At 68.5% G+C, this 56,394-nt stretch carries 54 protein-coding genes and 1 tRNA gene (2 of these 55 only partly in view); 27 read left to right on the top strand and 28 right to left on the bottom strand.

Features of this window, described 5'->3' with window-relative positions:
* The 4 genes from rho to lysA form a co-directional block, all read right to left on the bottom strand.
* Positions 1-1,949: the 5' portion of a transcription termination factor Rho gene (gene rho, locus JOF42_RS09505; RefSeq protein ID WP_210097643.1), read on the bottom strand. It extends 7 nt beyond the left edge of the window; the window shows 1,949 of its 1,956 coding nt (coding positions 1-1,949); it begins with the start codon at positions 1,947-1,949; its stop codon lies off the left edge, out of view.
* Between the two features lie 196 nt (positions 1,950-2,145).
* Entirely contained in the window at positions 2,146-3,081 is a 936-nt protein-coding gene (gene thrB, locus JOF42_RS09500; protein WP_210097642.1) for a homoserine kinase, read from the bottom strand.
* Entirely contained in the window at positions 3,078-4,385 is a 1,308-nt protein-coding gene (locus JOF42_RS09495) for a homoserine dehydrogenase (RefSeq protein WP_210097641.1), read from the bottom strand. The genes thrB and JOF42_RS09495 overlap by 4 nt, the downstream gene beginning before the upstream one ends.
* A gap of 66 nt (positions 4,386-4,451) precedes the next feature.
* Complete coding sequence (gene lysA / locus JOF42_RS09490; protein WP_210097640.1) at positions 4,452-5,861, bottom strand: diaminopimelate decarboxylase; 1,410 nt, start codon at positions 5,859-5,861, stop codon at positions 4,452-4,454.
* Between the two features lie 149 nt (positions 5,862-6,010).
* On the opposite strand from lysA, the gene JOF42_RS09485 reads away from it, so the two are divergent.
* Positions 6,011-7,066 carry a YhjD/YihY/BrkB family envelope integrity protein gene (locus JOF42_RS09485; RefSeq protein WP_210097639.1) on the top strand — a complete coding sequence of 352 codons (1,056 nt, stop codon included), beginning with the start codon at positions 6,011-6,013 and terminating at the stop codon, positions 7,064-7,066.
* A 2-nt stretch (positions 7,067-7,068) separates the two neighbouring features.
* Here the strand turns inward: JOF42_RS09485 and JOF42_RS09480 are convergent, their stop codons facing one another.
* Together JOF42_RS09480 and argS are read right to left on the bottom strand one after the other, a co-directional pair.
* Positions 7,069-7,929: an LmeA family phospholipid-binding protein gene (locus JOF42_RS09480; protein ID WP_210097638.1), complete on the bottom strand. Its 861-nt coding sequence runs from the start codon at positions 7,927-7,929 to the stop codon at positions 7,069-7,071.
* A 37-nt stretch (positions 7,930-7,966) separates the two neighbouring features.
* Positions 7,967-9,631, bottom strand: coding sequence for an arginine--tRNA ligase (gene argS, locus JOF42_RS09475; RefSeq protein ID WP_210097637.1), 1,665 nt, complete (start codon positions 9,629-9,631; stop codon positions 7,967-7,969).
* 70 nt (positions 9,632-9,701) lie between these two features.
* Between argS and JOF42_RS09470 the strand changes: the two genes are divergently transcribed.
* Positions 9,702-10,511 (top strand): SGNH/GDSL hydrolase family protein, encoded by an 810-nt coding sequence (locus JOF42_RS09470; RefSeq protein WP_210097636.1) that lies wholly within the window; start codon positions 9,702-9,704, stop codon positions 10,509-10,511.
* Positions 10,512-10,527: 16 nt separating this feature from the next.
* Positions 10,528-10,600 (top strand) — tRNA-Arg (locus tag JOF42_RS09465).
* Positions 10,601-10,645: 45 nt separating this feature from the next.
* Here JOF42_RS09465 and JOF42_RS09460 read toward each other — a convergent pair.
* Genes JOF42_RS09460 through JOF42_RS09445 form a run of 4 tightly spaced genes read right to left on the bottom strand, consistent with a single transcriptional unit; the run spans position 10,646 to position 13,519 of the window.
* Positions 10,646-10,969 carry a carboxymuconolactone decarboxylase family protein gene (locus JOF42_RS09460; protein WP_210097635.1) on the bottom strand — a complete coding sequence of 108 codons (324 nt, stop codon included), beginning with the start codon at positions 10,967-10,969 and terminating at the stop codon, positions 10,646-10,648.
* The gene (locus tag JOF42_RS09455) at positions 10,966-11,172 is read right to left on the bottom strand and encodes a cupin domain-containing protein (protein WP_210097634.1); all 207 of its coding nucleotides are present in this window, start codon (positions 11,170-11,172) and stop codon (positions 10,966-10,968) included. The genes JOF42_RS09460 and JOF42_RS09455 overlap by 4 nt, the downstream gene beginning before the upstream one ends.
* A gap of 57 nt (positions 11,173-11,229) precedes the next feature.
* Entirely contained in the window at positions 11,230-12,255 is a 1,026-nt protein-coding gene (locus tag JOF42_RS09450; protein WP_210097633.1) for a zinc-dependent alcohol dehydrogenase family protein, read from the bottom strand.
* 22 nt (positions 12,256-12,277) lie between these two features.
* The gene (locus tag JOF42_RS09445; RefSeq protein WP_210097632.1) at positions 12,278-13,519 is read right to left on the bottom strand and encodes a multidrug effflux MFS transporter; all 1,242 of its coding nucleotides are present in this window, start codon (positions 13,517-13,519) and stop codon (positions 12,278-12,280) included.
* A gap of 162 nt (positions 13,520-13,681) precedes the next feature.
* On the opposite strand from JOF42_RS09445, the gene JOF42_RS09440 reads away from it, so the two are divergent.
* Both JOF42_RS09440 and JOF42_RS09435 read left to right on the top strand, forming a co-directional pair.
* The gene (locus JOF42_RS09440; RefSeq protein WP_210097631.1) at positions 13,682-14,386 is read left to right on the top strand and encodes an SDR family NAD(P)-dependent oxidoreductase; all 705 of its coding nucleotides are present in this window, start codon (positions 13,682-13,684) and stop codon (positions 14,384-14,386) included.
* 66 nt (positions 14,387-14,452) lie between these two features.
* Entirely contained in the window at positions 14,453-15,331 is an 879-nt protein-coding gene (locus tag JOF42_RS09435) for a helix-turn-helix domain-containing protein (RefSeq protein WP_210097630.1), read from the top strand.
* Between the two features lie 261 nt (positions 15,332-15,592).
* On the opposite strand, the gene hxlA is transcribed toward JOF42_RS09435, so the two are convergent.
* Together hxlA and hxlB are read right to left on the bottom strand one after the other, a co-directional pair.
* Positions 15,593-16,216, bottom strand: a complete 624-nt coding sequence (hxlA, locus tag JOF42_RS09430; protein ID WP_210097629.1) for a 3-hexulose-6-phosphate synthase — start codon at positions 16,214-16,216, stop codon at positions 15,593-15,595.
* A gap of 43 nt (positions 16,217-16,259) precedes the next feature.
* Positions 16,260-16,841 (bottom strand): 6-phospho-3-hexuloisomerase, encoded by a 582-nt coding sequence (gene hxlB / locus JOF42_RS09425; protein ID WP_210097628.1) that lies wholly within the window; start codon positions 16,839-16,841, stop codon positions 16,260-16,262.
* Between the two features lie 91 nt (positions 16,842-16,932).
* Between hxlB and JOF42_RS09420 the strand changes: the two genes are divergently transcribed.
* Entirely contained in the window at positions 16,933-17,769 is an 837-nt protein-coding gene (locus tag JOF42_RS09420) for a helix-turn-helix transcriptional regulator (protein WP_210097627.1), read from the top strand.
* Between the two features lie 37 nt (positions 17,770-17,806).
* Here the strand turns inward: JOF42_RS09420 and JOF42_RS09415 are convergent, their stop codons facing one another.
* Entirely contained in the window at positions 17,807-19,459 is a 1,653-nt protein-coding gene (locus tag JOF42_RS09415; RefSeq protein WP_210097626.1) for an MFS transporter, read from the bottom strand.
* Between the two features lie 139 nt (positions 19,460-19,598).
* On the opposite strand from JOF42_RS09415, the gene JOF42_RS09410 reads away from it, so the two are divergent.
* A complete protein-coding gene (locus tag JOF42_RS09410) occupies positions 19,599-20,279 on the top strand; it encodes a response regulator transcription factor (RefSeq protein WP_210097625.1) in 681 nt (226 codons plus the stop codon).
* Positions 20,276-21,250, top strand: coding sequence for a sensor histidine kinase (locus JOF42_RS09405; RefSeq protein WP_210097624.1), 975 nt, complete (start codon positions 20,276-20,278; stop codon positions 21,248-21,250). Before JOF42_RS09410 ends, JOF42_RS09405 begins: the two co-directional genes overlap by 4 nt.
* On the opposite strand, the gene JOF42_RS09400 is transcribed toward JOF42_RS09405, so the two are convergent.
* From JOF42_RS09400 to JOF42_RS09385, 4 genes are all read right to left on the bottom strand, one after another.
* Positions 21,228-21,983: an FAD:protein FMN transferase gene (locus JOF42_RS09400; protein ID WP_245340773.1), complete on the bottom strand. Its 756-nt coding sequence runs from the start codon at positions 21,981-21,983 to the stop codon at positions 21,228-21,230. The genes JOF42_RS09405 and JOF42_RS09400 overlap by 23 nt on opposite strands.
* A 56-nt stretch (positions 21,984-22,039) precedes the next feature.
* Positions 22,040-22,537: an FMN-binding protein gene (locus JOF42_RS09395; protein WP_210097622.1), complete on the bottom strand. Its 498-nt coding sequence runs from the start codon at positions 22,535-22,537 to the stop codon at positions 22,040-22,042.
* Between the two features lie 13 nt (positions 22,538-22,550).
* Positions 22,551-23,975, bottom strand: coding sequence for a ferredoxin reductase family protein (locus JOF42_RS09390; RefSeq protein WP_210097621.1), 1,425 nt, complete (start codon positions 23,973-23,975; stop codon positions 22,551-22,553).
* A gap of 113 nt (positions 23,976-24,088) precedes the next feature.
* On the bottom strand, positions 24,089-24,496 hold the full coding sequence (locus JOF42_RS09385) for a hypothetical protein (RefSeq protein ID WP_210097620.1): 408 nt from the start codon (positions 24,494-24,496) through the stop codon (positions 24,089-24,091).
* Positions 24,497-24,570: 74 nt separating this feature from the next.
* On the opposite strand from JOF42_RS09385, the gene JOF42_RS09380 reads away from it, so the two are divergent.
* From JOF42_RS09380 to JOF42_RS09355, 6 genes are all read left to right on the top strand, one after another.
* A complete protein-coding gene (locus JOF42_RS09380) occupies positions 24,571-25,038 on the top strand; it encodes a MarR family winged helix-turn-helix transcriptional regulator (protein ID WP_210097619.1) in 468 nt (155 codons plus the stop codon).
* Between the two features lie 26 nt (positions 25,039-25,064).
* Complete coding sequence (locus JOF42_RS09375; protein WP_210097618.1) at positions 25,065-25,487, top strand: organic hydroperoxide resistance protein; 423 nt, start codon at positions 25,065-25,067, stop codon at positions 25,485-25,487.
* Positions 25,488-25,530: 43 nt separating this feature from the next.
* Entirely contained in the window at positions 25,531-26,508 is a 978-nt protein-coding gene (locus JOF42_RS09370) for a zinc-binding dehydrogenase (RefSeq protein ID WP_210097617.1), read from the top strand.
* A gap of 100 nt (positions 26,509-26,608) precedes the next feature.
* A complete protein-coding gene (locus JOF42_RS09365) occupies positions 26,609-29,035 on the top strand; it encodes a glycosyl hydrolase family 95 catalytic domain-containing protein (protein ID WP_210097616.1) in 2,427 nt (808 codons plus the stop codon).
* A complete protein-coding gene (locus tag JOF42_RS09360) occupies positions 29,025-30,008 on the top strand; it encodes an acetylxylan esterase (protein WP_210097615.1) in 984 nt (327 codons plus the stop codon). The genes JOF42_RS09365 and JOF42_RS09360 overlap by 11 nt, the downstream gene beginning before the upstream one ends.
* Before the next feature lie 22 nt (positions 30,009-30,030).
* The gene (locus tag JOF42_RS09355; RefSeq protein ID WP_210097614.1) at positions 30,031-31,197 is read left to right on the top strand and encodes an ROK family transcriptional regulator; all 1,167 of its coding nucleotides are present in this window, start codon (positions 30,031-30,033) and stop codon (positions 31,195-31,197) included.
* 149 nt (positions 31,198-31,346) lie between these two features.
* Here JOF42_RS09355 and JOF42_RS09350 read toward each other — a convergent pair whose 3' ends face one another.
* From JOF42_RS09350 to JOF42_RS09340, 3 genes are all read right to left on the bottom strand, one after another.
* A complete protein-coding gene (locus tag JOF42_RS09350) occupies positions 31,347-32,975 on the bottom strand; it encodes an extracellular solute-binding protein (RefSeq protein ID WP_210097613.1) in 1,629 nt (542 codons plus the stop codon).
* Between the two features lie 75 nt (positions 32,976-33,050).
* Positions 33,051-34,028 carry a carbohydrate ABC transporter permease gene (locus tag JOF42_RS09345; RefSeq protein ID WP_210097612.1) on the bottom strand — a complete coding sequence of 326 codons (978 nt, stop codon included), beginning with the start codon at positions 34,026-34,028 and terminating at the stop codon, positions 33,051-33,053.
* The gene (locus tag JOF42_RS09340) at positions 34,025-35,014 is read right to left on the bottom strand and encodes an ABC transporter permease (RefSeq protein ID WP_210097611.1); all 990 of its coding nucleotides are present in this window, start codon (positions 35,012-35,014) and stop codon (positions 34,025-34,027) included. The genes JOF42_RS09345 and JOF42_RS09340 overlap by 4 nt, the downstream gene beginning before the upstream one ends.
* 166 nt (positions 35,015-35,180) lie before the next feature.
* On the opposite strand from JOF42_RS09340, the gene JOF42_RS09335 reads away from it, so the two are divergent.
* The 3 genes from JOF42_RS09335 to JOF42_RS09325 all read left to right on the top strand — a co-directional run bounded on the left by JOF42_RS09335 (position 35,181) and on the right by JOF42_RS09325 (position 40,531).
* Positions 35,181-37,388: an alpha-galactosidase gene (locus tag JOF42_RS09335; RefSeq protein WP_210097610.1), complete on the top strand. Its 2,208-nt coding sequence runs from the start codon at positions 35,181-35,183 to the stop codon at positions 37,386-37,388.
* A gap of 55 nt (positions 37,389-37,443) precedes the next feature.
* Positions 37,444-40,044 (top strand): X2-like carbohydrate binding domain-containing protein, encoded by a 2,601-nt coding sequence (locus JOF42_RS09330; RefSeq protein WP_210097609.1) that lies wholly within the window; start codon positions 37,444-37,446, stop codon positions 40,042-40,044.
* Between the two features lie 88 nt (positions 40,045-40,132).
* Positions 40,133-40,531: a RidA family protein gene (locus tag JOF42_RS09325; RefSeq protein WP_210097608.1), complete on the top strand. Its 399-nt coding sequence runs from the start codon at positions 40,133-40,135 to the stop codon at positions 40,529-40,531.
* Between the two features lie 21 nt (positions 40,532-40,552).
* Here the strand turns inward: JOF42_RS09325 and JOF42_RS09320 are convergent, their stop codons facing one another.
* The 5 genes from JOF42_RS09320 to JOF42_RS09300 all read right to left on the bottom strand — a co-directional run bounded on the left by JOF42_RS09320 (position 40,553) and on the right by JOF42_RS09300 (position 44,576).
* A complete protein-coding gene (locus JOF42_RS09320; RefSeq protein WP_210097607.1) occupies positions 40,553-41,629 on the bottom strand; it encodes a DNA polymerase IV in 1,077 nt (358 codons plus the stop codon).
* Between the two features lie 62 nt (positions 41,630-41,691).
* Positions 41,692-42,084: a DUF1304 domain-containing protein gene (locus JOF42_RS09315; protein ID WP_210097606.1), complete on the bottom strand. Its 393-nt coding sequence runs from the start codon at positions 42,082-42,084 to the stop codon at positions 41,692-41,694.
* Positions 42,085-42,110: 26 nt separating this feature from the next.
* Positions 42,111-42,971: a CPBP family intramembrane glutamic endopeptidase gene (locus JOF42_RS09310; RefSeq protein WP_210097605.1), complete on the bottom strand. Its 861-nt coding sequence runs from the start codon at positions 42,969-42,971 to the stop codon at positions 42,111-42,113.
* A complete protein-coding gene (gene trmB / locus JOF42_RS09305; RefSeq protein WP_210097604.1) occupies positions 42,968-43,693 on the bottom strand; it encodes a tRNA (guanosine(46)-N7)-methyltransferase TrmB in 726 nt (241 codons plus the stop codon). The genes JOF42_RS09310 and trmB overlap by 4 nt, the downstream gene beginning before the upstream one ends.
* 43 nt (positions 43,694-43,736) lie before the next feature.
* Positions 43,737-44,576 (bottom strand): DUF3097 domain-containing protein, encoded by an 840-nt coding sequence (locus JOF42_RS09300; protein WP_210097603.1) that lies wholly within the window; start codon positions 44,574-44,576, stop codon positions 43,737-43,739.
* Between the two features lie 122 nt (positions 44,577-44,698).
* On the opposite strand from JOF42_RS09300, the gene JOF42_RS09295 reads away from it, so the two are divergent.
* The 4 genes from JOF42_RS09295 (at position 44,699) to JOF42_RS09280 (ending at position 48,892) form a co-directional block, all read left to right on the top strand.
* On the top strand, positions 44,699-46,744 hold the full coding sequence (locus tag JOF42_RS09295) for a TPM domain-containing protein (RefSeq protein WP_210097602.1): 2,046 nt from the start codon (positions 44,699-44,701) through the stop codon (positions 46,742-46,744).
* A 55-nt stretch (positions 46,745-46,799) separates the two neighbouring features.
* Entirely contained in the window at positions 46,800-47,543 is a 744-nt protein-coding gene (locus tag JOF42_RS09290; RefSeq protein ID WP_053095704.1) for a PspA/IM30 family protein, read from the top strand.
* A gap of 66 nt (positions 47,544-47,609) precedes the next feature.
* The gene (locus JOF42_RS09285) at positions 47,610-48,413 is read left to right on the top strand and encodes an arginase family protein (RefSeq protein WP_210097601.1); all 804 of its coding nucleotides are present in this window, start codon (positions 47,610-47,612) and stop codon (positions 48,411-48,413) included.
* On the top strand, positions 48,410-48,892 hold the full coding sequence (locus JOF42_RS09280) for a Fe-S oxidoreductase (RefSeq protein ID WP_210097600.1): 483 nt from the start codon (positions 48,410-48,412) through the stop codon (positions 48,890-48,892). Before JOF42_RS09285 ends, JOF42_RS09280 begins: the two co-directional genes overlap by 4 nt.
* On the opposite strand, the gene JOF42_RS09275 is transcribed toward JOF42_RS09280, so the two are convergent.
* Genes JOF42_RS09275 through JOF42_RS09265 form a run of 3 tightly spaced genes read right to left on the bottom strand, consistent with a single transcriptional unit; the run spans position 48,850 to position 50,549 of the window.
* The gene (locus tag JOF42_RS09275; protein WP_210097599.1) at positions 48,850-49,320 is read right to left on the bottom strand and encodes an SIP domain-containing protein; all 471 of its coding nucleotides are present in this window, start codon (positions 49,318-49,320) and stop codon (positions 48,850-48,852) included. The two genes, JOF42_RS09280 and JOF42_RS09275, sit on opposite strands and share 43 nt — an antisense overlap.
* Before the next feature lie 33 nt (positions 49,321-49,353).
* Positions 49,354-50,076: a tyrosine-protein phosphatase gene (locus tag JOF42_RS09270; RefSeq protein ID WP_210097598.1), complete on the bottom strand. Its 723-nt coding sequence runs from the start codon at positions 50,074-50,076 to the stop codon at positions 49,354-49,356.
* The gene (locus JOF42_RS09265; protein ID WP_210097597.1) at positions 50,073-50,549 is read right to left on the bottom strand and encodes a carboxymuconolactone decarboxylase family protein; all 477 of its coding nucleotides are present in this window, start codon (positions 50,547-50,549) and stop codon (positions 50,073-50,075) included. Before JOF42_RS09265 ends, JOF42_RS09270 begins: the two co-directional genes overlap by 4 nt.
* A gap of 171 nt (positions 50,550-50,720) precedes the next feature.
* Here JOF42_RS09265 and JOF42_RS09260 point away from each other — a divergent pair, with 171 nt between their 5' ends.
* The 6 genes from JOF42_RS09260 to JOF42_RS09235 form a co-directional block, all read left to right on the top strand.
* The gene (locus tag JOF42_RS09260) at positions 50,721-51,647 is read left to right on the top strand and encodes an alpha/beta fold hydrolase (RefSeq protein WP_210099151.1); all 927 of its coding nucleotides are present in this window, start codon (positions 50,721-50,723) and stop codon (positions 51,645-51,647) included.
* 92 nt (positions 51,648-51,739) lie between these two features.
* On the top strand, positions 51,740-53,260 hold the full coding sequence (locus tag JOF42_RS09255) for an ABC transporter substrate-binding protein (protein ID WP_210097596.1): 1,521 nt from the start codon (positions 51,740-51,742) through the stop codon (positions 53,258-53,260).
* 13 nt (positions 53,261-53,273) lie between these two features.
* Entirely contained in the window at positions 53,274-54,221 is a 948-nt protein-coding gene (locus tag JOF42_RS09250; RefSeq protein ID WP_210097595.1) for an ABC transporter permease, read from the top strand.
* Entirely contained in the window at positions 54,218-55,087 is an 870-nt protein-coding gene (locus tag JOF42_RS09245) for an ABC transporter permease (RefSeq protein WP_210097594.1), read from the top strand. The genes JOF42_RS09250 and JOF42_RS09245 overlap by 4 nt, the downstream gene beginning before the upstream one ends.
* Positions 55,084-55,875 carry an ATP-binding cassette domain-containing protein gene (locus JOF42_RS09240; RefSeq protein ID WP_210097593.1) on the top strand — a complete coding sequence of 264 codons (792 nt, stop codon included), beginning with the start codon at positions 55,084-55,086 and terminating at the stop codon, positions 55,873-55,875. Before JOF42_RS09245 ends, JOF42_RS09240 begins: the two co-directional genes overlap by 4 nt.
* On the top strand, positions 55,872-56,394 hold the 5' portion of the coding sequence (locus JOF42_RS09235) for an ABC transporter ATP-binding protein (protein WP_210097592.1). 272 nt of this gene lie beyond the right edge of the window; 523 of the gene's 795 nt are visible here — the first part of the coding sequence; the start codon lies at positions 55,872-55,874; the stop codon falls past the right edge of the window. Before JOF42_RS09240 ends, JOF42_RS09235 begins: the two co-directional genes overlap by 4 nt.

The following is a 56,394-nucleotide window of genomic DNA, read 5'->3' as shown; positions in this document are numbered from 1 at the left end:
ATGTTGTTGTCGTGACCGTGCGCGCCCGAGGGGAGCGTCGGAATCGACTTCTGCATCTGCACCAGGAACTCGACGTTCGAGTGCGTCTCCTTGAGCTTGCCCAGCACGACCTCGAGGGCCTGCTGCTGGTCGAGGCCCGCGAGGGCCCGGCGCAGCTTCCAGGTGATCTTGACCTCGTCGTTCGACAGCAGCATCTCTTCGCGGCGGGTGCTCGACGCATTCACGTCGACGGCCGGGAAGATGCGCTTGTCGGCGAGCTGACGCGACAGGCGCAGCTCGCTGTTTCCGGTGCCCTTGAACTCCTCGAAGATGACCTCGTCCATCTTGGAGCCGGTCTCGACGAGAGCCGTGGCGAGGATCGTGAGGGATCCGCCGTTCTCGATGTTGCGCGCCGCGCCGAAGAAGCGCTTGGGCGGGTACAGAGCCGACGCGTCGACTCCGCCCGAGAGCACGCGTCCGGATGCCGGAGCCGCGAGGTTGTACGCACGGCCGAGGCGGGTGATCGAGTCGAGCAGCACGACGACGTCGCGGCCCAGCTCGACGAGACGCTTGGCGCGCTCGATGGCGAGCTCGGCGACCGTGGTGTGGTCTTCGGCGGGGCGATCGAACGTCGAGGCGATGACCTCGCCCTTGACCGTGCGCTCCATGTCGGTGACCTCTTCAGGACGCTCGTCGACGAGCACGACCATGAGGTGGACCTCGGGGTTGTTCTGCGCGATCGCGTTGGCGATCTGCTGCAGGACGATCGTCTTGCCGGCCTTGGGCGGTGCGACGATGAGGCCGCGCTGTCCCTTGCCGATCGGGGCGACGAGGTCGATGATGCGCTGGGTCAGCTTCTCGGGAGCCGTCTCGAGGCGCAGGCGCTCCTGCGGGTAGAGCGGGGTGAGCTTGCCGAACTCGACGCGGGTGGCGGCATCGTCGATCGACAGACCGTTGATCGAGTCGACCTTCACCAGCGCGTTGTACTTCTGACGGCCCTGCTGCTCGCCCTCACGGGGCTGCTTGATCGAGCCGACGATCGCGTCGCCCTTGCGCAGGTTGTACTTCTTGACCTGCCCGAGCGAGACGTAGACGTCGCTGGGGCCGGCGAGGTAGCCGGTCGTGCGCACGAAAGCGTAGTTGTCGAGCACGTCGAGGATGCCGGCGATGGGGATGAGGACATCGTCCTCGCCGATCTCGGTGTCGAACTCGTCGGTCGGAGCAGCGCCGCCGCGGCGCTTGTTGCGCTGACGGTTCCGGCCGTTGCCGCCCTCGTCGTCGGCGTTGTTCTGCTGCTGGGGCTGCTGCGACTGCTGCTGCTCGCCGGCCTGGCCGTTGCCGTTCTGGCCGCGCCCGCGGTTACGGCTGCGGTTGCGGTTGCGGCCTCGGCCGCCCTGCTCGTCGCTGCCTTCGCCCTGATCCGACGAGGAATCGTTGGCGGGTGCGGTCTCAGCCGGTGCGGCCTCGGCGGGCTTCTCGACGGCAGGGGCCTCGGACTCTGCCGCAGGCTTCTTGGCCGTGCGACGGCCGCGACCCGTGGTCTTCTTCGGCTCGTCCGATGCCTCTGCAGCGGGAGCAGCAGCGGCTTCTGCGGGCGCTGCGGGCGCCTCGGCGGGAGCGGCGGCCGTCTCAGCGGAAACGGCCAGCTCTGCATCTGCCTTCTTGGCACGACTGCGACGAGGGGCCTTCGCCTTGGGCGCGGCCTCAGCTGCCGGCGCCTCGGCGCCAGGCGCCTCGGCCTTCGCCGGGGCCTCGGACTTCGCGGGTGCGCTGTCGGCGGGGGCGTCAGCCGCAGCGGCCTTGTCAGCCTTGGCTGCTGCCGTCGCCGTGGTCGCACGGCGCGGTGCGCGCTTGCGTGCAGGGGCCACTTCGGTCGCAGCGGTGGTCGCGGCGTCGGAGCTCGCGGCCTGTGCCGGAGCCTCGGCGGCGGGTGCCGCCTTGTCGTTCTGGGTCTCGGAGAAATTCTCCACGAGTACTCCCTCTTTGGTCTCGGAGACGTGAGCGGTACGCGCACAACGGGTGCTGCGCGCGGTCGCACGGGCTGACGCTCGGCGTCAGCCAGCCTCGGCACTGGGTTCTCGAAAAGAACGAGTTCTCGGTGAGAGCAGTGCCACAGGGGTTTGCGTGCGGGTCTTGCAGAGTTGCAATGGGGCCAGATTCACGCAGTTACGTGGAGCCCTCCGCTCGAGTCCCCACTGTACCACCACGCACGTCGACCGCGAGCAGCAGCGCTTCCCACGGGGTGTCGGTGGTCGATTCGGCGAGTTCCACGGCATCCTGACGACTGCCGGGGCCGTCCGCGAGTACGAGGACGCTGGGCCCCGCACCCGACACGACGGCCGCGAACCCCGCGGCGCGCAGCGCCTGCACGAGCCGCTGCGTCTCGGGCATCGCCTCGGCGCGGTAGTCCTGATGAAGGCGATCGGCCGTCGCGTCGAGCAGCAGCTCGGGGCTCTGCATGAGAGCCGCGATGAGCAGCGCCGAGCGCGAGACGTTGAACACGGCATCCGCGGTCGACACCTGCGGCGGCTGCAGGGAGCGCGCCTTCGAGGTGGACATCGTGTACGACGGCACGAGGACGAGCGGCGAGACGCCGCGGTGCACGAGCAGCTTCTTGTGCTGTGGTCCGCGCTCGCCCACCCACGCGATCGTCAGTCCGCCGAACAGCGCTGGCGCGACGTTGTCGGGGTGCCCCTCGATCTCCGTGGCGAGTCGCAGCATATCGGCGTCGTCGATCTCGACGTCGCCTTCGAGAAGCCCCTTGGCGGCAAGGATGCCCGCGGCCACGGCCGCCCCGGAGGAGCCGAGACCGCGACCGTGCGGGACGCCGTTCTCAGCCACGATGCGCAGACCGGGAAGCGGGCGGTCGACGTCGGCGTAGACGTGCGCGATCGTGCGGACGATGAGGTTCGACGCGTCGCGCGGGATCTCCGCAGCGCCCGATCCCGAGACCTCGATCTCGAGCTCGCCTGCGGGCAACCCGGTGACCAGAAGCGTGTCGTAGACGCTCAGAGCCAGACCGAGCGTGTCGAAACCGGGGCCGAGGTTCGCGCTCGTCGCGGGTACGGTCACCTCGACCGTGCGCCCTGCTGCCACCGTCATTCGCCTTCCACGCGCAGCACCGAGACGACGCGCTCGACGACAGAGCTGTCGGCGAGTGCGTCGACCGTCGCGCTGAGCGCCGCATCCGTCGCGCGGTGCGTGCCGATCACGAGGCGGGCCGTGGGCTCGCCCTCGCCTTCGACCGTCTGGACGACCGTGGCGACCGAGACGTCGCCGTCGCTCAGGATCCCGGCGACGGTCGCAAGAACGCCGGGAGCGTCCGAGACCTCGAGGGTGATCTGGTAGCGGGTGGTGACGTGGCCGATCGGCACGACGGGCAGGTTGGCCCTGGTGGACTCCCCCACGCCGACACCGCCCGCGATGTGGCGACGGGCGGCCGAGACGACGTCGCCGAGGACGGCGGATGCCGTCTGCACGCCACCGGCACCGGCACCGTAGAACATGAGGGAGCCGGCGGCCTCCGCCTCGACGAACACGGCGTTGTTCGCACCGTGCACCGACGCGAGCGGGTGGGTCTTCGGGACGAGAGCGGGGTAGACGCGCACCGAGATCGACTCGGCGCCGTTGGCCTCGATGCGCTCGCACACCGCGAGCAGCTTGATGACGAACCCGGCTGCGCGAGCCTCGTCGATCATCGATGCGGTGATCGACGTGATTCCCTCGCGGTACACGGCGTCGAGCGGGACGGCCGTGTGGAAGGCGAGGCTCGCGAGGATCGCTGCCTTCTGCGCGGCGTCGTAGCCCTCGACGTCGGCCGTGGGGTCGGCCTCCGCGTAGCCGAGGCGCTGGGCGTCGGCGAGCACGTCGGCGAAGTCCGCGCCCTCGGTGTCCATGCGGTCGAGGATGTAGTTCGTGGTGCCGTTCACGATGCCCATGATGCGCACGACCCGGTCGCCGGCGAGGGAGTCGCGCAGCGGGCGGATGATCGGGATCGCACCCGCGGCCGCGGCCTCGTAGTAGACGGACGCGCCGACGCGGTCGGCCGCCTCGAAGAGCTCGGGGCCGTGCGTCGCAAGCAGCGCCTTGTTGGCGGTGACGACGTCTGCGCCGGAGCCGATCGCCTGGAGAATGCTCGTGCGGGCGGGCTCGATGCCGCCGATCAGCTCGATCACGATGTCGGATCCGAGGATCAGCGACTCGGCGTCAGTCGTGAACAGCTCTTTGGGCAGGTCGACGTCGCGAGGGGCGTCGAGGTTTCGCACGGCGATGCCCGCCAGCTCGAGAGAGGCCCCCGCGCGATCGGCGAGCTCGTCGCCGTGTCGCAGCAGCAGGTCGGCCACCTGGGAGCCGACCGCGCCGGCGCCCAGGAGCGCCACCCGAAGTCGTCGGTACTCAGTCGTCATTGCTTCTCCTTAGGAGGGTGGATCAGTCGTGCGTCATCGGCTGCCGCATCGCGTGCGGCCCGCGGATCACCTGTGGGCTTCGGGCGCGTCGATGCCGGCATCCCTCGACAGGACGTCGGCGATGGTCTCTCCGCGGACGATGACCGTCGACCTGCCGTCGCGGACGGCGACGATCGGCGGACGGGGAACGTGGTTGTAGTTGCTCGCCAGCGGAGCGCAGTACGCGCCGGTCGCCGGGACGGCCAGCAGGTCGCCGGGTGTCACGTCGACGGGCAGGAATTCGTGGTCGACGACGATGTCGCCCGACTCGCAGTGCTTGCCGACGACGCGGCTGAGCTGTGGCGAGCCCACGCCGACGCGCGAGGCCAGACGAGCCGAGAACTGCGCTCCGTAGAGCGCGGGACGGGCGTTGTCGCTCATGCCGCCGTCGACGCTGATGTACCGGCGCGTGGCCCCGGATTCGAGCGCGACGTCCTTGGTCGTGCCGACCTCGTAGAGCGTGACGCCTGCGGTGCCGACGATGGCACGCCCCGGTTCGAAGGAGAGGGCAGGGATCGAGATGCCTCGCGCGGCGCACCCTTCGGCGACAGCGGTGACGATCTCGCCGGCGAGCGTCTCGATGGGCGTGGGATCGTCGACGCTGGTGTACGCGATGCCGAAGCCGCCACCCAGATTGAGCTGCGGTACGGGGCCGCTCTCGAGAAGCGCCGCGTGCAGCTCGAGCACCCGCGATGCGGACTCACGGAAGCCGGCGACGCCGAAGATCTGCGATCCGATGTGACAGTGCAGGCCGGCGAATTCGAGACCGGGGATCTCACGGATGCGAGCGACCGCCTGCTCGGCCTCGGGCAGCGGGAAGCCGAACTTCTGGTCTTCGTGGGCGGTGGCGAGGAAGTCGTGCGTCTCGGCGTGAACCCCGCTGATCACCCGTACCAGCACGCGCTGCGTCGCCTCCGTCCGCGCGGTGATGGCCGAAAGACGCTCGATCTCGATCGCGCTGTCGACGATGATCGTGCCGATGCCGACCTCGACGGCGCGTTCGAGCTCGGCGACGGACTTGTTGTTGCCGTGGAAGCCGAGGGATGCGGGAGCGACACCTGCGGCGAGGGCGACCTCGAGCTCGCCCCCGGTGCAGACGTCGACCCGGAGTCCTTCGTCGATGATCCATCGTGCGATCGTCGTGGTCAGCAGCGCCTTGCCGGCGTAGTACACCTGCGCGGTCGTGCCATGGTCAGCGGCGGCCCGGTCGAACGACTGCCGGAACGCGCGTGCACGGGCGCGAACCTCGTCCTCGTCGATCACGAGCAGCGGTGTGCCGTAGGCGTGCACGAGATCGGTGGCGGCGACGCCCCCGATCTGGATGACGCCGTGGGCATCGCGAGCTGTGGACGCCGGCCATACCGCGGTCGGGAGGTCGTTCGCGTCGACGGGCTCGACGAGCCATTCCGGGGCGAGCGAATCGGCAGGGGAAAGCAAGGAACACCAATCGTGGAACGGGTCTCGGGCAGGAACGCACACTGCGAGGTTGCCCCCGATTCTAGGGCACCCGGTATGCCGTCTCCGTCATGGTGACGCCCGACGTCAACCCCCTGAATCGTCTTCGGCGCCACTCGTAAGGTGGTGGCATGAGCACCGCATCCGCAGCCCCTGACGCCGACCGCCCCGGCCTGATCGCGCGAGTGAGCTCGGCGGCGATCCGCTGGGCGCTGATACGACGACCGGTCCGTGCCTTCCTGCTGTACTCGGAACGTCGGGGAGCCATGCTCGCCGACAGCGTGACCTACCGTGCGCTCTTCAGCGTCTTCGCGGCGGTGCTCCTCGGCTTCTCGATCGCGGCCCTCTGGCTCGCCGGCAATCCGGAGGCGTGGGACGCGATCATCGCCGCCGTGCAGTCCGTGGTGCCGGGGCTCATCGGCGACGGCGGCGTCATCGATCCGGCCGACCTGCAGGCTCCCCTCTCCTTCTCGATCGCCGGGGTGATCTCCGTCATCGCGCTCACCGGCTCGGCTCTCGCCGCCGTCGGCTCCCTCCGCACGGCCGTGCGGATCCTCGCAGGCACGGCGCAGGACGACATCCTGTTCATCTGGGTGATGCTGCGCAACCTGCTGCTCGCGATCGGCGTCGGCCTGTCGTTCGTCGCTGCGGCGGGCATCACGTTCGTCGGCCGCCTCGGGATCACCTGGATCAGCGGGCTGCTTGGCATCGCCGACGACTCCCCCGTCGCCGTCTGGGGCATCCGGATCGTGTCGCTCGTCGTCGTGCTCGCGCTCGACACCGCGCTGATCGCCGGCGTCTTCCGGATGCTCTCGGGTGTCCAGCCCGCAGCGCGGTCGCTGTGGTCCGGAGCCCTGCTCGGCGGCGTCGGGCTGCTCATCCTGCAGGAGCTGTCGGGTCTCTTCATCGGCGGAGCGACCAGCAACCCGCTGCTCGCCTCGTTCGCGTCGCTGCTGGCGCTGCTGATCTGGCTCAACCTGTCGACGCAGGTCATCCTGATCGCGTGCGCGTACATCGTCACCTCCGAAGAGGAGCGTCACGACAGAGTGCGGGCCCGTTTCGGGGCGACCACCTTCCCGCAGCGCCGGGTGCAGCAGGCCGAAGCCGACGTCGCGCGCGCGACCGCCGACCTCCGCACCGCGCAGAAGGCCGAGAAGGAGTTCCGCACCGGCTCGACGGCGGACTGACCTCAGCCCTGCGGGCACACGCCCTTGTCGAGCAGCGTCGAGTCGGTCGCGATCGCGCCGTCGACATCCACGTCGATCACGGCCTCGGAGCCGTCGATCTCGAGGCCGGTCAGGGTGATCCCGGCGGGAAGCTGGTCGGCGATGCAGATCCGCTGCGTCTCGGTGAGACCGGCGCCGAGCGAACCGAGCGACGAGCCGACCTGATCGAGGTCGACCTCGAGCCCGCCGATCGTCGCACTGACAGGCGTGAGTTCGAGGTCGCCCTCCGCCACACCGGGCATCACGGTGAGTGAGATCGGGATGGCGATGCCGAGCGCCGTCACGGAGCCGGCGACGGTCGCGTTCGGAGCGTCGAGGCTCACCGTCTCGACGGGCAGGTCGGTGCCGGCCAGCAGATCGGTGAACTGCGACTCGTCGATGCGGATCGTTCCGGTCGCGCCGCCGAGGTCTCCGCCCCGCAGCGGAACACCGGTCGCGGTCACGTCGGCAGCCCCGGTGATCCCCTGCAGCGTGACGGAATCCGTGGAGAGATGCAGCGTGTCGAGCGTGCCGCCGATGAGCTGCGGGAGCAGGATGCCGTCGGCCTCCACATCGAGCTGCTGATCGGCGGGGAGGTCGAGCTGGTCGATGACGATCCCGCGCACCACTCCGGGGAGCACCGACCTCACGACGAGTTCCGCCGCCACGGCCAGCAGCGCCAACACGACGACAACGATCAGCAGCACCCACGGCCAGCGCTTGCGCTTCCGCTTCACGGGCGCGGCGGCGACGCCGTCTGCACTCCCCTGCTCGCCCGGGATCACGAGCGTCGGATGCTCGGAATCGGCGGCGGGGTAAGGGAGGGTGTGGTTGTCGTCGCTCATGCTGCCATCCTGCCCTACGGCGCGGACGGCGGCCGAGTCACATGCGCTCGGGTGCGGACACGCCGAGCAGGTCGAGGCCGTTGCGGAAGACCTGGCCGGCGGCGTCGTTGAGCCACAGGCGCGTGCGGTGCACGGTCTCGATCGGGTCGTCGCCCTGCGGGATCACGCGGCAGTTGTCGTACCAGCGGTGGTAGAGACCTGCGAGCTCCTCGAGGTAGCGCGCGACGCGGTGCGGCTCGCGGACCTCCGCGGCGAAGGCGACGATGCGCGGGAACTCCTGCAGGGCGCCCAGCAGAGCGCTCTCCGTCTCGTGCGTGAGGGTCTCGGGGGCGAACTCCGACCGGTCCACTCCGGAGTCAGCCGCGTTCCGCGCCACATTGTGCGTGCGGGCGTGCGCGTACTGCACGTAGAAGACGGGGTTGTCGTTCGTGCGCTTCTGCAGCAGCTCGGGGTCGAGCGCGAGAGGAGAGTCGGCAGGCGAGCGCTCGAGCGAGTAGCGCAGCGCATCCGTGCCGAGCCATTCGCGCAGGTCGTCCATCTCGATGATGTTTCCGGCGCGTTTGCTGAGGCGCGCACCGCCGACCGAGACGAGCTGGCCGATCAGCACCTCGACGTTCTTCTCCGGGTTCTCGCCTGCGGCTCCGGCGATCGCCTTGAGACGGTGGACATATCCGTGGTGATCAGCACCGAGCAGGTACAGCTTGTACTCGAAGCCGCGGTCACCCTTGTTCAGGTAGTAGGCGGCATCCGCGGCGAAGTACGTGTACTCGCCGTTCGAGCGACGGATGACACGGTCCTTGTCGTCACCGAAGTCGGTCGTGCGCACCCAGACCGCACCCTCGTCGTCGAAGACGTGGCCCTGCTCGCGCAGGCGGTCGACCGCCTCGTCGACGAGGCTCACACCCTGATCGTTCTTGGCATGAAGCACGCGCTCGGAGAACCAGACGTCGAAGTCGACGTTGAACTTCGAGAGCGACTGCTTCTGCTCATCGAGCTGGAACTCATAGGCGAGTTCCCGCGCGACGACCACCCGCTCGTCCTCGGGAAGATCGAGCAGATCGGGGCGAGACGCGAGCACGCGAGCCGCGAGGTCACCGATGTAGCTTCCGGCGTAGCCGCCCTCGGGCGTGGGCTCCCCCTTCGCGGCAGCCAGCACGGAGTTCGCGAAGCGCTCCATCTGCACACCGGCGTCGTTGATGTAGTACTCACGGGCGACGGTCGCACCGGATGCTGCGAGCACGCGCGCGATCGCGTCGCCGAGCGCCGCCCAGCGCGTGTGCCCGATGTGCAGGGGGCCGGTCGGGTTCGCGCTCACGAACTCGATGTTGATGCTCTGCCCGGCCTGGGTGTCGTTGTGTCCGTACTCGGTGCCCGCGTCGACGATCACCTTCGCCAGCGCGCCGGCGGCCGCCGCGTCGAGGCGGATGTTGATGAACCCCGGCCCGGCGACCTCGGTGCTCGCGATGCCGTCGACCTGCGCGAGGCCGTCGGCGATCTGCTGCGCGAGTTCCCGCGGGTTCGTGCCGAACGGCTTCGCCAGACGCATCGCGATGTTCGAGGCCCAATCACCGTGATCGCGGTTGCGCGGGCGCTCGAAGACGATGTCGGTTGTGGAGAGCGCGAGCGGCTCGCCGGGACGTCGTTCCTCGGCGATCGGTGCGAGGACGGCGAGGAGGGCTTCGGCGAGCGTTTCAGGGTTCATAGGCCTCCCAGTTTACGGCGCGTCACGGCGCCGAATTTGCGCAGACGGATTCCTGATCTACAGTCATGCCATGAAGGCCGCATCCGCCCGCCACCGCCTGCCCGTCGCAGGCCTCGCCGTCGCCGTGATCCTGGCTCTCGCCGCGGTCATCCTCGGCGTGTGGCGTCCGTGGGTTCCGGTGCCTTCATCGGTGCCCGTCGGAGCCGCTGCCGCAGACGATGAGGCGGTCACGATCGCCCCGGAGCCGCTGCTGCTCCCCGAGCATCCGACTGTCCTCGTCTTCGGCGACTCCTGGACCTACGGCTCTGCCGCGACCGAGCCGACACTCGGGTACGCGTACGTCCTCGCCGACCTGCTCGACGGCGAGACGATCGTGAAAGGCGTGCGAGGCAGCGGCTATCTCAAGCCCGGTCTCGACGGACCAGCCTTCGGCGATCGCATCGCCGCACTGGATCCGGCTCTCACCCCCGATCTCATCATCATGCAGGGATCGATCAACGACCGCACTCAGGGCGAGGCGGGGTACCGCGAGGCCGTGACCGCCGCGTGGGACGCCATGGCGGCGAAGTACCCCGACGCCACGATCGTCATTCTCGGCCCCGCTCCCCACGAGCTTCCGGTGGGCACCGAGACCGCCCGTATCGACAAGGACCTCGGAGAGCTCGCCTCGGCCCGCGGCTGGTGGTACATCTCCCCCGTCGCGCAGGACTGGATCACCGAACAGAACTATCTGTCGGTCATCGACGTCGAGATCGGTCGCAAGCATCCGTCCACCGACGGCCACCGCTACCTCGCTGAGAAGCTGGCCGCCGCACTCGCGGAGCTCGGCGACGCGCCGGTCACCGAGGCGGGTGGGTCGGAGACCACTCCCGAGCAGTGATATTGTCGATCGGTACGCCTCCGTAGCTCAGTGGATAGAGCGCCGGTTTCCGGTACCGTAGGTCGCAGGTTCGACTCCTGTCGGGGGCACATACCTACAGAGAAAAGCCGCCTGGTCTCAGGCGGCTTTTCTCGTCATCTCTCCGTATCGGCGAACGCGGCTCGTGCAGCTCCGATCGCGGCCATCGCTCGCGGCCAACCGGTATAGAAGGCGAGGTGCGTGATGGTCTCGATGAGTTCCTGCTCGGTGACGCCGTTGTCTCGGGCGAAACCGAGGTGGAAGGCCAGCTGGTCCGTGGCGCCGAGCGTCACCAGCGCGGAGACGGTGACCAGGCTGCGGTCGCGGGGAGAGAGCTCGGGGCGAGCCCACACCTCGTCGAAGAGGACCTTGTCGGTGTAGTGCGCGAGTGCGGGGGCGATGTCGCCCACGGCACGTTGCCCTCCGGTCCATCCGGTCATCGTGTTGCCTTCCCTTCGTACTCATCGTCGGTGATGTGTTCCTTCCACGCGGTGGTGGTCGCGGGGTCGTCGCCGTTCTCGAGCATCGCGATGTGCTCCATGAACGTGTCACCTGCGGATGCGTGCCAGTGATCCTGGCCCGGTGGGCCGGCGAACTGCTCGGGCGGGTTCTTGGCCGTGGCTGCGGCGGGTTCGATGTTCATACGTGGTCCTCCTGTTCGTCGTGGGGCGGACGGGCGGCCCGTCCGCCCCACACTGGCTCAAACGGTCAGCAGCACCTTGGTGGCGGTGCGCTGGTCCATGGCGGTGTACCCCGCGGCGGCCTGCTCGAGCGGGAGCGTGAGGTCGAAGACCACGCCGGGATCGATCTTGCGGTCCCAGATGAGCTGGATGAGCTCGGGCAGGAAGCGGCGGACGGGTGCCGGGCCTCCGTGCAGGGTCACGCCGGAGAAGAACAGTTCGAACCCGTCGAGGGACACGTCGTGCGAGACGCCGACGTATCCGACGTGGCCGCCGGGTCGGGCGGAGCGAATCGCCTGTTCCATGGATGCCTGTGTGCCGACCGCTTCGATGACGGAGTGTGCGCCGAGTCCGTCGGTCAGCTCCTTGACCTTCGCGACTCCTTCATCTCCACGCTCTTCGACGATGTCGGTGGCGCCGAACTGACGCGCGAGTTCCTGCCGGTCGGCGTGACGGGACATCGCGATGATGCTCTCCGCACCGAGCTGCTTCGCGGCGAGGATGCCGAGCAGGCCGACCGCTCCGTCGCCGACAACGGCGACGGTCTTGCCCGGTCCGGCATTCGCGGCGACGGCAGCGAACCACCCCGTGCCGAGCACGTCGGAGGCGGCGAGCAGCGAGGGGATCAGATCCTCGTCGGGCTGGCCCGGAGTGGCTACGAGCGTGCCGTCCGCGTTCGGGATCCGGGCGAGCTCTGCCTGAGTGCCTTCGGCCCCGATGGGCGTGCGGTGCACGCAGTGGGACTGGTAGCCGGCCCGACAGATCTCGCAGGTGTTGTCGGAGGTGAAGAAGCTGCCGACGACGAAGTCGCCGACGGCGACGTTCTTGACGTCTGCGCCGATCTCGGTGACGACGCCGACGTACTCGTGTCCCATCGGCTGAGGCGTTTCCTGCAGCTCTTCGGCGCCGCGATAGGGCCAGAGGTCGGACCCGCAGATGCAGGTGGCCGAGAGCCGGATGATGGCGTCGGTGGGTTCGAGGATCACGGGGTCGGCGCGGTCTTCGACTCGCACGTCGCCGGGGGCGTACATCATGACTCCACGCATGGTGGTGTCCTTTCTCCGAGGGTCAGGGGGTGGTTGCGGATGCCGTGGTCACGGCAGGTTCCGGCGCGTGATGACGCGGCCGGACGATGAGGAGGCATGCGAGGGCGGCGAGCACGGCCGAGGTGGTGGTGACGACGCCAAGTGGGAGGATGCTGAGCGCTCCGGCGACGCCGACGAACGGCGCAGCGATGCCACCGAAACCGAACCGAGCCATTCCGAGAAGTGACGCCGCTGTGCCGGCCATCTGCGGATATCCGCTGAGCGCGATGGTGGTCGCGGGTGGGGAGGCGATGGCGACGCCGCTGGCCAGCGTGAACAGGGCGAGGACGACGGCCCAGAGGGGGACGACGATCACGCCGGCGATGAGCAGCCCGAGGGCTCCGACCGTGGTCACGCCCACGCCGACAGCGAGCGTGCCGCCCACGCTCCATCGCTCTGCCGCTCGCCCGCCGAAGTGACCGAACACCATGAAACCGGCGGAGTTCAGACCGAACGCGGCGGCGTACCACTGCGGGGAGAGCCCGTAGACGTCCTGCAAGACGAAGGTGGCACCGGAGAGATAGGCGAACAGGGCAGCGTAGAGGAACCCCTGGTTGAGTACCGCTCCGAGGAACACCCGGTCCCGCAACAGCGTCGCGAAGTCGCGGAGAGTATGACCGAACCCACCGGAGGTGCGCTGGTCGCCTGGAAGCGTCTCCCCGAATGCGAAGACGATGAACGCGAGAATCGCGGCCCCCGCGACGGCGAGGAACACGAACAGACCGCGCCAGTCGGTGAATGTCGTCAGAAATCCGCCCAGCAGCGGACCGACGATGGCCGCGAGGCCGCCCACGACGGTGAGCCGTGCGTAGAACCGGATCAGCTGCGAGCCGGCATAGACGTCGCGGCCGGCCGCGTTCGCGATGACGATCCCCACTCCGCCGGCGAGCCCCTGCACGAAGCGGGCGGCGATGAGCGTCCCGACCGTCGGGCTGAACGCGCACAGCAGCGATGTCACCACGTAGGCGAGGACGCCGATGAGGAGGATGCTCCGCCGACCGTATCGGTCGGACAGTGGCCCGGCGAGCAGCTGACCGGCAGCGAGCCCGATGAGGCAGGCGGTGACCGTGAGCTGCGCGACGGACGTCGCCGCACCCAACTCCTGCGTGAGCGCCGGAAGCGCCGGCAGGTACAGGTCCATGGAGATCGGACCGAACACGGTCAGCACCAGCAAGAGTGCAGGCAGCATCCGACTCATCTTCGGCTGCGTGGCGGAGGAAGTCATGCACACCAGTGTTCTGCTCCCGGCGGATCGCCGGGAGTCCCTGGTGAGAGGTGTACTGACAGGGAACCCTTCGCGTGACGTATCGCTTGCAGAATAAGAAGCTCGGACGACCTGAGGAGTATCAATCGATGAGAGTACGACTGCCCGCGGACGAGGGCTGAGATGTCGCTGATCCTGGTGACCGGGGCTTCCGCCGGTCTCGGCCTCGCCACCGCGCAGGCACTCGCTGACGGCGGGCATGATGTCGTGGTGCACGCGCGCACACCCTCTCGCGTGCCTCCCGGCGGGTGGCGGGGAACACTCACCGGGGACCTCGCCGACCTCGATGCTGTGAAGCAGCTCGCTCGTGAGGCGGACGCCTTCGGTCGGTTCGACGCCGCCGTGCACAATGCCGGGGCGCTTCACTCGCCCGACGCCGTGCGCGTCAACACCATCGCACCGTATGTCCTCACCGCGTCGATGCATCGTCCTGAACGGCTCATCTACCTGAGCAGCTCCATGCATCGCGGTGGAGACACGGATCTCGAGGGACTGCGGACCGGTTCCGGATCGTACAGCGACAGCAAGCTCTGGGTGACAGCCATGGCCCTCGCTCTCGCGACCCGTTGGCCAGACGCCCACGTCCATGCGGTGGATCCCGGATGGGTGCCCACGCGGATGGGCGGCGCCGGGGCACCGGACGACCTGCGCGAAGGGCACCTCACCCAGGTGCACCTGGCGACCGCCGAGTCGATCACTCCGCGCACCGGCGGGTACTGGCACCATCTGAGCACCCAGCGGCCCGCTGCCGCAGCGGGAGACTCGATCTTCCACGAGCACCTGCTCGCCGCGCTCGCAGAGACCACAGGCGTGACACTCGCCGGATGAATGGCGGCCTGAGGGGTGCACTCTCAGGGCATCCCTCCCGCGGGACAGGAACCGTACGCTGATCCCATGGACAATCGAGCAGAGGTGCGCGAGTTCCTGATGACGCGCCGCGCGCACCTGACCACGGAGTCCGCGGGCCTTCCTGCAGGAACGAACCGGAGAGTGGCAGGGCTCCGTCGCAGCGAGGTCGCCATGCTCGCCGGTGTCTCCGTGGAGTACTACAGCAAACTCGAGCGCGGAGCCATCGCCGGAGCATCCGCGTCCGTGCTGGACGCCGTCTCCCGTGCTCTGCAGCTCACCGACGCCGAGCATTCCCACCTGCTCGACCTGGCCCGGGCCGCTGACGGCATACCGTCTTCCGGCCGCAACCGTCGTCGAGCCGTGAAGACCGCCGCGCCGCGCCCGAGCCTGCAATGGGCCCTGGACTCCATCACCGACGCCGTCGCGTTCGTTCGCGACCAGCGACAGAACCTCATCGCGACCAACGCGCTCGGACGCGCGTTCTACTCCCCGGTCATCGGCGACGGCGGGCGGGTGCCCAACCTCGCTCGGTTCCAATTCCTCGACCCCGCAGCCCACGACTTCTACCCCGACTGGGATCTGTTCGCCGAGATGTGCGTCGCCGTCATCCGCGCCGAGGCAGGACGAGACCCGCATGACAAGGGCATCCAAGACCTCGTCGGGGAGCTCTCGACTCGAAGCGACGTCTTCCGGACGCTCTGGGCGGCGCACAACGTCCGCACGCACGGTTCGGGCATCAAGCGCTTCCATCACCCGGTGGTGGGCGAGCTCACGCTCGTCTACGAGGAGCTCGCTCTCACCGCGGAACCCGGGCAGGTCATGCTGATCTACTCCGCGGAACCGGGCTCGCCGTCGGCGGAGCGCTTGGGCCTTCTCGCCTCCTGGGCTGCCGAGAGCTCGGTGCGCACCACTCCTCCCGCGTAGACGCGGACGAGACGCGTGCGCGCACAGCAGGGCCGGAGATCAGCGATGTCGCACCGTCGCGACGTGAGACGAAGGGGAGGATAACCACCCGTTCCTCAGAGGATCGCACGAGCCGCCTTGCTCGAGGGCCCCGGAATCACGCGGCAAAACACCTTCCCCGCACAACCCACACACAGACGAAGAACCCCGCCCATCGGGCGGGGTTCTTCTGCGTCTCAGCGTGCGAGGCGGACAGGTCACCCCGCCCACCGCCAGACGCGCTCAGCCGATCGCTGCGCGGAGCTCGGCCGCGGCCGCTCCCACATCCGGTGCGCTGTAGATCGCGCTTCCGGCGACGGCGATCTGCGCCCCCGACTTCTGCACCGAACCGATGCTCGCGGCGTTGACTCCGCCGGCCACCGAGAACGGCACACCGGATGCTTCGCCGTCGCGCAGCAGCGTGTCGAACGTGAAGCCTTCCTCGGCCTGCTCGTCGAGGCCGGCGTGCATCTCGACGAACTCGGCGCCGAGCTCGACGACCTCCTTCGCCCGTGCGGGCTTGTCCTTGACGCCGATCAGGTCGACGACGATCCCCTTGCCGTGCGCCTTCGCCGCCTTGACCGCTCCCGCGATGGTGCTGTCGCCCGCGGTGCCGAGCACCGTGACCAAGTCGGCGCCGGCCGTGAAGGCGATGTCGGCCTCGAGCTCACCGGCATCCATGGTCTTCAGGTCGGCGAAGACGATCTTGTCGGGGTGCGCCTTCTTGATCGCGGTCACCGCGCTGAGGCCGGCGCTCTTGATCAGCGGCGTCCCCAGTTCGAGGATGTCGACGTGCGGGGCGGCTGCCTCGGCGAGCGCGAGCGCGGCCTCGGTCGTCAGGGTGTCCATTGCGAACTGCAGCTTCATGGTGTTCCTTTCGTTACTGCGGGTGAGTATGTGGGGGCTTCGGTCATTCGAGGTTCGAGTGACGCGGCCAGAGGTCGTCGGCGTCCTGTCCGCTTCGGGCCCAGAGAGCGTGGAAAAGGGCGTCGCCGATGAGGACGACCGCCTGCTCGAAGAGACTGCCGGCGAACTGCGCGGAGGCGGCTCCCGAACGATCGAGCTTGCCTGCTGCGGGAACGACGACGGTCGCTGAGCCCGACAGCTCCGCCAGAGGCGACGTGGCGTCCGTCGTGATGGCCACGACCTTCGCTCCGACGTTCACGGCGGTCTCAGCCGCACGGACGATGCCGGATGTCGTGCCCGAACCGCTCGCGACCACGAGGAGGTCATCCCGAGCGATCGCCGGCGTCGTGGTCTCGCCCACGACATGCACCTCCAGACCGAGGTGCATGAGCCTCATCGCCGTCATCCGCAGCGCCAGCCCGGAGCGCCCCGCTCCGAGCACGAACACTCGCGGGGCTTCGGCCACCAGGTCGGACACGCGCGCGAGCGCCACCGGATCGGTGCGGATCACCGAGTCGAGTACCGCGCCGACCTCATTCGCCACGAGCCCCAGAGAATGCCCGAGGCCGACCTCCATCACGTCCATGTGTCCATCGTGCGCCGAAGCGGCGAGGCGTGCCCCCGCCCGCCGGCACGGTTCGACCTACCCGAAAGGATGGGTGGTGCATGATGGGTAGGTGAGTGCGAACGAGGCAGTACCGGAAGTCGACTCCCCCGCCCTGCGGCGAGCGCATCAGGACGGCGCGCGAGCGATCTCCGAGCTGGCCGATCGCCACGCGGTGGCCCTCGAGTCGCTGCTCGCGATCCTGCGCTCCGACCGACTCGATGACCGTGCGGCGCGCAATCTCGCGATCGAGTCGGCGGCGAACGCGCTCGTGCAGCTGCGGGTCGCCAGCGATCGCCAGAAGGAGGCGGTGTTGGAGCCCGTCGTCGGCGCCTTCGCGCGATTGCAGTCGGACCTGCGCCCCCTCGAGCGGTTCGGGAACCTCGACGTGCAGTTCATCGAGCCGCCCGCGACCGGCCGCGCTCTGCCGAGCGAGGTCGCCCACGCCGCTCGAGCGATCGTGCGCAACTCCGTGCTCGCGATCGTCGATGACACGACCGCGCGCCGCGTGCGCATCCAGTGGGACTGCGACGGTCTGAACCTGCTGATCGGCATCAGGGACGACGGGCGCGGTGAGCTCTCGGTCAGCGACGACGCGCTGCGTCCCGCCGCCGAGAGCGTGGTTGCGTTGAACGGCGATCTCGCGGTGTCGTCGACGGAGGGATGGGGGTCGGCGATCGACATCCGCCTCCCCCTCGATCCGCCCGCCGCGCCGGAGCCGCTCACCGAGGTCACCGAGCTGTCGGCACGAGAGCGAGAGGTGCTTCGTCTCGTCGTCGCCGGCTCACGCAACCGAGAGATCGCGTCGACGCTCGGGATCAGCGACAACACGGTCAAGTTCCACGTGTCGAACCTGCTGCGCAAGACCGGATGCCGGACTCGCGGGGAGCTGGCGTCACTCGCCCGATAGTTCCGCTGCGCCCCGTGTGGGGCGCGCGAGACCGGCGTCAGATCGCGGGATCGGCTTCCGGATCCGGAGTGGCGCCCACCGCACGCGAGTCCTCGTTCGCCTCGTCGTCGTTCCGACCTCGTGGCCCTGCCCCTGCCCCGAGGGAGATCGTCGACAGAAGACCGACGGCGAGGAATCCGGCAGCCGTCCACGCGGCGAAGCGCGTGCCGTCCGAGAACGCCTCCTTCGCATCGTCAGCGATGGCTGCGGTCTCGGGATTCGCCTCGAGCCCGCTGATCGCTCCGCCCGCGCTGTCGACGACGGACGACACGATCTGGTCGCGCTGATCCGCGGACAGTCCTCGGTCATCGAGGGACGAGGCGAGGACGCCTGCGGTGGTGGTGAACAGCACCGTTCCGAGCACGGCCACACCGAGGGCCGCACCGAGCTGGCGCGACGTCGACTGGGTTCCCGAGGCCGCGCCGCTGTCGTCGACGGGAACGTCGGCGAGCACGACTCCGGTGAGCTGGGCGGTCGCCAGCCCCACACCGAGTCCATAGACGAACAGGAACGGGATGAGCGGCACCCACGAGGCATCCGGCGCGATGACGAAGCCGACGCCGGCCACGCCGATGATCTCTGCGACCAGCCCTGCACGCACGACCCAGACGGGCGCGATCTTTCCGCTCGCCGCTCCCGCGGCTCCGCTGGCGACGAAGGATCCGACGGCGAGGGCGAGCAGCAGCAGCCCCGTGTGCAGCGCGTCGAATCCGAGCACGAACTGCAACCAGAGCGGCAGCGCGAGGATGATCCCGAACTCTCCGAGCGACACGACGGTCGCCGCGATGTTGCCGTTGCGGAAAGAGGGGATCGCGAACAGACGCAGCGCCAGCAGCGTCGACTTGCCCTGACGCTGACGGTGGACTCCCCAACCGATGAAGGCGATGAGCGAGATGAGGGCGAGCCCGAAGGCGAACGGGATCGGCGACAGGTCGAGCGGCCACGTCCAGTCGCCGATCTCGGGACGCTGATCCACGAGCCACCACCCGTAGGTGCGCCCCTCGATCAGACCGAACACGAGGCTTCCCATCGTGACCACCGACAGGAGCGCCCCGACGACGTCGATCTTCGAGGCACGATCGCTGCGGGACTCGGCGACCGTGAGCAGGACGCCGACGACGATGATGATCCCGAGCGGGATGTTGATGCCGAAGGCCCACCGCCACGAGAACGCGGTGGTCAGCCAGCCGCCGAGGAGCGGTCCGACGGCGGCCATGCCGCCGATGGTCGAGCCCCACACCGCGAACGCGATCCCGCGTTCGCGCCCACGGAACGTCGCGTTGATGATCGAGAGGGTCGTCGGCAGGATCATCGATCCGCCGACGCCCTGCGCGAGGCGGGCGAGGATCAGCATCCCACCGTCGGGGGCGAAGGCCGCGAGCACGGATGACGCCGCGAAGACCACCACGCCGATGAGCATCACCCGGCGACGGCCGAAGCGGTCCGCGAGACTGCCGAACACGAGGAGCAGCGCGGCGAAGACCAGCGTGTAGGCCTCCTGCACCCACTGCACCTCGGTCGACGTGATGCCCAGGTCGTCGACGATCGCCGGGATCGCCACGTTGACGATCGTCGAGTCGACGATGATCAGCGAGACAGCGATGCTGATGAAGACGAGCCCTACCCACCGCAGCCGAAAGTATCGTTCCATGACTACTAGCTTAGCTAGCAAATAGAGATACGAGTAGCTCCTCCTTCAGAAACCAGTCGGCGGCTACAGCCGTGCGAGGATCCATACTCGCCCGGGCGTACGCTGATGCTCAACCGGAACCGGACTTCGAGAGGCTCCCATGACCCGCATGGATGGTCCCGCTCTCCCCGCACTTCTCTACGTCGAGGACGACGCGGAGATCGCGGCGCTGACGGTCGAGGTGCTCGCGGATTCCTATACCGTCGATCACGCAACCGACGGCGAGGTGGCGCTGCGGATGGCCCTCGACCACCGCTACGACGTGATGGTCATCGACCGACGACTGCCCGGCATGGACGGCGTCGCCCTCGTGAAGGCGGTTCGCACCGCCCACATCACCACTCCCGTGCTCATGCTGACGGCTCTCGGCACTGTCGACGATCGTGTGACCGGGCTCGACGGCGGGGCCAACGACTACCTGGTGAAGCCCTTCGACTACGACGAGCTGCTCGCCCGCCTCCGAGCGCTGCGCAGGGCATTCCGTGCCGACGGGGCGCGACGGCGCCTCGGCGAGTGGAGCTTCTCACCACAGGCGCAAGCCGTGTACGACCCGTCCGGTTTCCGCGTCGCGCTGACCGCGACCGAGAGTGCGCTGCTCGAACTCCTGAGCACCAGCCCCGAGCACGTGTTCAGCCGCGAGGAGATCGTTCGGGCGGTCTTCCACGAAGGTGACACGACCGGCTCCGTCGACACCTATGTGCATTACGTGCGGCGCAAGACCACGCCCGACATGATCGAGACCGTCCGCGCACGCGGGTACCGAGCGGGGATGCCCTCATGAGCGAGGCCGACGCACGACGCGTCCGCCGCGCCGCCCTCTCGATCGGAGTCTGGGTGGGCGTCGCCTCGGGAGTGATCGTGGCGATCGGCATCGCGATCCTGATCAGTGTCATCCTCTCGACCTCCCGACGTGAGGGGCAGGAGCACGGCGGCGGCTGGTTCGGACAGGGCGGCCCGAGGGACGACTTCATCGTCGACATCGACGTCGTGGTGCCGACGGTGATCGTGCTGGGGGCGGTCGGCGTGATCCTGCTCGGGGTCGTCGCCGCGATCGCCGCACGGCGGTCGGTGCGCCCACTCAGCGACGCCCTGCGTCAACAGCGCAACTTCGTGGCCGACGCGAGTCACGAGCTGCGCACGCCGCTGACGACGCTGACCAGCCGCATCCAGGTCCTGCAGCGCCGCCATGACCGCGGCGAGGACGTGGCCCAGGGGCTCGGAGAACTGCGGCGCGACGCCGACATGATGGGCGATGTCCTCACCGACCTGCTGATCTCCGCCGAGGGCGAGTCCCACGCGGGCGGCACCGCGGACGTCGAGACGGCAGCGTCGTCAGCCGTCTCGACCATCGCGACGATCGCCCAGGAGTCTCAGGTGCTGCTCCGCGTCACGTCGGATTCCGAAGTCACCGCACAGATCCCCCACGTGACGCTCGTGCGGATCCTCGTCGCACTGCTCGACAATGCGGTGCAGCACTCCCCCGCCGGAGGAACCGTGTCGGTCCGGATCAGCCACGATGCCCACCACGCCATGGTGCGCGTGATCGACGAGGGCTCCGGCATCGACGGCATCCCCGCCGATCAGGTCTTCGAACGTTTCGCACGCCCGCGCGAGAGCGGGCGGCCGCGCAGCTTCGGGCTCGGCCTCGCGCTGGTGCGCGACGTCGCCCGCCGCTCCGGAGGATCCATCGTGGTGGAGACGTCGACGCCAGCGGGCACGACTTTCCTGCTCACGCTGCCAACACACCGCTGAACGGCTGCACCGCCACCGTCGTCGCCCCCACCCACCGGGTCACCTCGCCGTCGTCGCCCACGAGCATCCCCGTACGGGAACCTGATTTCTCGAGCCATGACCGATCGGCGGTCCCGGCGACGACCGCCGCAGTGGCCCAGATGTCCGCACGCGTGAGGCTGTCCGCCACGATCGTCGCCGACGCGACCCCTGTCGCAGGATCCCCGGTGCGCGGGTCGATGATGTGGTGCCCCCGTTCCGCGGTGCCCGACGTCGCGACCGCGCCGTTCGCCACCTCCATAGTGGCGACCAGTCGTCCGGGTGCGTGCGGATCCGCGATGCCCACATGCCACCGCCAGTCGGCGTCCGGCGCGGTGAAGAGCTGCAGGTCTCCACCCGCATTGATCCCGACCGCGACCGACGACGAGAGCAGTGGCTGGAGGTGGCGGCGGCTCGCCTCCTCGACAGCCCACCCCTTCACATATCCGGTGGGGTCGAACCACCCACGCCAACTCGCAGAGAACAGACCGTCGGTGGCGGCTTCGGCACGGGCACAGGCGTCGGCGACGACCACGACGCGCGCATCGGCCTCGGCAACCGAGAGCTCCCCTCGACGGATGCGATTGATGTCGGAATCCGGACGGTAGGTCGAGAAGAGCCGGTCGATGTCACGAAGCTCCTCGAAGCACCCCTGGATCGCCCTCTCGGCATCGGGATCGATCGTCCCCTGCACGGAGACCACGTGGATGCTCATGGGGATCCCCATGATCTCCTCGACGCGGACCTGCACCCTTCTCCCCGGCGCGCGCATCAGCTCTGCGCCTGATCGATCGCGCTCTGCAGCGACGAGAGGTAGCCGTTGCTCGTGTACGTCGCGCCCGACACCATCTGGATCTGCGCGTTCTGCGACTGCATCGTCTCCGAGACGAGACGGGGGATCGCCGTCTCGTTGATCTGACGGTCACGGCCGTTGCTGTCGGGGTAGTCGATCGCCTGCACATCGCTGATCTGTCCGCCCGAGACGGTGATCTGCACCTGGACCGGTCCGTATCGCGTCTGAGACGACGCGCCGGTGTACGTTCCGTCCGTCAGACCGCTGCTCGTCGTCGCGTCGGAGGAGGTTCCGGAGCTGCTCGACGCGCTTCCGGAGCTGCCTGTGGCGGTATCGGTGCTCGTCGTCGTCGCCCCGCCCGTCGCTGTGGCCGCGCTGGCGTCCGTCGGAGTGACCGCCTCCAGCGAGGTGCGATAGCTGAACAGGAGCACGAGACCGCTCACGGTCGCGAGCAGGGTGTAGAGGATCTTCTTCATGGTGTCTCTCCGTTCAGATCGTGAAGGACTCGGAATGGATGCGATGCGGGGCGAATCCCGCCCCCACCAGGTCTCGTCGAAGATCCTTCATCCAGGCTTCGGCACCGCAGATGTAGACGTCGTAGGAGTCGGGGTCCGGGATCAGGTGGCGCAGCAGGTCGGGCCCCGACCAGGCCTCGTGGGTGGCCGGGATCCAGCTCGACGGTCCGGATGAGCGCGAGCCGGCGAGCGGCAGATATCGCAGCCCTCGGCCTGTCACGAGCTGAGCGATAGCTCCCTGGCGCAGCGCATCGACCACCGACGAGTCCCTCGCGATGAGGGTGGCGTCTCCGGGGAGATAGGCCTCGTTCTCGAGCAACGAGATCAGTGGTGCGACACCGGCGCCGGCACCCATCATGAGCAGCTTGGTCGCGGTTCGACGCTCGCCCGTCATCTCTCCGTACGGCCCCTCGACGATGACTCGAGTTCCGGGCGAGAGCACGGCGAGCCGCTGCGTGCCGTCACCGACGACGCGCGCCGTCAGTGTGAGTTCGCGACCCGGTGCCGCCGACAGCGAGAACGGGTGCCCACGGGTCCATCCCGGTCCGTCGAGGAACCGCCAGACGAAGAACTGTCCTGCGCGCGCTCCGAGGCGGTCGAGGTGTCGACCTCCCACGTGGATCGTCACTCCTCGTGCACCGTCCTGCTCGACGCTCTCCACACGAAGCGCCCGACGCGAAGACCGCAGCAGCGGGACTCCGATGCGGAAGACGAGCACCGACACCGCAGCGAGCGCCCAGATCGACCACCAGTAGAGCGTCGCGATCGGCGACGACAGGAAGTCAGCCCCGGTCCACAGCTGATGCGGCAGCGCCAAGCCCACTCCCAGGTAGGCGTACAGGTGCAGGAGATGCCAGGACTCATAGCGCAGCTTACGGCGGGCCCGTCTGATCGATGTCACGACGACGAGCAGGATCAGCAGTGTGCCGGCGGTCGCCAGCAGCATCCCCGGGTAGTCCCAGATGAAGCTCCACAGCTGGACGATCGGGTTGATCCCGGCCGCCATCGCGTACCCGACTGCGAGCAGTCCGATGTGAGCGCCCATCAACCAGAACGACCAGAACCCGACGAAACGATGCAGGCGGGTGATGCCGTCACGCCCGAAGCCGCGCTCGAACAGGGGGATGCGGGCCATCAGGAGCACCTGATAGAGCAGGAGGTTCGCCGCCACGAGCCCCGTCAGACGCCCCAGCGTGGTCACGGTCTCGGCGTTCATGCTGATCGCAGCCGTCACCCCTCCTCCCGCGACCCACAGGGCGACGACGAACAGGCTGGTCGCCCAGATCACGGTGATCGCGGCGGCACGCCAGAGCTGAGGTCCGCGACGACGGGTGGTCGCCACGGGTGTCGAGCCGGAGGATGAGACGGATGCTCGGGATCTCGTCGTCAGAGTGGTCATGGCCCCACTGTGGAGGTACGACTCTGAGACAGATCTAAGGAAGACCTCTGCACAGCTGACTCATAGCCGATTCATCGCTGAGCACCACGCTCATCGGGCTCTGCGTGCGAACCTCAGCGCGGCTCGGTCACATCCGAGCGATCGAAGATCCGGCGGACGCCACCCCGAGCCAGCATCAGCACGATGATCAGCGCCGTCACCTGGAAGAAGCCGCCCAGATACACGGCGTCGCCGAACACCGCATCGACGAGCTCGAGCACGAGGAACTTGCTGCCGGGGAGCACGAGCAGGAGCGCAGCGACGTTCACCACTCGGATCCAGGGAGAGCGTGCACCCCGGATACGGGTGACGATGCGCTTCTTGACCAGCAGAACCACTTCGAGCACCAGCTTGAGCAGGATCGCGGTCAGCAGCGCGAGGAGGAACGACTCGGAGATGACCTCGGGGAAGAGTTGCGTGAAGGCACCCAGCACGACGAGGTAGACGAACACGTCGACGAGATCGACCGGGCGCACCTTCATAGTCGGAGCCTAGTGCGAGACGACGCCTTCGCAATTAAATTGTGCACAATCTAATCGCGTGCAATACTTAGGTCATGGCCGTGACCGACGAGATGGTGTGTTTCTCCCTGTACTCCGCCGCCCGCGCGACGACGCAGGCATACCGCTCCCTCCTCGCACCGTGGGGATTGACCTATCCCCAATACCTGGTGCTCGCGATCCTCTGGATGGAGGGCGAGCAGACGATCGGCTCGCTCGGCGACGCCATGCAGCTCGACTCCGGCACCCTCTCCCCCCTCGTCCGGCGCCTCGAGCAGGCGGGCTACGTCGCCCGCTCCCGAAGCACTGCCGACGAGCGGGTCGTCACCGTGGGGCTGACCGATGCGGGAACCGCCCTTCGCTCCGAGGTCGCGCCGGTCCACACCGCGATCGCCGCTCTCGCCGGCATGCAGGACGACGATCAGCGCCACCGACTGATCGCCGAGCTCCACGAGCTCACTTCGCGACTGCAGAACTCGGCAGTCGCCCCCGAATCCACCGCGCGCGCACCTCGCGCCGACTGACCCCAACCCCGGAAGGAATCCACACGATGGACGCTCTCTACACCGCCGAAGCACTCGCCACCGGAGCCGGCCGAAACGGCCGCGTCGCCACGAGCGAAGGGCGACTCGACATCGACCTCGCCATCCCGAAGGAGATGGGCGGAAGCGGCGACGGAGCGAACCCCGAGCAGCTCTTCGCCGCCGGCTACGCCGCGTGCTTCCACTCCGCCCTGCAGACCGTGGCCCGCACGCAGAAGGTGAAGATCACCGACTCTTCGGTCGGCGCTCGCGTGCAGATCGGCTCGAACGGCGAGGGAGGCTTCGGTCTCGCCGTGCAGCTCGAGGTCGTCATCCCCGACCTCCCCCACGAGCAGGCACAGGCACTCGCCGACGCCGCACACCAGGTGTGCCCCTACTCCAACGCGACCCGGGGCAACATCGACGTCCAGATCACCGTCACCGACGACTGATCCAGACCCGCATCCACCACACTCATCCCACAAGGAGAACATCATGCGCGCCCTCACCCACGACACCTTCGGCGAACCCGAACAGGTCCTGACCGTCTCCGAACGCCCCACCCCCGAACCCGGTCCCGGTCAGGTCCGACTGAAGATCGTGCTGTCACCGATCCACAACCACGACCTGTGGACCATTCGCGGCACCTACGGGTTCAAGCCCGAGCTGCCCGCGGCATCGGGCACCGAGGCGCTCGGCGTCGTGGATGCGCTGGGCGAGGGCGTCGAGAACCTCACGGTCGGCCAGCGCGTCGCCACGGGCGGCACGTTCGGCGCCTGGGCCGAGTACGTGGTCGCGAACGCCGCAGGACTCATCCCGGTACCCGAGTCGCTCAGCGACGAGAGCGCCGCACAGCTGGTGTCGATGCCGTTCAGCACCATCAGCCTGCTGCAGTTCCTGGGAGCTGAGAAGGGCGACTGGATCGTCCAGAACGCGGCGAACGGCGCCGTCGGGCGGATGCTCGCGCAGCTCGGCGCCGCGCGTGGCGTGAACGTCCTCGGCCTGGTTCGCCGCGCCGCCGGAGTCGACGAGCTTCGGGAGCAGGGCATCGAGAACGTCGTGTCGACCGACCAGGACGACTGGCGCGACCAGGTGGCGAAGCTCACCGGCGGCGCCCATGTCGCGTTCGGCATCGACTCGGTCGGTGGTTCGTCGGCCGGCGACGTGCTGTCTCTCCTCGGCGAGGGGGGAACGCTCGTCGCCTTCGGTGCGATGAACTCCCCCACCATGGAGATCGCATCGGGCGATGTGATCTTCAAGCAGGCCACGGTCAAGGGCTTCTGGGGCAGCAAGGTCATCCAGACGATGGATGCCGCCACCCGCGGCGCCCTGTTCGGCGAACTCATCCAGCGGGTCACCGAGGGCACGCTGACGCTTCCCGTCGCGGGCGTCTTCGACGCGGCCGACGTGGCCGACGCGGTTCGCGCGAGCAACACCGCCGGCCGAGTCGGCAAGGTGCTGCTGACGTTCTGACCCGAGTGAGGCGCAGCGCGTCGGACATTACTTGACAGCGGCAATTAATGCCGCCTACGCTGACGGTGACATCGAGATCGATCGAACACACCGGAGTGCGATGACCGACACACTGCGCCTCAGCTGGGACGCCCCCGCGACACTGTGGGAGGAGGCGACCCCTCTCGGCAACGGCCGCATCGGCGCGATGGCGTTCGGCGGACCGAGCGGCCGATATCAGCTCAACGATTCGACGCTGTGGTCAGGCACCCCCGACGGGCCGGCCAGGGCGCTGGAGAACGTGCGCTCACGCGGCGCGGGCCCCGCTCGCCTCGCGGAGGTGCGCGCTGCGCTCGGCTCCGGCGACGTACGGCTCGCTGAAGAGCTCCTGATGGCCTTCGAGGGCCCGTACTCGCAGGAGTTCCTTCCGCTCGCAGATCTGCACCTGCGAGTCGAGGGCGCCGAGACCGATCCTGACACCCCCGCGAGAGTCCTCGACCTCGATGACGCGGCTCTGACCGAAACCCTCCGCATCCCCGGCGGTCGCCTTACTCGCCGCTCGTGGGTGTCGGCACCCGCGCAGGCGCTGATCGTCGATCTCGTCGCTGATGTCGAGTTCGACGCGACGATCGAGCTGTCCACTCCCCTGCGCGGTCGAGTCGTCGACTCCTCCGGCGCGCTGATCCTCGACGTGCAGGCCCCTGTCGACGGAGCGCCGCTGCACGAGGAGTCGGTCGATCCACCGCTGCGCTATGCGGAGGACGACACGGAGTTCGACGCCTATGCTGCCGCAGCGGTCGTCGTGAACTCGGACGGCGAGGTACGACACTCCGACGGTCGCATCGTCGTCCGCAAGGCCCGTCGCCTGCTGATCGCCCTGTCCACATCGTCGCGCGCCGGGTCGTGGTGGGCCGACGCCGACGGGGACTGGCGGACCGCCTCACGAGAGGCGATCCGGGATCGCGCACGAGAGAGGGCGGATGCCGCGGCTCAGCGCGACACCCACGACCTCCTCGTCGAGCACGTCGCCGATCGGCGACGCGTCACCCGCGCGCGATTCGCGATCGGCAGTCGACGTGAGGGCACCTGGAGCGTGGACAGGGATGTGCTCCACGGATCCGATCCGCTGCTGCGCGCGACGGTCGCCGCCGAGTACGGCATGTATCTTCTGGCGTCGAGTTCACGAGCCGGCAACCCCGCCGCGAATCTGCAGGGCATCTGGAACGACCAGTTGCAGCCGGCATGGTCGTCGAACTACACGATCAACATCAACACCGAGATGAACTACTGGGCCGCGCCGCTCCTGCTCGACCCAGACGCGCTCGAACCGCTGCTCGCCCTCGTCGAGCGCCTCGCGAGCACCGGCACCGCCACCGCCCGAGAGCTCTACGGGACCCGCGGATGGGTCGCGCATCACAACAGCGACGTCTGGGGCTGGAGTCTTCCGGTCGGTGACGGCCACGGAGCCGCGAGCTGGGCGATCTGGATGATGGGCGGCGTCTGGCTCACGCACAATCTGTGGGACGCGTACGAATTCGGAGGGGACCGAGACCTCCTGCGCGAGCGGATCTGGCCCGTCATGCGCGGAGCCGTGGAGTTCTGCCTCGACTGGCTCGTCGCGGATGCCGACGGCGCACTCCTCACCTCTCCCTCCACCGCACCGGAGAACTCCTACGTCGCCGCCGACGGTCGGCCCACCGCCCTCGGCCTGACCGCGACGTCGGATCTCAGTCTCATCGGCGCCCTCTTCGAGCGCGCACTCATCGCGATCGCCGACCTCGGACTCGACGACGCACTGGAGGCCGAGGTGCGCGAGGCACTGGCGGCGCTGACTCCGCTGCGGATCGGCTCGGACGGCAGACTGCTGGAGTGGTCGGCCGAGGTCGAGGAGCACGAACCGCTCCACCGCCACCTCTCCCCCGTCGTCGGCCTGTATCCCCTCGACACCGTGACCCCCGAGCGCACCCCCGAGCTGTTCGACGGGGCAGTCCGTCTGATCGACGCACGGGGCCCCGGTGCCATGGGCTGGTCCTGGGCCTGGAAGATCGCCCTCCGCGCGCGCGCTCGTCAGGGTGAGGTCGCCGCGTCGCTCCTCGAAGAGGCGCTGACGCCGTTCGACGGCGACGCCACTCGCCACGGCCCGGTCGACGGCTCGGAATGGGGAGGCCTCCTCCCCAACCTGTTCAGCACGCATCCGCCCTTCCAGATCGACGGAAACCTGGGATTCCCCGCCGCGATCGCCGAGATGCTCGTGCAGAGCCACGGCGGCCTCGTGCATCTGCTTCCCGCACTTCCCGATTCGTGGGTCCGCGGCGACGTGCAGGGCATCGCGGTGCGCCCCGGCCTCGTCCTCGATCTCTCGTGGAGCGATGGGCGGGTGACAGGCGCGACCCTGCACAATCCTGGCTCCGAGCGTCGGACGGTGATCGTCAGGATCGCAGACCGCGAGACCTCGGTCGACGCGGCGGCCGGCGCGACCGTCGATGTCGCGCTGCCGTCCACCGCAGGTTCGGCCGCTCTGCCGCAGGAGGGACGCAGTGCACGGTGATCTCCGCGCCGTCGATGCGGCGACCACGCAGACCGAACCCGACGACTTCGACGCGTTCTGGGCCGAGACGATCGCTGAGACGAGAAGCCTTCCCCTCGATCTCACCGTCACACCGCATGCCACGCGACTCACCCAGATCGACGTCTTCGACGTGTCGTTCCGCGGGTTCGGCGGCACCCCGATCCGGGCATGGCTCCGCATCCCCCACGGCGCCACCGAGCCTCTCCCTGGACTCGTGCAGTTCTTCGGCTACGGCAACGGCAGAGGGCACGCGCTGCGGGACCTGCGATGGGCGTCCGCCGGCTACGCGCATCTCGTCGTCGACGCACGCGGACAGGGACACGGCGACACCGACGACGACCACGCCGATGGCGGTCCGTCCGCGGGAGGCTTCCTCACCCGCGGCATCCGCTCGCCCCAGGAGTACTACTACCGTCGCGTCTATGCCGACGCGGTGCGCGCCATCGACGCGCTGCGCAGCATCGACGGCGTCGATCCCTCTCGCGTCGGCACGGTCGGCGCCAGCCAGGGAGGCGGCATCGCCCTCGCGATCGCCGGGCTCGTGCCCGACATCGCGGTCGCGATCGTCCAGGCACCCTTCCTCTGCGAGCTCGACCGGGCGGCGACGCTCAGCACCGAGCATCCCTACTCGCTCCTCACGCAGTACTTCGCCGACCGGCGTGGCGACACCGCCGCCGCGCTCGACACGCTGCGCTACTTCGACGGCATCAATCACGCCAAGCGGGCCACCGCCCCTGCGCTGTTGAGCACCGGCCTGCTCGACGGCATCGCACCGCCGGAGACGGTGCTCCCGGCCTTCACGGCATACGGCGGCGAGAAGACGGTGGTGATCTGGCCCTACAACGGACACGAGGCCGGGGGCGACCTCGACGAGGAGAACGCGCTCGAGTTCGCGGCCGCGCACCTCGCGGCAGGCGCTCCGACGCGCACCGCAGCGAGTTCGCTACGATAGCCGACACGACCCGAAGGACCTGATGGACCACGACACCGCCTCGCGCACCACCCTCATCCGCTCGGCGTCCGACGCCGGGTCGAGGGTCTTCGAGACGATCCTGACGCGCAGTCCCATCAGCCGCATCGACATCGCGAGACAGACGGGGCTGTCTCAGGCAGCGGTCACCAAGGCGGTCGCTCCTCTCGTGGCGGCGGGGCTGGTCGACGCTCCTCCCGCCTCGCATCGCGACGGCACCCCGGGGCGGCCGGTGAGCCCGGTGTCGATCGTCCTCGAGTCGATGGTGATGCTCGGCGTCAAGGTGAACGTCGACGAGGTCATCGCGGTCGCCACCGACCTCGCGACCACCGTGCTCACGAGCACGAGGCGGGCTCTGCCCGCCGACGATCCGCACTCCGTGATCGACGCCATCAGCGATGTCGTCGCCGAGCTCGAGCAGAACCTCGGCCTCGGCGCATCCGCGATCGCCGGCATCGGCGTCTCGGTGTCGGGCGACGTCGACAGCTCCACCGGAGTCGTGCGCGAATCGAACATCATGGGGTGGGCCGACGTCCCCCTCGGGGATCTGCTGCAGTCGCGATTCGCCTGGCCGGTGACCATCGAGAACGACGTGCATGCCCTCACGATCGGCGAGCACTGGTTCGGCATCGGCCTCGGCACCGCCTCATTCGCGATCGTGACGATCGGTCGGGGCATCGGCAGCGGCCTGCACCTCAACGGCGAGGTCGTGAGCGGCGCCTTCGGCGTCTCGGGCGAGATCGGCCATCTGCCGCTCGCCGACCCTGCTCTGGTCTGCCCCTGCGGCCGGCGCGGATGCGTCGAGGCAGCGGCGTCGACCGGAGCGATCGAAGCGGCGGTCTCGGCAGCGCTCGGTCGGCCCGTCGCGATCGACGAAGCCGTGGCGCTCGCGCACGCGGGTGATCCCGAGGCGGAATCGGCTTTCCGCGAAGCCGCCCGACTGATCGGCACGGCGATCGCGACTCTCGTGAATCTGACCGGACCCGAGCTCGTGATCATCGGCGGAGAGGGTGTGTCCGACTTCGATCTCTTCGAGAAGACGCTGCGCGACGCGTTCGAGAACCACGCGTTCGGGGCTGCCGTGCGCTGTCGAATCGTGACCCGCCCCCACACGTTCGAGGACTGGGCACGCGGCGCCGCCGCCACCGCCATCCAGTCGCTCGTGCGCTGAGGCCCCACGACACAGACTCCGAGAGAGGCGGATGCCGCACGGCATCCGCCTCTCTGGATGCTCGCCGCGGGTTCTGCGCCGGGCACCTGTCATCCGAGACGCAGAGATGCGCGGGGCGGCATCCGCCCCGCGCATCCTGTGTCCGTCGCTCAGAGCGCGTCGTACAGAGCCTGCTGCAGTTCGAGGTAGCGAGAGAGCCCGAGGCCCTCGAGATCGGCGGCGTAGGCATCCCACGTCGCGTCGTCATCGATGTCGCGCTGACCGGTCACGAACTCCGCCTGCGCCTGCGTGATGTAGGTCGCGATGTTGGTCTGCAGCTCGGCGAGCTCCGCCGAGGTGTCGGGGTCGGGCCACAGCTTCTCGACGGGGAAGAGCATGCTCTCGTCGGGAGCGTAGGGCTCGTACTCCTGTGACGCGTTGAGCAGTCGACGCTCATATCCGTCCGGCGAGTACACGTCCTCCGGCACGACCTGCGAGTTGCGGTACTCGAGCGAGTCCCAGTACTGACCCATCGACCGCCACGAGGCGTTCGATGTCTCGTCGTACGTGAGCGGCTTGAATGTCGGGTCGAGCTCGGGGTCGAGCGCGACGTCGCCCTCGACCGCAGGCACCCACGCCTCGCCCTCCGGCCCCATGGCTCCGAGACGGTCGCCTTCCTCTGTCACGAGGTAGTCGATCACCTTGATGGCCTGGATGCGCTCCTCCTCGGTCGACTTGTTCGTCAGCGCGAACATGCCCAGCGGGCTGACCGGCGAGCGGTAGGTGGCGAACTGCGTGCCGTCGGGCCCCTTGACCGGGGGCACCGCGTCGTAGTGCGTGTCGCGGCCGTCAGGAGAGTCGGCGGTCACGATCTCGTACGGATGCAGAACAGCCGCAGCACCGAGGATCTCACCGTCGGCGTTGTCGCCGAGGGCCCGCAGCGCCTCCCCGTTCTGAGTGAACGACGCGGTGTCGATGAGGCCCTCGTCGGCGAGAGACGAGATGTACTGCAGGCCGGCACGCCATCCGTCGGTCGTCGCCGACAGAGTGACCTTGTCACCGTCGAGCACCATGGGCGGCGGGCTCGAGGGCGAGCCGTACGGCGCGTAGGTGAACGCGTTCATGAAGTAGTTGATGACGGGCTCCGAGGCCGAGGCGCTCAACGCCACCTCATCGGGGCGGCCGTTGCCGTTGGGATCGTCGTTCTTGAAGGCGCGCAGCACCTCGCGCAGCTCTTCCGTGGTCGTCGGCTGCTCGAGCCCGAGCTTGTCGAGCCAGGTCGTGTTCATCCAGAGCTTCGACGGATAGCTGCAGTGGTAGCACTCAGTCCACTGGGTGATCGCGTAGATGTGCCCGTCGGGGGCAGTGACCGACTGCTCCCAGTCGGGCTTCTCCTCGAACCGCTCCTTCAGGTTCGGCGCGTACTCGTCGATGAGATCCTCGAGAGGCAGGAGCACTCCCTGCTGCCCGTACTTCAGGATCTCACTCCGAGAGAAGGCGTCGACCCACGGCACGAGGAAGTACGCGTCGGGGTAGTCGCCGCTGGCGAGCGACACCTGTCGCTTCTCACCCGCGACACTGCCGTCGTAGGTGGTCGTCTGCCAGTCGAAGTCGATGTCGAACTTCTTCTCGAGCAGCTGGGTGAACTCGTTCTCGGCGAGCGAGCCGTTGTCACCCTGCGGCCCGAAGGCGACGAGCTGTCCGTTGTCGTCGCTGGGCGGCGTGCAGGCGGCGAGCGCCAGCCCCGTCGTGACGACCGTGACCGCTGCGATCGCGCCTCGTGTGATGCGTTTCTTCATTCCGGAATCTCCTTTGACCGGTTGAGGGGGGTAGTGATGCGGATGGGTGTGGACGTGTGGGGTCTCGGAGGCGGATCAGCCCTTGACGGCGCCGACCATGATCCCCTTGTTGAAGTACTTCGCGACGAAGGGATAGGCGACGAGCATCGGCACCGTGGCGATGACGACGGTCGAGTAGCGCAGCAGATCCGCCAGCTCGCGGCGCCGCAGTTGCTCGGCGACATCGCCGCCACCGCCCGAGTCGTTCAGGATCAGCAGGCCTCGCAACACGAGCTGGAGCGGTTGCAGGTCGGCGTTGCGCAGGTAGAGCAGCGCGTCGAAGTACGAGTTCCACTGCATGATCGCGTACATCAGGGCGATCACCGCGAGCAGCGGCTTCGCGAGCGGCACGACGATCGTCCAGAGGATGCGGAGTTCAGACGCGCCGTCGAGCTGGGCCGCCTCGTACACCTCGTCGGGCACGGACGATCGGAAGTAGACGATCGCGATGATCACCTGCCAGACGCCGATCGCGTTGGGCAGCAGCATCGACCACCGGGTGTCGAGCAGCCCGAGCGACTGCACCACGAGGTACATCGGGATGACGCCGCCGCTGAACAGCATCGTGAAGACGACCCCACCCGTGATGACCTTGCGTCCGAACAGCTGAGCCCGTGAGAGGGGGTAGGCGATCGCGACCGTGCCGAGCACGCTGATGAGGGTGCTGACGACCGTGTAGAAGAGCGAGTTGCCGAACCCGCGGAGGATCGCGGGGTTGGCCAGAGCCTCGGCATAGCCGCGGAAGGTGAAGTCCACCGGCCAGAAGAGCACCCGCCCCGACGACACGGCCTGCGGACTCGAGAACGAGCTGGCGACGATGTTGAGCAGCGGCAGCAGCACCACGAGCAGGAAGACGGAGAGCAGGATGTAGGCCGCGACGATGAAGACCCGGTCGGTCTTCGTCTCTTTGACCTTGACACCTCGCAGGAGCGGGTCCCGCTTGGGTCGACGCGACCTGCCCCTCGCGACGTCGCTCTCCTGGGTGAGGAGGGCCTCGGTATCGATCGTGGTCACCACAGTCCGTTTCCCGTCACTCGCTTGGACACCGTGTTCACCACGAGCAGCAGCACGAGGCTGACCACGGCGTTGAAGAGTCCGATGGTCGCTCCGAGGCTGAAGTTCGCGTTGAGGATGCCCGTCTTGTACACGTACGTCGGGATGATCTCGGATGTCGAGAGGTTCAGAGCGTTCTGCAGGAGGAAGGCCTTCTCGAACCCGATCGCCATGATGTTGCCGACCCCGAGGATGAGGATGATCGATGCGGTCGGCAGCAGCGCGGGGATGTCCACGTTCCAGATCTTCTGCAGCCGGGAGGCACCGTCGATCTTCGCGGCCTCGTAGAGCGAGGTGTCGACCGAGGCGAGGGCCGCGAGATAGATCACGGCGGAGTATCCGGTCGTCGTCCAGATGTCCGTCGCGACGTAGATGTGGCGGAAGAAGTCCGCGTCGGCCAGCAGGTCGACCTGTCCGGCGCCGAAGAAGCTGAGCGTCCGGCCGAGCAGACCGACGCGCGGCGACAGCAGCAGGATCGTCATGGAGACGACGACGACCGTCGAGATGAAGTACGGCGCGTAGGTCACGAGCTGCACGGTGCGGGTGAAGAAGCGCAGCCGCACCTCGTTCAGCGCGAGCGCGAGGATGATCGGCAGCGGGAAGCTCGCGATCAGGGTGTAGGCGGCGAGGATGAAGGTGTTGCCGACGAGCCGGGGGAAGACCGGGTTGCGGAACAGATTCGCGAAGTTGTCGAATCCGACCCAGGGGCTCCCCCATACCCCGTCGATCGGGTTGTAGTTCTTGAACGCGATGATGGCGTTCGCCATCGGCACGTACCGGAACACGATGAACCAGATCACCGGGATCAGCAGAAGCAGGTACAGCTGCCAATAGCGGCGCAGGCTGCGCGTGAGTCGGGTTCGGACGGTGGAACGACGCGCGGTGGCGCCGGGGGGCCTCGACGTCGAGACCTCCTCGGAGAGTGCTTGCTCAGCACTGAGCTTCATGATCGCCCTCCTCGGGCAGGGTTACTTTACGTCGTAATAAAATCACGACCTCAGCCAAAAGTAAACGACCGATTTCTCAGAGCCGATTTCGGATCCGCGCTTGCACACCCCTCTCAAACGTGATTTATTGACGTTGTCAAGTAACTATCCGGAGGGTCTTCATCCCATGACTTCCCGTGCCGACACCGTTGTCGCACTCCGCGCCGCAGGCGTCTCCTTCGTCCTCGAGATCGGTCAGCCGATCCCCCGCATCCTGCACTGGGGCGCCGATCTCGGCGCATCCACGCCGACCACGGCATCCGCGCTCCTGCTGACCGCCGGCCCTGCGCAGCTGAACAACTCCCCCGATGTGCCGCGCACCTTCTCCGCGCTGCCCACCGAGTACGAGGGGTGGTCGGGTACGCCCGCGCTGGCCGGTCACGCTCAGGGGCGTGCCACCACGCCGCGGCCGCGCCTCAGCCGTCACGACGTCGAGATCGACGGTGTGCGCGGCGGAGGCAGCATCGAGCTGGAGTTCGAGGACGCACTCGCCGGACTCCGCACGACTCTCCGCTACCGCCTCGACGAGCACGGAGTCCTGGCCGTCGACACATCCGTCGTACGAGACGCGCGCCTCAGCCCCCGGCTCGGCTCGACCGCCTACACGGTGGACTCCGTGCTCGCACTGATCCCGCTGCCGGAGCGCGCGACGGAGATCCTCGACTTCACCGGCAAATGGTGCCGCGAGCGCTCCCCGCAGCGGACGCCGTTCGGATTCGGGACCCACCTGCGCGCGGCTCACCGCGGCAAGCCCGGCCATGACTCCCCGTTCCTGCTCGCCGCAGGCACCGCAGGATTCGGGTTCGGTCATGGCGAGGTCTGGGCCGTCCACCTGGCGTGGAGTGGAGAGCAGCGCTACCTCGCCGAGCGCCTCACCGAAGGTGCGGGCGCGTTCAGCTCGATCATCGGCGCCGGAGAGGAACTGCACCCGGGCGAGATCATCCTCGAAGACGGCGATCGCTACGACTCACCGACCGCACTCTTCATCTGGTCGGATCACGGCCTCGACGCGATCAGCGACCGGCTGCACCGACGGCTGCGCTCGCGGGCGTCGCACCCGCGCTCCCCTCGGCCCCTCGTTCTCAACACGTGGGAGGCCGTCTACTTCGATCATGACCTTGCACGCCTCACCGCGCTGGTCGAGCGCGCCGCCGCGGTGGGCGTCGAGCGCATCGTGCTGGACGACGGCTGGTTCCGCGGTCGCCGTGAAGCGGATGCCGGGCTCGGCGACTGGTACGTCGACGAGGGCGTGTGGCCGCAGGGGCTCGCGCCCCTTGTCGACATCGTGCGCGCCCACGGAATGGAGTTCGGCCTCTGGTTCGAACCCGAGATGATCAATCTCGACTCCGACCTCGCCCGTGCGCACCCCGACTGGGTCCTCGGCCCCGCCGAGGGGCTGGGCCCCGAATCGAGGTCACAGCACGTCCTCGACATCGCCCGCCCCGAGGCCTACGAGTACCTGCTCGAACGGATCGACGCCCTCGTCAGCGAGCATTCGATCGACTACCTGAAATGGGACCACAATCGCGATCTCCTCGAGGCTGTGAGTCGGGAAACGGATGGCGACCGCCCGAGCGTGCACCGGCAGACTCAGGCGCTGTACCGGCTGCTCGACGAACTCCGCCTGCGGCATCGGGCGCTCGAGATCGAGACGTGCTCGGGCGGCGGCGGCCGCATCGATCTGGGCATCCTCGATCGCACCGACCGCGTGTGGGCGTCGGACTGCAACGACCCCGTCGAACGGATCCAGATCGAACGCTGGACCCGCAGCCTCGTTCCGCCGGAGCTGATCGGCTCGCACCTGGGCGCCGCCCGGTCGCACACGACCGCCCGGACGACAGATCTGTCGTTCCGTCTGATCGCCGCCCTGACGGCGCACGCCGGGATCGAGCAGGATCTCACCGCGGTCGACGACGCAGAGCTCGCCGTGATCGCCCGCTGGGCCGGCCTGTACCGCGAGTTCCGCGGACTGCTGCACAGCGGGCGGGTCGTCAATGCTGATCTCTCGGACCAGGCGACAGCACTCGCCGGGGTCGTGGCGCACGACGGCTCCGAAGCACTGTTCACCTGGAGCCGGTTCGCGACCTCCGCCGGCGGGCAGTCCGGACGCGTGCGGTTCCCCGGGCTCGACGCCGAAGCGGTGTACAGCGTCAGGATCCGTGAAGACCTCGGTGCCGCGAGTCGCCACCAGGGCAACGACCCGGCATGGGTGGCGGATGCGGTGACCGGCTCGATCGAACTTCCGGGGAGCGTGCTGGTCGGCGCGGGACTGCCCCTGCCGACCCTCAACCCCCAGCAGGCGATGCTGATCGAGATCCGGCGCTCCGACACCTGACCCCCTGCTCCCCTTCCCCATCCCACGACAGAGCAGTCGAACGAGAGGAAACCCCATGAAGACCCATCGACAGAGAAGGCGAGCGACCACGGTCACCGCGGCGTTCGCCGCGACCGCGCTCGCGCTGACCCTCGCCCCGGGCGCGGGCTGGGCCGCCACCGCGGCGCCGGACCCCACGACCACTCCCACGCCGGAGGCATCCCCGACCGAGGCGGCGACACCGCCTCCCGCCGCGGACGAGACGCCGAGCCCTGCCCAGACCGCGTCCCCGCAGCCCACGCCGACGGCATCGACGTCGCCGGAGGAGGCCCCGCCCGCGAAGGATGCTCGACGCACGGCTGCCCCCGACGACGGCATCTCGGAGCTGTCCGCCGCGCCCTACATGGGCTGGAGCAGCTACAGCATGCAGGTGTACGAGGGCGGGCAGTGGATCACAGCCGACCAGATCATGGCGCAGTCGGACGCCATGCACGACAAGCTGCAGAAGTTCGGCTACGAGTACATCAACATCGACGCCGGCTGGAACGGCGGCCAGGACGAATACGGCCGCCCGATCCCCAGCACCACCCTGTTCCCTGACGGCCTCGACGCCGTCATCGACCACGTGCACGACAACGGGCAGAAGGTCGGCCTCTACCTGATCCCCGGCATGAGCCTGGAGACGGCGCAGAAGGCGCTTCCCATCTACAACGCCCCCGGTTGCACCACCGAGAACCTCCTCAAGCAGCCGCTGCAGCAGGGCGACTACTGGGGCTTCGGATACCGTCTCGACTTCGACAACCCGTGCACGACGAAGTACATCGACTCGATCGCCGATCTGCTCGGCGAATGGGGAGTCGACTTCATCAAGTTCGACAGCGTGACCCCCGGTTCCGGCATCGGCGACCTGTCGATGGACGCACGGGAGGAGGTCGCCGCGTGGTCGCAGGCGCTCAAGCGCAATGACATCTGGTTCGAGCTGTCCTGGGCGGTCGACATCAACTACGCCGATTACTGGAAGCAGTATGCCGACGGATGGCGCGTCGACTGGGACGTCGAGTGCTACTGCGGCGACGAGGCGCTGACCACGTGGGAGAACGTCGCCCGCCTGTTCCCGCGGCTCTCCGACTGGTGGCGCCACGCCGGCCCCGCCGGCTGGAACGACCTCGACTCGCTCAATGTCGGCAACGGGAAGATGGACGGATTGACCCGTGACGAGCGCCGCACGGCGACCACGCTGTGGGCGACGTCGGCGGCGCCGATGTACCTGGGCAACGACCTCACGAACCTCGACAAGTACGGTCTGGAGCTGATCACGAACCGCGAGGTCATCGCCGTGAACCAGGCCGGTGTGCCCGCGCGCCCGGTGTCGACAGCGACGAAGCAGCAGGTCTGGTACGCGCTGAACCCCGACGGGACCTACACCGTGGCCCTGTACAACCTCGGGCGCGCGGATGCCGACATCACGGTCGACTGGTCCGACATCGGGCTCGACGGATCCGCGAAGGTACGCGACCTGTGGGCCGGCAAGAACCTCGGCACCGAGGCCGACGGCTTCACCGCCGGGAGCGTGCCGATCCACGGCGTGCGTCTGTTGAAGGTGACCCCCGAGAAGAAGGCGGTCCTCACGGTCAACGACGACTCGCTTCGCGTCGGGTATGCCGGGGACTGGGTGCGCAACGACGGCAACGAGGTCCCCGCGACCTCGCAGCCGTTCACGGTCGCCGTGTCCGACACCCCCGGTGGCGGAACGCCCACACCTCCTGCCACAGGCCTCACGGTGACGCTGAACGACAACGACTCCCGGATCGGCTACAGCGGGTCGTGGGGGTACAGCAACAATCGTGGCCTCGGCGACCACGGCGACGACGTGCATTACGTCGAGACCAACGGTGCGGCATTCGAGTACACGTTCCAGGGAACCGGCATCCAGTACGTCACCGAGAAGCACGAGTCGCAGGGCGAGGTGGAGATCTACCTCGACGGGCAGCTCGTCGACACCGTCGACACGTCGTTGCCTGCCGCCGACGGGCGCCTGTCGCAGCAGGTCGTGTACGGCGTCGCGGATCTGCCGAGCGGAAGCCACACGCTGCGCGTGGTGAAGAAGTCCGGATCCTTCATGCTGCTCGACAAGCTGGTCGTCACGCTCGACAGCCAGCTGAGCACGACATCGGGAGCGTTCAACAGAGCCGCACCCGCCGACATCACTGTCGACGTGCTGCGCGACCCGAGCGAGCTCGCGTCGATCAGTATCGACGGCGAACCGCTCGAGCGTGACGCCGACTACACGCTGTCGGGCACGACGGTGACCCTGAAGTCCTCGTACCTGGCGGCGCTCCCGGTCGGCGACGCGACGCTCGACTTCGGCTTCACCGGAGACCACCTCGACGACGTGCACGCGACAGCGACCGACGGCGACTCCGTGTCGTTCACGTTCCGCGGAACGGGCGTCACGTGGGTCGCACCGAAGGGACCCGACCAGGGTGCTGTCGACGTGTACATCGACGGCAAGAAGGTGAAGAGCGTCGACACGCACGGCGACTCCCGCGTCTCGAACCAGGAACTGTTCACGGTCTCCGGTCTGAAGGACAAGGAGCACACGATCAAGATCGTGAAGACCTCGGGAGACGTGCTGCGCACCGACGTCTTCCGGTACACGGTCAAGAAGGTCGGCTGAGCGCTGTCGGGGCGGGCCTCGTGCCCGCCCCGACAGTCCTCACGACCCGCAGGTGCCGATGTCCGAGCCCGGGTGCAGACTCGGGCGCATGGAGATCACACTCGCACAGCCGGCCGGACTCGTCGTGAGCCCGGCCTTCAGCCATGTCGCCGTCATCCCTCCCGGGGCGACGACGATCCTCGTCGGCGGGCAGAACGGCGTCGATGACACCGGAGCACTCGTCTCGGCGGATGCCGCAGAGCAGTCGCTCCGAGCCGTCCAGAACGCCCGCATCGCCCTCGAGCACGCGGGCGCCGGCCTCGACGACGTCGTCAGCTGGACCATCCACATCCATCAGGATGCCGATCTGCGCGCCGCCTACGGCGCAGTGGCCTCGACGCTCGCGCGCGAGGGCGCGCCTCCCCTGGTCACCGCCGCTCTCGTCGCCGGGCTCGGCGTGCCGGGCGCTCTGATCGAGGTGAGCGCGATCGCTGCGGTCATCCGCTGATGATCCGGCTGAGAACTCGAGTCAGATTCGCCCTCTGACCGGCGTCCGCTCCACGGACTCATCGCTCTCGGGCATCGTCATCTCGGCCCGCACGCCGAGGAGCCTGACCTCTCGCTGCTGATCGATCGTGGATCCGAGGGCGAGGGCTGCATCGATCACATCGCCGCGCTCCGTGGTCGGCGCCGCCAGCTTGCGTCCGAACGTCTTCGTCTCGAAGGGCGCGTACCGCACCTTGAGATGCACCCGCACGACCGGTCGCCCCTCGGCCGCGCAGTCGTCGAAGGCGTGACCGGCGAGCTCCGCGAGCGCGGCCTCCACCTGCCTCGCCGTGGTGAGGTTCTGCGGGAACGTCGTCTCGCGGCTGTGGCTGCGCGCCACCCACGGAGTCGGATCGACCGCGGTCGGCCCGAGCCCCGAGCCGAGTCCGTGGTACCAGACGCCCATCCGCGGACCGAACTCGGAGACGAGCAGCTCCTCGTCGGCATCCGCGAGCTCTCGCACCGAACGGATGCCGAGGGCGGCGAGCCTCTTCTGCACCTTCGGCCCGACTCCCCAGAGATCACGCGTCGGCCTGTCGCCCATCACCTCGAACCAGTTCTCGGCGGTGAGGCGGAACACACCCCGAGGTTTGCCGAACTCGGTGGCGATCTTCGCACGCACTCTGTTGTCGCCGACGCCGACAGAGCAGTGGAGCCCTGTCGCGTCGAGCACCGCGGCCTGAGCCGAGCGGGCCACAGTCTCCGGGTCGTCGGTGTCGACCCCGAGGAAGCACTCGTCCCAGCCGATGACCTCCAGCACGACATCCGGAAGGGCGCGCAGTGCCGCCATGACCTCGGCTGAGGCCGCTTCGTACGCCTCGTGATCGACGGGGAGGAAGACGGCATCCTCGGGCGCCTTGCGCGCCGCGATCTTCAACGGCATGCCCGACCCGATGCCGAACGCGCGCGCCTCGTAGGAGGCGGTCGAGACCACCGCTCGCTCCGTGGGATCACCGCGCCCGCCGACGATCACCGGGAGACCGGCGAGCTCAGGCCGGCGCAGCACCTCGACCGCGGCGATGAACTGATCCATGTCGACGTGCAGCACCCAGGAGGCCATGCACCGAGTGTGGTCGCTGTCGACCGGATTGTCACCCCGTGTCGACGAGCAGAAGGCTGAGGTCAGCCGATCGCGACGCCGACAGCCGTCGCGATCACGGCGAGCAGCGGCAGCGTGCCCTGCATCGCGGCCGCGCGCAGCTTCGACGGGTCGGAGAGCACGAGCACGAGAGCAGCGGCCAGCATCATGCCGGTGCCCGCGAACACCAGCGTGAGCCCGACCGTCGTGAATCCGATGATCACGAAGCCGACACCGAGCAGCGCGGTGAGCGCCAGGAACAGGTTGTAGAAGCCCTGGTTGAATGCGAGCGCCTTCATGGTCACGGCATCCGCCTCGCTGGCGACGCCGAAGATCTTCCTCGTCTCGGGCTCGGTCCACTTCAGCGACTCGAGCGCGAAGATGAAGACGTGGAACGCGGCAGCGGCCGCGGCGAGGACGAGTCCGACGATGAGCATGTGTCGATCGTATCGACCGCGGGCACTCAGAGCAGGAAGATCGGCAGCAGCCCCGGATTGTGGGCATGCACGAGCACCGCGAACACCACGGCGTCGAAGAGCAGGTGCACCGTCACGACGTAGGCGAGCGAATGCGTCCTCACGAAGATGAAGCCCTGGAGCAGCGCGAACGGGATCGTCAGCAGCGGGCCCCACTCGCGGTAGCCGAGTTCCCACAGGAACGAGACGAACACGATCATCTGCAGCACGTTCGCGAGCGCATCGGGGAAGTGTCGGCGCAGCAGGGCGAAGACCGTGCAGATGAAGAACAGCTCATCCCAGATCCCGACCGCGCCGACGCCGACGAAGAGCCGGGCGATGAGGTCGGGCGAGTCCACGACCGGCCAGTTCTGATACACGCCGCTCGAGATGAAGTAGAACGGCAGGATCAGCCAGCCGAGCACCAGCACTGCGATCAGCCAGCCCCACTGCAGACGGCCCCACCGCCGGTGCGTGCGCCAGGGGAAGCTGATCGCACGGTCACGGAACACGAAGCGCGACACGAGGTACGGCACCGCGACCGCGCCGCCGAGGGCGAGCGTGAAGCGCAGCATGGCGAGGTTGTCGAGCTCGGCTGCGAGCGGGATCACGCTCACGATGAGCATGCCCAGCGCGATCAGGGAGAGGTCGCGGGTGAGCGATGGCTGACGCGTTCCGGCGCTCACGGTCTGCTCAGCCGCACCAGGGCGTCCTCGTTCGACGAGCCAGGCTCCCCCGATGCCCAGCGCGAGCAGCACCCATCCGAGCCACGCGATCTGCGCGACGAAGAACGCCGGCGCGGCGGCGCAGACCAGCAGCGCAGGAGCGACGGCAGGCCAGCTCGTCGAGGTGCGCTGCGCGTCGGTCACGCGCGCGACTTCCGCCGATACACGAGGTCGCGGATGTCGCGCCCCTTGGCGATCCCCTTGCGTTCGAAGGCGGTCATCACCCGTCCGTCGAACCGCTCGGCCCACTCGCCGTCGAAGGCTCGCTCGAGCAGGGGGTCGGCGTCGAGGACCTCGCGCATCTGCAGCGCGTAGTCCTCCCAGTCCGTGGCGAGACGCAGCAGTCCCCCGTCGCGAAGGGCCCGTGCGGCGGTCTCACCGAACCCCTGGCGCACGAGCCGGCGCTTGGTGTGCTTCTTCTTGTGCCACGGGTCGGGGAAGAAGATCCAGACCTCGGCTGCCGCAGCCTCGGGCAGGTACGACGAGAGCACCTCGGGTGCGTTCGCCTCGACGACGCGGACATTGCGCGCGCCCTCTCGATCGGCGTCGAGCATCGTGCGGGCGAGCCCTGCTCGGAAGACCTCGACGGCGAGGAAGTCGTCGTCGGGTCGAGACGAGGCGGCGGCGACGATGGCGTGCCCCTGTCCCGAGCCGATCTCGACGTAGAGATCGGCGTCACGGCCGTACTCGGCGCTCGGGTCCAGACGGGCCTCCGGATGCACCGAGGTCCACGCGACGTCGCGTGGCACGTCGAGGAGGTAGTGCGGGCCGAGCTCGTCGAAGGCGCGTTCCTGCGCGTCCGACATCCGGCCGCTGCGGCGTACGAACGAGACCGGTTCGTCGCGGAAGGTGCGGGGTTCGGGCATGATTCCAGGGTAGTCGGCGACGCCCGGCGCCACGGACCGTGGATCAGGCGGCGGGGGCGGTCACGAAGTCGATGAGCTCTTCGACCCTGCCCAGCAGCGCCGGTTCGAGATCGCGGTATGTGTGCACCTTCGACAGGATGTGCTGCCAGGCGCGGCCCGTGTCGCCCTGCGTCTCGTACGGCCAGCCGAACGCCCGGCAGATGCCGGTCTTCCAGTCGGTCCCCCGCGGGATCTCCGGCCACTTCGCGATCCCCAGCGCCCGCGGCGTCACACACTGCCAGACGTCGACGAACGGATGCCCGACGATGCGCACATGCCTCCCATGAGGGCCGCGCGCGACGGCGTCGGCGATGCGCGACTCCTTCGAGCCGGGTACCAGATGGTCGACGAGCACGCCGTATCGTCGGGAGTCGCTCGGCGGCTCCGCCGCGAGCAGCTCATCGAGCAGATCCACGCCCTGCAGGAACTCGACGACCACGCCCTCGACACGCAGATCCGCTCCCCACACCTTCTCGACGAGCTCGGCATCGTGCTTGCCCTCGACGAGGATGCGACTCGGCAGAGCGGTGCGCGCACGCTGGTCGGCGACCACGAAGGATCCGGATGCCGTGCGCCGCAACCCCTGCTCCCTCGGGGCGGGGACGGTGAGGCGCACCGGCGATCCGTCGATGAGGAATCCGCCGCCGAGCGGGAAGAGCCGCTTGCGGCCGAGACGATCCTCGAGTTCGACGTTGCCGCCCTGCACACGCGTGACAGCACCGCAGTAGCCGTCGTCCGCGACCTCGACGACGAGGTCGAGCTCGGCCGGCACCTGCGGCACCGGCTTCGCCGCGCGCTCCCGCCAACCAGCCGCGAGCACATCCGATCCGTACCTGTCGTCCATGCCCTCCAGCGTATGTGTCTCCGCTGAGGGCGAACGGCTATCGCCGCTCGGATGCTGTCGCGTGTCGGCGTGTGTGCATAGACTCGTGCCATGGGGCTCGGCTGCCGGTCGGAGGGAACACGATGAAGACACGGTGGCTGGCGCTGGCCGCACTGACCGCGGCCGCGGCGGCCGGAGTCTTCTCCGCTTCTGCGGCATCCGCGACCGATCCGCTCACCCTCGACTCCGGCTACGTCACCGATGAGGCGGGTGTGCTGTCGCCGGACCAGGAGGATGCGGTCGAGGCGAGGCTGCAGACCCTCAGCGACAACTCCTCCGCAGACCTCTTCGTGGTCCTCGTCGACGACTTCACCTCTCCCACCGACAACGTCGAGTGGGCAGACACGGTGGCTCAGAACAACAACCTCGGGTCCGAGCAGTACCTGCTCGCCATCGCGGTCGAGGGCCGCAGCTACTACATCTCTGCAGCCTCCGACGGCCCGCTCAGCGACAGCAAGCTCGACGACGTCGAGGAGAAGATCCAGAGTCTGGCCACTCAGAACGACTGGGAGGGCGCGATCGTCCTCGCGGCCGACGAGATCCAGGGCGACGGTGGGGCCGGCGCACTCCGCGCGACGCTCATCGTCGCGGGGATCATCGCTCTCGGTCTGATCGTGTGGCTGATCGTCGCGCTCATCCGCCGCTCCCGGCGCAGCGCCGAGATCCGCCGGCGAGGTGCGATGCCCGAGAAGCCCGACCCGAACGACCCGTTCTCGACCCTGACCGACGAGCAGGTGCAGACGCAGGCGGGCGCCGCGCTCGTGCAGGCGGACGACGCGATCACGTCGAGTCGCGAGGAGCTCGGCTTCGCCGTGGCGCAGTTCGGCGAAGCCGCCACCGCAGAGTTCAGCGGTGCCGTCGAGACCGCCAAGGCGAAGATGTCGGAGGCCTTCGACCTCAAGCAGAAGCTCGACGACGAGATCGAGGACACGGTCCACGACCGCCGCGCCTGGCACATCCGCATCATCGGGATCTGCGATGAGATCGACGACGTCCTCGACGACAACACCGAGGCGTTCGACGCGTTGCGCAAGCTGGAGCAGAACGCTCCGCAGGAGCTCGAGCGCGTCCGTGGCGAGCGCGCGACGCTCGACCCGGTGCTCGCGGGTGCGGCGCAATCGCTCGCGGCACTCTCCGCCACCTACGATCAGGCGGCACTCGCGACCGTCGTCGAGAATCCCACCCAGGCGCAGGAGCGCGCGGCGCTCGCCGACCGATCGCTCGCCGCGGCCGCAGACGCGATCGCGGCAGGGCGCTCCGGTGAAGCGGCGTTCGCGATCCGCACGGCCGAGCAGTCCGTCGCGCAGGCGACCCAGCTCGTCCAGGCGATCACGGCGCTGGGCACGGAACTGGCGAACATCGAATCCCAGGCTCAGGCGCTGGTCGCAGAGCTTCAGGGCGACATCGCCGCCGCGCAGCAGCTTCCCGACTCCGCCGGGGCCATCTCCGCGGTCGCCGCAGGAACCACGCAGCAGCTGCAGCAGGCGCAGGCGAATCTGACCGGATCATCGCGCAGCCCGCAGAGAGTCCTCGAAGCACTGACCGCAGCGAACGCGCAGATCGATGCCGCGATCGCGCAGGGAACGCAGGCCCTCGAACGGTCCAGGCGTGCGCAGCAGATGCTCGAGCAGACGCTCGCGCAGGCGGGATCCGAGATCCGAGCGGCGCGTGAGTACATCGAGACCCGCCGAGGAACGGTCGGCTCCACGGCGCGCACCCGGCTCTCGCAGGCCGAAGCAGCCCTCACCCAGGCGCTCGACCTCCGCTCCTCGAACCCCGAGGCCGCGCTCACCGAGGCCGGGCGCGCGCTCGACCTCGCCAGGCAGGCGACCTCGTCCGCGCAGGCCGACGTCGAGGCGATGAACCCGAGCCGCTACGAGAACGACGGCTGGGGCGGCGGCGGCGTCTTCGGCGGCGGCAACCCAGGAGGCTCCTCCGGCCTCGGCGGCGACATCCTCGGCGGCATCATCGGCGGCCTCCTGTCGGGCGGCGGCGGAGGTGGCGGCTCCTCTCGGAGCAGCAGCTGGCGATCCAGCGGTGGCGGCGGATTCCGCAGCTCCGGTTTCGGCGGAGGCGGCGGGAGCCGTTCCAGCGGCCGCAGCGGCCGTTCGGGAGGACGACGCTTCTGAACCGCACACACCACGACCCCAGACATCGAGTCCGACCCTCTGAAAGGAACCACGCATGACCAAGCAGTCCATCTTCGGACGTATCTCGACCCTCGTCCGCGCGAACATCAACTCGCTCCTGGACTCTGCGGAAGACCCGCAGAAGATGATCGATCAGCTCGTCCGCGACTACACGAACAGCATCGCCGACGCCGAGTCGGCGATCGCCGAGACCATCGGCAACCTGCGTCTCCTCGAGCGCGACCACGAAGAAGACGTCCAGGCGGCCACCGAGTGGGGCAACAAGGCGCTCGCAGCAAGCCGCAAGGCTGACGAGATGCGCTCGACCGGCGACGCCGCGGATGCCGACAAGTTCGACAACCTCGCCAAGATCGCGCTGCAGCGCCAGATCAGCGCCGAGCGCGAGGCCACCGGTGCCGAGCCGCAGATCGCCGCTCAGACCGAGATCGTCGACAAGCTCAAGTCCGGCCTCAACGGCATGAAGGACAAGCTCGGCGAGCTCAAGAACAAGCGCAGCGAGCTGCTCGCCCGCGCCAAGGTCGCCGAAGCGCAGACCAAGGTGCAGGACGCGGTCTCGTCGATCAACGTCCTCGACCCGACCAGCGAGCTGGGCCGCTTCGAAGACAAGGTCCGCCGCCAGGAGGCTCTCGCTCAGGGCAAGATCGAGCTCGCAGCCTCCAGCCTCGACGCGCAGTTCGAGAGCCTCGAGGATCTCGGGGAGCTCACCGAGGTCGAGGCGCGTCTCGCCGAGCTGAAGGCGGGCGGCTCCGCCCCCCGTCAGGCCATCGAAGGTTCCTGACACATCTCGCGGATGCCCCGGACCCGTGCGTCCGGGGCATCCGCTCTTTCATAGCTGGAGGCACCCATGGTGCGATTCCTCGTCGTCCCGCAGTGGCAGGGCTCCCCTGCACCGCGCGCGATGCTCCTCGTCGACGGCGCGTCGGCGATCGCGGGTGATCTTCCACGTGCGTCGACCACCGTGCTCGATGTGCCCGTCGAAGCCGGCGAGTCACTCGGCACAGGCGTGCGCCGGCTCAGCGCCCTTCTGCGCACGCGCGAGCTCGTCCACGAGGCCATGACGGCCGACACCGTCGTGGTGGGAGGGGACTGCAGCGTCACCGTCGCTGCCCTCGCCGCCCTACCCGGCGGCACCGACGATCTCGCCGTCGTGTGGTGCGACGCGCATGCCGACATGAACACCCCCGAGACGTCGCCGTCCGGTGCGTTCTCCGGCATGTCGCTGCGAGCCGTACTCGGCGAAGGAGAACCGCAGCTCGCGTTGGCCCCCGGCATCCCGCGGGATCGCGTGATCACCGTCGGCATGCGCGACCTCGACGATGCCGAGGTCGCCGCACTCGACGACCTCGTACAGCTCTCGGTGAACGACCTCGATGACGTCGATTCCCTCGCCGACGCCGTCGAAGCCACAGGCGCGAGCCGCGTCTGGGTGCACATCGACGTCGATGTGCTGGATCCGGCCGAGATCGCCGGCGTCTCCTCCCCCTCGCCGTTCGGCCTTTCTCCCGCGGCGCTGAGCGCGGCGGTGCGTGCGCTCAGGACACGCGTTCCGCTGGCCGGAGCGACCATCGCCGGCTTCGCCCCTCGCACTCCGGCCGACGCGGTCGAGGATCTCGGAGCGCTGCTGCGCCTCGTCGGAGCGGTCGCATGAGCGAGGACTGGCGTCCGGCGGCTGAGCGTGCGCTCGAGCGCGGACGCCGTCTCGACCGCCGCATCCCGTCGTTCCTGCTGCGCTCGCCGATCAGTCGCGCCGGGTACTGGTGGGGCACGACGGTCGGCTGGGTCTGGGGATCACTGTGGAGCACGGGTCCGGTCGAGCGACGAGCCGGCCTCTGGGTCTTCCGCGGTATGCCGAACTGGACGTTCAACCGGGGCGGGGTGTGCGTCGGCGGATGCTTCCTGACCGGTGATGCGCGACCGAGCGATGCCGTGCTGCGCCACGAAGCCGTGCACAAAGCGCAGTGGCTCCGCTACGGCATCCTGCTGCCGGTGCTGTACTTTTTCGCCGGACGGGACCCGCTCCACAACCGCTTCGAGATCGAGGCGGGTCTGGAAGACGGCAACTACGTGCGCCGGGCGGGTGCGGCTCAGCGCTCGGAGGGAAGAAGCCCGAAGCGCTCCGGCGCGTAGATCTGTGCGGGCTGGATCTCGAGCACGCCGGTGAGGTGCTCGACGATGTCGGCTGTCCCGAGGTATCCGCCCAGCAGCGTGACGTGCGTCTCGAACTCGTCGTCGCAGAGCATCTCGTCTGCCCAGGCGCATGTCGCGCGGGCGAGCGCCTGCCCGGGTGCGCACGCGCGACCGGTGCCCGGAGCGCCGGAACGCTCACCGCGGGCGAGCCAGGTCACGGTCATGCGGCCGGGAGCATCGATCACGCCGATGTCGGCGGTCTCGGGGACCTCGATGAAGATCCGACCGGATGCGCACAGCGGCAGAGTCGCGAGGAAGACCTCGAGTTCGGCGAGCGAGTGCTCGTCAGCCGTCACCAGGTGGTGTGCGCGACGACGCGCGGCGCGGCGCTCTGCGCGCGTGCTGCGGGTCTCGAGGAAGGTCTCCATGATGCTTCCATGGTACACCAGGTGAAGGGTTGCCTAACCTTGGTCGACGATCGGTTCCACGAGAGCGTCACGCAGCGCCTCGAGCTCGGAATCGGTCATGCCGTTCGCGCGGAGGTAACCGGCCGCAGACCCCCAGCGGGCGTCGACGTCGTCGAGCAGTGCCCTCATGACCGGCGCCGGCGACTGCGTCGCCAGAGCCACGGCATGCACAGCCTCCGGATGTTGGGACCGCAGGTAGGCGGCGATGCGCTGCGACCGCTCAGGAGGAAGCTGCGACTCGGTGAGGGCGTAGTCCTCGATGATCGCCTCGCGGTCGGCGCCCACCGCGGCGAGCGCGAGCGCCACGGTCACCCCGGTGCGGTCTTTGCCGACCGTGCAGTGCACGAGGGTGGGCTCCCCCGCGGCGATGACGCGGATGGCCGCGACGAGCCGCTCACCGCTCTCCTCGAGAAGGTGCAGGTAGAGGTCTTCCAGACTCGTGTCCGTCTCGAAGAACGAGCGGACGGATCCGAGGAACAGCGGGAGATGCGTGGTGTCCGGGCCCTCGATCTCGGTGGGTTCCGCCGAAACCTCCTCTCCGTCGCGCAGATCGACGATGTGCGCGACGCGTCGACTCAGCGCTTCGGCGCCGGCCGCGCTCGCCCCCGAGAGCTGGCCGGACCTCAGGAGGATGCCGGAGCGGATGCGGCCACCGACCGCAGGCATCCCACCGACGTCACGGACGTTGTTCACGCCCTCGATGTCGACGGCCGTCATGCCTGCGCCTGCGGGGTGCGCGGCGGAACCGGGTATCGACCGGCGATGACGACGCGGTTGAACGCGTTGATCGAGACGCACGCCCAGCTCAGGGCCGCGTACTCCTTCTCGGTGAACACGGTGCCGACGCGGTTGTAGACGTCGTCGGAGATCCCCTCCTCCGAGATGAAAGTGAACGCCTCGGCGAGCTCCAGCGCGGCCACCTCACGCTCGCTGAACACGTCGCTCTCCCGCCACGTCGCGATCTGCATCAGGGTGTCGGTGTCGATCCCCGCCTTGAGCGCCCGGTCCACGTGAAGCCTCGTGCAGAAGCTGCACCCGTTCAGCTGGGAGCAGTGGATCATCACGATCTCCTTGAGCCGGTCGTCGATGCCGTTCGCGGCACAGATCTCACCGACCGTGCGGGCGAACGCGTCGAGGGCCTGATAGGCGGCGGGCTCGGTCTTGGAGAGGTGCACTCGCGTCTCGCTCATACCCCAATGATATTCCGCCGTATGGGAATCCTGGCCAAGGAGAGACACACACCTGACATGCAGAAAGACAACTCACACGCGACTCTGATCAACGTAACGCCAGGTAGTAAATCGCAATCACTTGACTCATTGCTCTCACATTTCCCGAGCGTGGGCAAACCAGAGCAGAATATGCAGGTGGCGATCGACATCAGCGAGTTCAGCTATCTTCCCGCACAGGCAGAGGCGCTGAGCGTCTCCGTTCCTTCCGTCGAGCGATTGACTCTGTCGCTCACCGACGGACGTCAGGTGAGCGCACTGCGTTTCGGCGACGGGTCGCCGCGCATCACGCTTCTGCACGGCGCGGGACTCAACGCACACACGTGGGACACGACCGTGCTCGCCCTGCACCAGCCCGTGCTCGTGATCGACCTCGCCGGCCACGGCGACTCGTCGTGGCGCGACGACGCCGACTACACCCCGCGCACGCTCGCCCTCGACGTCGCCGCGGCACTCGACGCGTGGACCGATGCACCGCAGCTGGTCATCGGACAGTCGCTCGGCGGCCTCACCGGGGCCGCGCTGGCCGCCGCACGACCGGATCTCGTCGCCGAGCTGATCGTCGTGGACATCACACCGGGGATCGACACATCGGCGGGCCCCGCCGCGCTGCGCGAGTTCTACGCGGGACCCACCGATTTCGCGACCCGCGACGAGCTGGTCGATCGGGCGATCGCCTTGGGCTTCGGCGGTGCACGCCCCGACACGGAACGGGGCGTGTTCCTCAACACCCGCGTGCGCCAGGACGGGCGCATCGAGTGGAAGCACCACTTCGCCCATCTCGCCGCGCAGGCGCTCGCAGCTCACGACGCCGGAGAAGCCTCGGCGCCCTCTGCTCTGAACACGAGCGGCTGGGATGATCTCGAGCGCACATCCGCCCCGGTCACCCTGGTCAGGGCGATCGATGGATTCGTGAGCGCGGCGGATGCGGAGGATTTCGCCCGCCGCCTCCCCGAAGCTCGTGTGGTCGCGATCAAAGCCACCCACAACGTGCAGGAGACCGCTCCGGCGGAGTTGGCTGCCCTGATCGCCGCCCGCGTCCCCACAGCAGGAATGTGACGCCCCGTTCCACATTCCGCCTCACCACCCGGACACATCCCTAGGCTCGAACCACCGGCACACAGCACCTGCCGCCCGAGAGGAAACCACCCATGTTCCGACGTACGCGACGACTCGCGCTGATCTCCGCGATCGCGGCGAGCGCCGTCATCCTCACCGCCTGCACCGGCACGGCCCAACCGGAGACGACGGCGCCGGTCGGCGAGCCGGATCCGGACGCGACGCTCCAGGTGGGACTCGTGCTCGAGCCGACCAACCTCGACATCCGCCACACGAGCGGCGCAGCCCTCGAGCAGATCCTCATCGACAACATCTACGAGGGCCTCGTGAGCCGCTCGCAGGACAACGAGATCGAGCCGCGCCTCGCCTCCGACTACGAGGTGTCCGACGACGGGCTCACCTACACGTTCACGCTGAACGACGGGATCACGTTCCACAGCGGAACCGCACTGACGTCCGCCGACGTCGTCGCCTCGTACGAAGCCGTCCGCACGGACGCCACCCTCCAGGGCAACGCCGAGTTCGCCTCGGTGGCCTCGATCACGGCCCCGGACGCGACGACCGTGCAGATCGTGCTCAGCGAGCCGAACCAGAACTTCCTCTTCTCACTCACCGGTCCTGCGGGACTCGTGTTCCAGACGGGCGACACGACCGACCTCAAGACCGCCGAGAACGGCACCGGCCCGTTCACGCTGACCCGGTGGAACAAGGGCAGCGCGATCACCTTCGCCCGCAACGAGGCGTACTGGGGTGACCCCGCAGGCGTCGCCGAGGTCGAGTTCCAGTACATCCCCGACTTCACGGCGGGAGTGAACACGGCACTCGACGGCGGAGTCCAGGTGCTGACCGCAGTCGACCCGAACCTCGCGCCGCAGCTCGAGGACTCCGGTGACTTCACCCTCACCACGGGGCGCACGACGGATAAGGCGACGCTGGCGTTCAACAACGCCAAGGCACCGCTCGACGACGTCAAGGTGCGCGAGGCGCTGCGCCTGGCGATCGACCACGAGGCTCTCGTCGAGGCTGTCGGGGCGGGGTCCACTCTCTACGGTCCGATCCCGGAGCTCGATCCCGGTTACGAGGATCTCTCGGACGTGGTCTCGTACGACCCGGAGAAGGCGAAGCAGCTGCTCGAGGAGGCGGGCCAGGAGGATCTGGAGCTCACGCTCACGATCCCGAACTTCTACGGAACCACGGTTCCGAAGGTCCTCATCTCCGACTTCCAGAAGGTGGGCGTCACGCTCGACGTCGACTCGGTCGAGTTCCCCACCTGGCTCGAGGACGTCTACACGAACCACGACTACGACCTGAGCTTCGTGCTGCACGTCGAGCCCCGCGACTTCGGCAACTTCGCGAACCCCGACTACTACTTCGGCTACGACAACGCCGAGGTGCAGAGCCTCTACACCGACGCACTCGCCGAGGTCGACCCCGACAAGTCGGCCGAGTTGCTGGCGAAGGCCGCGCGCATCGTCTCCGAGGACCACGCCGCCGACTGGCTCTACAACGGTGCGACGATCACGGCGGTGAGCCCGCTCGTCTCCGGATTCCCGGAGGACTCGATCAACTCGCGCATCAACCTCGCGGGCGTGACCGTCTCCACCGAGAAGTGACGACCCCCGCGTCGTGATCCGCTATGCGCTCGTCCGAGGAGCCCTGCTCATCGCAGGGCTCCTCGTGTCGAGCGCGCTGATCTTCCTCACGCTCCGAGTGTTCCCCGGAGACGTCGCGCAGCTCATCGCGGGCACCCAGGCCTCCCCCGCCGAGGTCGAGGCGCTGCGTGAGTCCCTGGGACTCAACCGTCCGCTCCCCACGCAGTACGCCGAGTGGATCGGCGGCATCTTCCGCGGCGACCTCGGCACGTCCCTGCTCTCCGGTGCGTCGGTGGGCGAGGAGCTGGTACTCAAGGCGCAGGTGACCGTGCCACTCGGGATCATGTCCCTGCTCATCGCCGTGCTCATCGCCGTTCCCTTCGGGATCCTCGCCGCGGTGCGGCGCGGCGGTCGGGGCGGCACGGCCCTCAGCGTCGGCGCGCAGGCTCTGGCGGCCGTGCCGGTGGTCTGGGCGGGCATGATGCTCATCGTCGTCTTCTCCGTCTGGCTCGGATGGCTCCCCCCTCAGGGCTTCCCCCGCACCGGATGGAGCACGCCCGGCAAGGCGATCGAGTCGCTGCTCCTCCCTGCACTCACGATCGGCATCGTCGAGGGCGCCATGCTCATGCGTTTCGTGCGAAGCGCCACTCTGCAGGCCGCCGGTCAGGACTTCGTGCGCACGGCTGCGGCCAAGGGCCTCACGCGTACGCGCGCGCTCATCTCGCACGGCATCCCCGCGGTGGGCCTGTCGATCATCACCGTCCTCGGACTCCAGGTCGCCGGGATCATCGTGGGATCCGTCGTCATCGAGCAGCTCTTCACCCTCCCCGGCATCGGGCGGATGCTCGTGGCCGATGTCGGGACGCGAGACCTGATCAAGGTGCAGAGCGAGCTGCTGGTGCTCACCGGATTCGTGCTCGTCGTCGGCTTCGTGGTCGACCTGATCCATCGGGCGATCGATCCCCGACAGAGAGAGGCATGATGCCCGGTTGGCTCCCGCGACTGTGGCGCACCGGCACGGGGCGTTTCGGCCTGATCGTCGTCGCGATCATCGCCGTCACCGCTCTCCTCGCGCTGTTCTGGACGCCGTTCGACCCGCAGGCGTCCGATGTGCGCAACCGCTGGGCGGTTCCCAGCTGGCCACATCTGCTGGGCACCGACGACACCGGACGCGACATCCTCAGCCTCCTCATGGCCGGTGCGCGGACCACGGTGTTCGTGAGCCTCGGCGCCGGGATCATCGCGACTCTCGTCGGCATCGCCCTCGCAGCCCTCGGCGCGCTGACCGGCCGCTGGCTCCGTGAGACCGTCGCCGTGCTCGTCGACATCCTGATCGCGTTCCCGGTGCTCCTGATCGCCATGATGATCTCCTCCGTGTGGGGCGGCTCCCTCTGGGTCGTGATCTGGTCGGTGGGAATCGGCTTCGGCGTGAACATCGCGCGCGTCACCCGCCCCGAGCTGCGGCGAGTGCAGCAGAGCGACTTCGTGCTCGCCGCTCGGGCGTCGGGACTCACGACCTCGCAGAGCCTCGTGCGTCATCTGCTCCCCAACGTCGCACCCGTGTTCATCGTGCAGCTGTCGTGGTCGATGGCCGTCGCCGTGCTCGCCGAGGCAGGACTCTCGTACCTCGGCTTCGGCGCCTCCGTCACCGAGCCCAGCTGGGGCCTGCTCCTGGCCGATCTGCAGCGCTACATCGGCGTGCATCCGCTCTCGGTCATCTGGCCGGGTCTCGCCATCACGCTCACGGTGCTCGCGCTCAACCTCCTCGGAGACGGCCTGCGCGAGGCCACCGACCCGACGCTCCGGCATCGGGCAGCGGAGATCCACACCCCGGCGGTGGTCGCATGAGTCTCGTCGTCGAGAATCTCGTCGTCCGGATCGACGGACGTCCCGTCGTCGACGGCATCTCATTCGAGGTGCCCGACGGCGCCAGAGTCGGCCTCATCGGCGAATCGGGGTCCGGAAAGTCGCTCACCGCGCTCGCCGTGCTCGGGCTGCTTCCCGACGGGGCCGTCGCGAGCGGCAGCATCCGGTGGAAGGGCACGGAGCTGATCGGGATGCCCGACCGAGAGCTCGCACGACTGCGCGGCGACGAGATCGGGATCGTGTTCCAGGAGCCGCGGACGGCGCTGAATCCCATCCGCACCGTCGGCCGTCAGATCGCCGAGTCGATCCGCATCCACGAGGGCATCGGCCGACGCGAAGCCCGCGAACGCGCCGTCCAGGAAGCCGCTCGCGTGCGCCTGCCCGACCCGGAGTCGATCGTCGACCGGTATCCGCACCAGCTCTCCGGCGGACAGCGCCAGCGTGTGGCGATCGCGATGGCTCTCGCCTGCCGCCCCCGCCTCCTCATCGCGGATGAGCCGACCACCGCTCTCGACGTCACCATCCAGGCGGAGATCCTCTCGCTGCTGCTGAGACTCGTCGAGGAGCAGGGCATGTCGCTGGTGTTCATCACGCATGATCTCGCTGTGCTCGCGCAGGTCGCCACTCAGGGCGTCGTGCTCGAAGACGGGCACGTCGTCGAGGCGGCGCCGGTGAGCACGCTGCTGAGCGCTCCGAAGTCCTCGGTCACACAGGGCCTCCTCCGCGACGCGACCGCGACCCTCTGGCGCCCCGAGGGAGGAGCACGGTGAGCCTGATCGAGGCACGATCACTGACCCGGGACTTCGTGATCCCGAAGCGGTCGGCGTTCGAGCGCACCCGCACCCAGACCGCCCTCGCCCCCACCGATCTCGACATCGTCGAAGGTTCGTCCGTCGGGATCATCGGAGAATCGGGATCGGGCAAGTCCACCCTCATCCGGTTGCTGCTCGGACTCGACCGTCCGACGGCCGGCACGGTCACGGTCGACGGCAGGACGGTGGATGCCACGGAATCGGCGAAGTCCCTGCACTGGCTGCGCCGACAGACCGGTCTCGTCTTCCAGGACCCGTATGCGTCGCTCGATCCACGGATGACCGCGGGACAGATCATCCGCGAGCCGCTCTGGGCCCTCGGCATCGACGGCGATCACCGCACCCGGGTGCACGCAGTGCTCGACAGAGTGGGGCTCGATGCGGAGATGGCCGATCGCTATCCCCACGAGTTCTCCGGCGGCCAGCGGCAGCGCATCGCTCTGGCGAGGGCGATCGTGCACGGGCCGCGCATCCTCA

It is taken from the genome of Microbacterium phyllosphaerae (assembly GCF_017876435.1).
Taxonomy (GTDB): Bacteria; Actinomycetota; Actinomycetes; order Actinomycetales; family Microbacteriaceae; genus Microbacterium; species Microbacterium phyllosphaerae.
Note: the sequence above shows the minus strand (reverse complement) of the source record. Positions and strands in the feature narration are given on the sequence as shown.

Coding starts and splice junctions, on each gene's coding strand:
- JOF42_RS09380 (WP_210097619.1), top strand. CDS start 24,571: ATGGCCGTGACCGACGAGATGGTGTGTTTCTCCCTGTACTCCGCCGCC.
- JOF42_RS09295 (WP_210097602.1), top strand. CDS start 44,699: ATGAAGACACGGTGGCTGGCGCTGGCCGCACTGACCGCGGCCGCGGCG.
- JOF42_RS09260 (WP_210099151.1), top strand. CDS start 50,721: ATGCAGGTGGCGATCGACATCAGCGAGTTCAGCTATCTTCCCGCACAG.
- JOF42_RS09450 (WP_210097633.1), bottom strand. CDS start 12,255: ATGCGTGGAGTCATGATGTACGCCCCCGGCGACGTGCGAGTCGAAGAC.
- JOF42_RS09400 (WP_245340773.1), bottom strand. CDS start 21,983: ATGAGCATCCACGTGGTCTCCGTGCAGGGGACGATCGATCCCGATGCC.
- JOF42_RS09355 (WP_210097614.1), top strand. CDS start 30,031: ATGGACCACGACACCGCCTCGCGCACCACCCTCATCCGCTCGGCGTCC.
- JOF42_RS09300 (WP_210097603.1), bottom strand. CDS start 44,576: ATGGACGACAGGTACGGATCGGATGTGCTCGCGGCTGGTTGGCGGGAG.
- JOF42_RS09375 (WP_210097618.1), top strand. CDS start 25,065: ATGGACGCTCTCTACACCGCCGAAGCACTCGCCACCGGAGCCGGCCGA.
- JOF42_RS09390 (WP_210097621.1), bottom strand. CDS start 23,975: ATGACCACTCTGACGACGAGATCCCGAGCATCCGTCTCATCCTCCGGC.
- JOF42_RS09415 (WP_210097626.1), bottom strand. CDS start 19,459: ATGGAACGATACTTTCGGCTGCGGTGGGTAGGGCTCGTCTTCATCAGC.
- argS (WP_210097637.1), bottom strand. CDS start 9,631: ATGAACCCTGAAACGCTCGCCGAAGCCCTCCTCGCCGTCCTCGCACCG.
- JOF42_RS09370 (WP_210097617.1), top strand. CDS start 25,531: ATGCGCGCCCTCACCCACGACACCTTCGGCGAACCCGAACAGGTCCTG.
- JOF42_RS09280 (WP_210097600.1), top strand. CDS start 48,410: ATGAGCGAGGACTGGCGTCCGGCGGCTGAGCGTGCGCTCGAGCGCGGA.
- JOF42_RS09455 (WP_210097634.1), bottom strand. CDS start 11,172: ATGAACATCGAACCCGCCGCAGCCACGGCCAAGAACCCGCCCGAGCAG.
- JOF42_RS09245 (WP_210097594.1), top strand. CDS start 54,218: ATGATGCCCGGTTGGCTCCCGCGACTGTGGCGCACCGGCACGGGGCGT.
- JOF42_RS09320 (WP_210097607.1), bottom strand. CDS start 41,629: ATGGCCTCCTGGGTGCTGCACGTCGACATGGATCAGTTCATCGCCGCG.
- JOF42_RS09495 (WP_210097641.1), bottom strand. CDS start 4,385: ATGACGACTGAGTACCGACGACTTCGGGTGGCGCTCCTGGGCGCCGGC.
- JOF42_RS09290 (WP_053095704.1), top strand. CDS start 46,800: ATGACCAAGCAGTCCATCTTCGGACGTATCTCGACCCTCGTCCGCGCG.
- thrB (WP_210097642.1), bottom strand. CDS start 3,081: ATGACGGTGGCAGCAGGGCGCACGGTCGAGGTGACCGTACCCGCGACG.
- JOF42_RS09350 (WP_210097613.1), bottom strand. CDS start 32,975: ATGAAGAAACGCATCACACGAGGCGCGATCGCAGCGGTCACGGTCGTC.
- JOF42_RS09335 (WP_210097610.1), top strand. CDS start 35,181: ATGACTTCCCGTGCCGACACCGTTGTCGCACTCCGCGCCGCAGGCGTC.
- JOF42_RS09435 (WP_210097630.1), top strand. CDS start 14,453: ATGGACAATCGAGCAGAGGTGCGCGAGTTCCTGATGACGCGCCGCGCG.
- JOF42_RS09470 (WP_210097636.1), top strand. CDS start 9,702: ATGAAGGCCGCATCCGCCCGCCACCGCCTGCCCGTCGCAGGCCTCGCC.
- JOF42_RS09285 (WP_210097601.1), top strand. CDS start 47,610: ATGGTGCGATTCCTCGTCGTCCCGCAGTGGCAGGGCTCCCCTGCACCG.
- JOF42_RS09480 (WP_210097638.1), bottom strand. CDS start 7,929: ATGAGCGACGACAACCACACCCTCCCTTACCCCGCCGCCGATTCCGAG.
- JOF42_RS09410 (WP_210097625.1), top strand. CDS start 19,599: ATGACCCGCATGGATGGTCCCGCTCTCCCCGCACTTCTCTACGTCGAG.
- JOF42_RS09325 (WP_210097608.1), top strand. CDS start 40,133: ATGGAGATCACACTCGCACAGCCGGCCGGACTCGTCGTGAGCCCGGCC.
- JOF42_RS09330 (WP_210097609.1), top strand. CDS start 37,444: ATGAAGACCCATCGACAGAGAAGGCGAGCGACCACGGTCACCGCGGCG.
- hxlA (WP_210097629.1), bottom strand. CDS start 16,216: ATGAAGCTGCAGTTCGCAATGGACACCCTGACGACCGAGGCCGCGCTC.
- JOF42_RS09240 (WP_210097593.1), top strand. CDS start 55,084: ATGAGTCTCGTCGTCGAGAATCTCGTCGTCCGGATCGACGGACGTCCC.
- JOF42_RS09365 (WP_210097616.1), top strand. CDS start 26,609: ATGACCGACACACTGCGCCTCAGCTGGGACGCCCCCGCGACACTGTGG.
- JOF42_RS09315 (WP_210097606.1), bottom strand. CDS start 42,084: ATGCTCATCGTCGGACTCGTCCTCGCCGCGGCCGCTGCCGCGTTCCAC.
- JOF42_RS09440 (WP_210097631.1), top strand. CDS start 13,682: ATGTCGCTGATCCTGGTGACCGGGGCTTCCGCCGGTCTCGGCCTCGCC.
- JOF42_RS09385 (WP_210097620.1), bottom strand. CDS start 24,496: ATGAAGGTGCGCCCGGTCGATCTCGTCGACGTGTTCGTCTACCTCGTC.
- JOF42_RS09255 (WP_210097596.1), top strand. CDS start 51,740: ATGTTCCGACGTACGCGACGACTCGCGCTGATCTCCGCGATCGCGGCG.
- JOF42_RS09265 (WP_210097597.1), bottom strand. CDS start 50,549: ATGAGCGAGACGCGAGTGCACCTCTCCAAGACCGAGCCCGCCGCCTAT.
- JOF42_RS09485 (WP_210097639.1), top strand. CDS start 6,011: ATGAGCACCGCATCCGCAGCCCCTGACGCCGACCGCCCCGGCCTGATC.
- JOF42_RS09460 (WP_210097635.1), bottom strand. CDS start 10,969: ATGACCGGATGGACCGGAGGGCAACGTGCCGTGGGCGACATCGCCCCC.
- trmB (WP_210097604.1), bottom strand. CDS start 43,693: ATGCCCGAACCCCGCACCTTCCGCGACGAACCGGTCTCGTTCGTACGC.
- JOF42_RS09340 (WP_210097611.1), bottom strand. CDS start 35,014: ATGAAGCTCAGTGCTGAGCAAGCACTCTCCGAGGAGGTCTCGACGTCG.
- JOF42_RS09270 (WP_210097598.1), bottom strand. CDS start 50,076: ATGACGGCCGTCGACATCGAGGGCGTGAACAACGTCCGTGACGTCGGT.
- JOF42_RS09445 (WP_210097632.1), bottom strand. CDS start 13,519: ATGACTTCCTCCGCCACGCAGCCGAAGATGAGTCGGATGCTGCCTGCA.
- JOF42_RS09275 (WP_210097599.1), bottom strand. CDS start 49,320: ATGGAGACCTTCCTCGAGACCCGCAGCACGCGCGCAGAGCGCCGCGCC.
- JOF42_RS09395 (WP_210097622.1), bottom strand. CDS start 22,537: ATGAAGAAGATCCTCTACACCCTGCTCGCGACCGTGAGCGGTCTCGTG.
- JOF42_RS09405 (WP_210097624.1), top strand. CDS start 20,276: ATGAGCGAGGCCGACGCACGACGCGTCCGCCGCGCCGCCCTCTCGATC.
- hxlB (WP_210097628.1), bottom strand. CDS start 16,841: ATGGACGTGATGGAGGTCGGCCTCGGGCATTCTCTGGGGCTCGTGGCG.